Origin of the sequence: Tautonia marina (genome assembly GCF_009177065.1) — a bacterium.
GTDB classification, from domain to species: domain Bacteria; phylum Planctomycetota; class Planctomycetia; order Isosphaerales; family Isosphaeraceae; genus Tautonia; species Tautonia marina.
Genome location: NZ_WEZF01000018.1, coordinates 1 through 57,671 on the forward strand (window position 1 = coordinate 1; position 57,671 = coordinate 57,671).

39 protein-coding genes and 1 pseudogene (1 of these 40 running past the window's edge) are annotated in these 57,671 nt (G+C 61.2%); 18 read left to right on the forward strand and 22 right to left on the reverse strand.

Annotation, left to right across the window (positions count from 1 at the left end; genetic code table 11):
• Nucleotides 1–101 precede the first annotated feature (101 nt).
• On the forward strand, nt 102–464 hold the full coding sequence (locus GA615_RS19925) for an IS4 family transposase (protein ID WP_161602448.1): 363 nt from the start codon (nt 102–104) through the stop codon (nt 462–464).
• 13 nt (nt 465–477) lie between these two features.
• Nucleotides 478–1,017, forward strand: a complete 540-nt coding sequence (locus GA615_RS19930) for a hypothetical protein (protein WP_152053088.1) — start codon at nt 478–480, stop codon at nt 1,015–1,017.
• Nucleotides 1,018–1,096: 79 nt separating this feature from the next.
• On the opposite strand, the gene GA615_RS19935 is transcribed toward GA615_RS19930, so the two are convergent.
• The 5 genes from GA615_RS19935 to GA615_RS19955 all read right to left on the reverse strand — a co-directional run bounded on the left by GA615_RS19935 (nt 1,097) and on the right by GA615_RS19955 (nt 6,819).
• Nucleotides 1,097–1,720 carry a transposase gene (locus GA615_RS19935; protein ID WP_152053089.1) on the reverse strand — a complete coding sequence of 208 codons (624 nt, stop codon included), beginning with the start codon at nt 1,718–1,720 and terminating at the stop codon, nt 1,097–1,099.
• Nucleotides 1,690–2,013: a hypothetical protein gene (locus GA615_RS19940; protein ID WP_152053090.1), complete on the reverse strand. Its 324-nt coding sequence runs from the start codon at nt 2,011–2,013 to the stop codon at nt 1,690–1,692. The genes GA615_RS19935 and GA615_RS19940 overlap by 31 nt, the downstream gene beginning before the upstream one ends.
• 70 nt (nt 2,014–2,083) lie before the next feature.
• The gene (locus tag GA615_RS19945) at nt 2,084–5,092 is read right to left on the reverse strand and encodes an FG-GAP-like repeat-containing protein (protein ID WP_152053091.1); all 3,009 of its coding nucleotides are present in this window, start codon (nt 5,090–5,092) and stop codon (nt 2,084–2,086) included.
• The gene (locus tag GA615_RS19950; protein WP_152053092.1) at nt 5,070–5,627 is read right to left on the reverse strand and encodes a hypothetical protein; all 558 of its coding nucleotides are present in this window, start codon (nt 5,625–5,627) and stop codon (nt 5,070–5,072) included. Before GA615_RS19950 ends, GA615_RS19945 begins: the two co-directional genes overlap by 23 nt.
• A gap of 145 nt (nt 5,628–5,772) precedes the next feature.
• The gene (locus tag GA615_RS19955; RefSeq protein WP_152053093.1) at nt 5,773–6,819 is read right to left on the reverse strand and encodes a DUF1559 domain-containing protein; all 1,047 of its coding nucleotides are present in this window, start codon (nt 6,817–6,819) and stop codon (nt 5,773–5,775) included.
• 675 nt (nt 6,820–7,494) lie between these two features.
• Here GA615_RS19955 and GA615_RS19960 point away from each other — a divergent pair.
• The 3 genes from GA615_RS19960 (at nt 7,495) to GA615_RS19970 (ending at nt 13,015) form a co-directional block, all read left to right on the forward strand.
• Nucleotides 7,495–8,877 carry a DUF1501 domain-containing protein gene (locus GA615_RS19960; protein ID WP_152053094.1) on the forward strand — a complete coding sequence of 461 codons (1,383 nt, stop codon included), beginning with the start codon at nt 7,495–7,497 and terminating at the stop codon, nt 8,875–8,877.
• A 103-nt stretch (nt 8,878–8,980) separates the two neighbouring features.
• Nucleotides 8,981–11,560 carry a PSD1 and planctomycete cytochrome C domain-containing protein gene (locus tag GA615_RS19965; RefSeq protein WP_161602449.1) on the forward strand — a complete coding sequence of 860 codons (2,580 nt, stop codon included), beginning with the start codon at nt 8,981–8,983 and terminating at the stop codon, nt 11,558–11,560.
• Nucleotides 11,561–11,581: 21 nt separating this feature from the next.
• Nucleotides 11,582–13,015, forward strand: coding sequence for a DUF1501 domain-containing protein (locus GA615_RS19970; protein WP_152053096.1), 1,434 nt, complete (start codon nt 11,582–11,584; stop codon nt 13,013–13,015).
• An 83-nt stretch (nt 13,016–13,098) separates the two neighbouring features.
• On the opposite strand, the pseudogene GA615_RS28835 reads toward GA615_RS19970, so the two are convergent.
• Nucleotides 13,099–14,030, reverse strand: a pseudogene (locus GA615_RS28835) (IS1595 family transposase); the annotation flags it as partial.
• A 724-nt stretch (nt 14,031–14,754) separates the two neighbouring features.
• Between GA615_RS28835 and GA615_RS19980 the strand changes: the two are divergent.
• Nucleotides 14,755–15,066, forward strand: a complete 312-nt coding sequence (locus GA615_RS19980; protein WP_152053097.1) for a hypothetical protein — start codon at nt 14,755–14,757, stop codon at nt 15,064–15,066.
• On the opposite strand, the gene GA615_RS28765 is transcribed toward GA615_RS19980, so the two are convergent.
• The 3 genes from GA615_RS28765 to GA615_RS19995 form a co-directional block, all read right to left on the reverse strand.
• Complete coding sequence (locus tag GA615_RS28765; RefSeq protein ID WP_449343058.1) at nt 15,055–15,222, reverse strand: hypothetical protein; 168 nt, start codon at nt 15,220–15,222, stop codon at nt 15,055–15,057. The genes GA615_RS19980 and GA615_RS28765 overlap by 12 nt on opposite strands.
• A 66-nt stretch (nt 15,223–15,288) precedes the next feature.
• Nucleotides 15,289–15,492 carry a hypothetical protein gene (locus tag GA615_RS28770; protein ID WP_152053184.1) on the reverse strand — a complete coding sequence of 68 codons (204 nt, stop codon included), beginning with the start codon at nt 15,490–15,492 and terminating at the stop codon, nt 15,289–15,291.
• Between the two features lie 25 nt (nt 15,493–15,517).
• On the reverse strand, nt 15,518–15,703 hold the full coding sequence (locus GA615_RS19995) for a hypothetical protein (RefSeq protein WP_152053098.1): 186 nt from the start codon (nt 15,701–15,703) through the stop codon (nt 15,518–15,520).
• Nucleotides 15,704–15,931: 228 nt separating this feature from the next.
• Between GA615_RS19995 and GA615_RS20000 the strand changes: the two genes are divergently transcribed.
• From GA615_RS20000 to GA615_RS20040, 9 genes are all read left to right on the forward strand, one after another.
• On the forward strand, nt 15,932–16,381 hold the full coding sequence (locus tag GA615_RS20000) for a hypothetical protein (protein ID WP_152053099.1): 450 nt from the start codon (nt 15,932–15,934) through the stop codon (nt 16,379–16,381).
• A 315-nt stretch (nt 16,382–16,696) separates the two neighbouring features.
• Entirely contained in the window at nt 16,697–17,917 is a 1,221-nt protein-coding gene (locus GA615_RS20005; RefSeq protein ID WP_152053100.1) for an efflux RND transporter periplasmic adaptor subunit, read from the forward strand.
• A 58-nt stretch (nt 17,918–17,975) separates the two neighbouring features.
• Complete coding sequence (locus GA615_RS28235) at nt 17,976–21,338, forward strand: efflux RND transporter permease subunit (RefSeq protein WP_152053101.1); 3,363 nt, start codon at nt 17,976–17,978, stop codon at nt 21,336–21,338.
• A gap of 416 nt (nt 21,339–21,754) precedes the next feature.
• A complete protein-coding gene (locus GA615_RS20015) occupies nt 21,755–23,569 on the forward strand; it encodes a TolC family protein (protein WP_201750257.1) in 1,815 nt (604 codons plus the stop codon).
• Nucleotides 23,570–24,574: 1,005 nt separating this feature from the next.
• On the forward strand, nt 24,575–26,536 hold the full coding sequence (locus GA615_RS20020; RefSeq protein ID WP_152053103.1) for a 2-oxoacid:acceptor oxidoreductase subunit alpha: 1,962 nt from the start codon (nt 24,575–24,577) through the stop codon (nt 26,534–26,536).
• 78 nt (nt 26,537–26,614) lie between these two features.
• Nucleotides 26,615–27,670: a thiamine pyrophosphate-dependent enzyme gene (locus GA615_RS20025; protein WP_152053104.1), complete on the forward strand. Its 1,056-nt coding sequence runs from the start codon at nt 26,615–26,617 to the stop codon at nt 27,668–27,670.
• Between the two features lie 1,596 nt (nt 27,671–29,266).
• On the forward strand, nt 29,267–32,377 hold the full coding sequence (locus tag GA615_RS20030; RefSeq protein ID WP_152053105.1) for a PSD1 and planctomycete cytochrome C domain-containing protein: 3,111 nt from the start codon (nt 29,267–29,269) through the stop codon (nt 32,375–32,377).
• The gene (locus tag GA615_RS20035; protein WP_152053106.1) at nt 32,370–33,848 is read left to right on the forward strand and encodes a DUF1501 domain-containing protein; all 1,479 of its coding nucleotides are present in this window, start codon (nt 32,370–32,372) and stop codon (nt 33,846–33,848) included. Before GA615_RS20030 ends, GA615_RS20035 begins: the two co-directional genes overlap by 8 nt.
• A 162-nt stretch (nt 33,849–34,010) precedes the next feature.
• A complete protein-coding gene (locus GA615_RS20040; RefSeq protein WP_235905576.1) occupies nt 34,011–34,796 on the forward strand; it encodes an alpha/beta hydrolase in 786 nt (261 codons plus the stop codon).
• Nucleotides 34,797–34,863: 67 nt separating this feature from the next.
• Here the strand turns inward: GA615_RS20040 and GA615_RS20045 are convergent, their stop codons facing one another.
• Together GA615_RS20045 and GA615_RS20050 are read right to left on the reverse strand one after the other, a co-directional pair.
• Nucleotides 34,864–37,809: a protein kinase domain-containing protein gene (locus GA615_RS20045; protein WP_152053108.1), complete on the reverse strand. Its 2,946-nt coding sequence runs from the start codon at nt 37,807–37,809 to the stop codon at nt 34,864–34,866.
• Nucleotides 37,806–38,480, reverse strand: coding sequence for a sigma-70 family RNA polymerase sigma factor (locus GA615_RS20050; RefSeq protein ID WP_161602451.1), 675 nt, complete (start codon nt 38,478–38,480; stop codon nt 37,806–37,808). The genes GA615_RS20045 and GA615_RS20050 overlap by 4 nt, the downstream gene beginning before the upstream one ends.
• Before the next feature lie 390 nt (nt 38,481–38,870).
• On the opposite strand from GA615_RS20050, the gene GA615_RS20055 reads away from it, so the two are divergent.
• The gene (locus GA615_RS20055; RefSeq protein WP_152053110.1) at nt 38,871–43,547 is read left to right on the forward strand and encodes an FG-GAP repeat domain-containing protein; all 4,677 of its coding nucleotides are present in this window, start codon (nt 38,871–38,873) and stop codon (nt 43,545–43,547) included.
• A gap of 70 nt (nt 43,548–43,617) precedes the next feature.
• Here GA615_RS20055 and GA615_RS20060 read toward each other — a convergent pair whose 3' ends face one another.
• From GA615_RS20060 to atpD, 11 genes are all read right to left on the reverse strand, one after another.
• Nucleotides 43,618–46,263, reverse strand: a complete 2,646-nt coding sequence (locus GA615_RS20060; RefSeq protein WP_152053111.1) for a trehalase family glycosidase — start codon at nt 46,261–46,263, stop codon at nt 43,618–43,620.
• Nucleotides 46,264–46,633: 370 nt separating this feature from the next.
• Nucleotides 46,634–47,527 carry a F0F1 ATP synthase subunit gamma gene (locus GA615_RS20065; RefSeq protein WP_152053112.1) on the reverse strand — a complete coding sequence of 298 codons (894 nt, stop codon included), beginning with the start codon at nt 47,525–47,527 and terminating at the stop codon, nt 46,634–46,636.
• A gap of 3 nt (nt 47,528–47,530) precedes the next feature.
• Nucleotides 47,531–49,150 carry an alternate F1F0 ATPase, F1 subunit alpha gene (locus GA615_RS20070; protein ID WP_152053113.1) on the reverse strand — a complete coding sequence of 540 codons (1,620 nt, stop codon included), beginning with the start codon at nt 49,148–49,150 and terminating at the stop codon, nt 47,531–47,533.
• Nucleotides 49,151–49,276: 126 nt separating this feature from the next.
• Nucleotides 49,277–50,128 carry a F0F1 ATP synthase subunit B gene (gene atpF / locus GA615_RS20075; RefSeq protein WP_152053114.1) on the reverse strand — a complete coding sequence of 284 codons (852 nt, stop codon included), beginning with the start codon at nt 50,126–50,128 and terminating at the stop codon, nt 49,277–49,279.
• Between the two features lie 3 nt (nt 50,129–50,131).
• Nucleotides 50,132–50,416, reverse strand: coding sequence for a F0F1 ATP synthase subunit C (locus tag GA615_RS20080; protein WP_152053115.1), 285 nt, complete (start codon nt 50,414–50,416; stop codon nt 50,132–50,134).
• The gene (locus tag GA615_RS20085; protein WP_152053185.1) at nt 50,409–51,188 is read right to left on the reverse strand and encodes a F0F1 ATP synthase subunit A; all 780 of its coding nucleotides are present in this window, start codon (nt 51,186–51,188) and stop codon (nt 50,409–50,411) included. Before GA615_RS20085 ends, GA615_RS20080 begins: the two co-directional genes overlap by 8 nt.
• A gap of 21 nt (nt 51,189–51,209) precedes the next feature.
• Nucleotides 51,210–51,512, reverse strand: coding sequence for an ATP synthase subunit I (locus GA615_RS20090; protein WP_201750258.1), 303 nt, complete (start codon nt 51,510–51,512; stop codon nt 51,210–51,212).
• Nucleotides 51,509–53,008 (reverse strand): cation:proton antiporter, encoded by a 1,500-nt coding sequence (locus GA615_RS20095; RefSeq protein WP_152053117.1) that lies wholly within the window; start codon nt 53,006–53,008, stop codon nt 51,509–51,511. The genes GA615_RS20090 and GA615_RS20095 overlap by 4 nt, the downstream gene beginning before the upstream one ends.
• Nucleotides 53,005–53,319: an AtpZ/AtpI family protein gene (locus GA615_RS20100; RefSeq protein ID WP_152053118.1), complete on the reverse strand. Its 315-nt coding sequence runs from the start codon at nt 53,317–53,319 to the stop codon at nt 53,005–53,007. The genes GA615_RS20095 and GA615_RS20100 overlap by 4 nt, the downstream gene beginning before the upstream one ends.
• Complete coding sequence (locus tag GA615_RS20105) at nt 53,309–53,701, reverse strand: F0F1 ATP synthase subunit epsilon (protein ID WP_152053119.1); 393 nt, start codon at nt 53,699–53,701, stop codon at nt 53,309–53,311. The genes GA615_RS20100 and GA615_RS20105 overlap by 11 nt, the downstream gene beginning before the upstream one ends.
• Entirely contained in the window at nt 53,698–55,203 is a 1,506-nt protein-coding gene (gene atpD, locus GA615_RS20110; RefSeq protein ID WP_152053120.1) for a F0F1 ATP synthase subunit beta, read from the reverse strand. The genes GA615_RS20105 and atpD overlap by 4 nt, the downstream gene beginning before the upstream one ends.
• A gap of 164 nt (nt 55,204–55,367) precedes the next feature.
• Here atpD and GA615_RS20115 point away from each other — a divergent pair, with 164 nt between their 5' ends.
• Nucleotides 55,368–55,913 carry a DUF1592 domain-containing protein gene (locus GA615_RS20115; RefSeq protein ID WP_152053121.1) on the forward strand — a complete coding sequence of 182 codons (546 nt, stop codon included), beginning with the start codon at nt 55,368–55,370 and terminating at the stop codon, nt 55,911–55,913.
• Nucleotides 55,914–56,045: 132 nt separating this feature from the next.
• Nucleotides 56,046–57,671, forward strand: the 5' portion of a protein-coding gene (locus GA615_RS20120) for a DUF885 domain-containing protein (RefSeq protein ID WP_152053122.1). Its footprint extends 147 nt past the window's final position; the window shows 1,626 of its 1,773 coding nt (coding positions 1–1,626); its start codon is at nt 56,046–56,048; the stop codon falls past the right edge of the window.

Consider the following 57,671-nt stretch of genomic DNA (forward strand, 5'->3'; position numbering starts at 1 on the left):
GCGAGGGCCGATACAAGGTGTGACAAAGGAGGCATCGTGGCTGGTACACCGAGCGCTCTCACTCCGTCCTCAAGAGCGGTTGCCGGGTGGAAGGGCTCCAGTTGGAGGATGCCTCTCGCCTTCGTCGCGCCCTGGCTACCTACGCCGTGGTTGCCTGGCGGTTGTTATGGCTGACATGCCGGGCCCGACAAGAGCCCGAGGCCGCCTGTAACGCGGTGATCCCCGAAGCCTCGTGGCAGATCTTGCACCGAGCCGTCGAGCGATCCGAACCGCCGGAAAGGGCTCCCGGATTGAGAGGAGCCGTTCGCCCATTGGCCAGGCTGGGAGGCTTCCTGGGACGCGCCCGCGACGCCGAGCCCGGGGTGACGACAATCTGGCGCGGCCTCCGCCGACTGGACGACCTGGCCCTCGGTTGGAATCTCGCCGAGCAAGCGTCGCGGGCAAGTCCCCCCACTTGTGGGTAATGGTGAGCGATTCGTGGGGAAGGTCAGCCGCGAGCGTCGGCTGGAGCTGGCCACGGGCACCGCCTGGTGGTACCACCCCGGTTTCGCCCCCTTGCCGATCCGCTGGGTGCTCAGCCGCGATTCCGCGGGGAAGCTTGAGCCGCGGGCCTGGTTCTCGACCGAGCCGGGGGACGCGGCGCCGGCGATCGTCGCCGACTTCGTCCGCCGCTGGCCGCTGGAGACGACCTTCGAGGAGGCCCGCGCCCATCTCGGGGTCGAGACGCAGCAGCAATGGTCGGACCTGGCGATCGCTCGGGAGACGCCCTGCCTCTTCGGGCTGTACTCGCTGGTGGCGGCGATCGGCGTGGCCCTGCACGACGAGGGCCGGTTGCCGATCCGGACGGCGTCGTGGTATCGCAAGGGCCAGGCGACATTCTCCGACGTGCTGGCGGCGGTCCGGCGTCATTGCTGGGACGGACTGCACATTCGGATATCCTGTCGCGACCCCTCCTGTGTGGAAATCCCCGGGCCTCAACTGGACCGATTGCTGAATGCGGCCTTCTACTCACATTGACCCGCACAAAGTCGAGCAATTTTGAATCCATGGATTCGTGCAAAGTCAAGCTGTGACCATGGATTGCTCTGTCGAAATCCTATGCGGCGGCTGCCAGGAGCATGAGGTTATGGGTCAGGACCCGCAGCAGGATCTCCTTCTTCTGGTTGACCCACCGCCGGGCCCGCAGTGCCGAGCCCAGCAGCCGCTTGACCCGCGAGAACCCGCTCTCCACCTGCCATCGCTGGCCGTAGACGCGGCGGTGGTGCAACCGCCTCGGCTTGCGGCGGAACCGCTTGACCATCTGGCGCCGGTACCTCGTCTTCGGCCACTTGCGGCCCGAGGTGCGCCGGTTTAGCGGGATGACCGTCGAGCGGATGCCCAGGCCCCGGCGGGCCAGCTCGTGGTTGTGCTCGGCGTCGAAGGCGCCGTCGCCCAGCAGCGTGTCGATCGGGCAATGTTTCGCGGCGGCTCGCACTGCCGGGCGGAACTGCGACGAGTCCTGGCTCGGCCCCCGCGAGACGTGGGCCGCGAGGAAGTAGTGGCTGCGGGCCTCCAGCACGGCAGTCAGCTTCGGCCAGGAGCGTTGCCTCCGCCGCTTGCCGGAGCGCTTGGACCGCCAGGAGAAGGAGCGGCTGACGTGCCGCGTCTCGTAGCCGGTGGCGTCGATCGCCGCCCGGGCCTTCGGTGGGATCAGGCCGCGGTCCCGCGCCGCGCGCTCCATCCGCGCCAGCAGGGCATCGACCCCCTATTATTGAGGAGCCGCTCGGCGGCCTTCTGCATCGTGGAGTGGTCGGGGACCTTGGTCAACCCGAGCGTGTCGCGCAGCTCGGCCCACTCGCGGAGCATCTGCTCCAGGCCGCGGTAGTCGGTCTCGAGGAACTCGTGCAGGGATAGTAGGGTGAAGTGTTGGTGCTGGGTGAAGTCGCGCCGGGAGTACTTCGAGGAGTAGGCCGGCACGGCCCCCCGGGCGGCTTCCAACGCCATGCGGGCCACCGCCAGGGGGGACTTGGACATGTGGCAGATTGTATTCATACATACACTACACCCCCATCGCCTCGAAGGTTTTCGACAGAGCAACCGACGATCAGAATCCAGGAAGCGGAAACGCCTGAGGACTCCCTTCACGGAGGAGGTATCCTGAATCCACCTGAAGGTGGGAGAACCGGTCCTCATGCCCCGAAGGCCAGGTAACCTCGACCGAATCCAATTGATCCACTCCGCCCAGGCCGAAGTGTAACCTTGGATCAGATGCGGATTGATAGCTCCCTCCACCGAACCGATACCCGACATGATCGCGACTCCTCGTCCGGAGCGTCACTCTGGCTCCGATGGCATCGCGATTCGATCGCGTCCCCTCTAGTTGAAATGTGACAAAATGGCCACCCTCGGTCTGATTCTGGAGATAAGCCAACGGTTGATCGTGCGAGAGCAAAACGAGATCGGTCCGACCGTCGTTGTCGAGGTCGCCGGCAGCGAGGCCCCTGCCAATGCGAGGGATCTGCCACGGACGGCCCGCGACAGCGCTGACATCGGTCAAACGGCCGGCTCGTCCGCCTTGCAGGAGCTGGGCTGGCATGGCGAAGGGGAACGTCGGACGGTAATCGTTGACATGCCCGTTGGCGGTGGCCAGGTCGAGCCATCCGTCGTTGTCGGCATCGAGGCAGACGATCCCGAAGCCGAGCCATCGGCGGCTCGCGGATAACAGACCGATGTCGGCCGAGCGATCGATGAACATCCCATCACCGAGGTTGTGGTAATAGGTGGTCCCCTCGCCGATGAAGTTCGTGACCGCCAAATCGGGCCGGCCGTCACCTTCGAAATCTCCGATCGCGATCCCCATCCCGGCCTGATATCCTCCCTCGGCGTTCCCGGCCAGGCCCGACTCGTGGGCGACCTCGTCGAATTGCATCGCGCCCAGGTTGCGATAGAAGAAGTTGGCGGTGGTGTCATTGGCCACATAGAGGTCAACCCGCCCGTCGCCGTCCAGGTCGGCGGCCACCACTCCGAGCCCCCGGCCATCGAGGGCGGAGATCCCGGCCTCTTTCGTCACATCGACGAATCGGCCGCCATCATTGCGATAGAGTCGATCCGGTCGGGCCTCGAACTCGCGAGGGTCACAGTAGACCGGGTTGCCCGCCTGATTGGGGGGGCAAGGCCGAGGGTTTGACGAATCCCAGTCGAGGTAGTGACAGACATAGAGATCCGGATCTCCATCCCCATCGAGATCCGCGAAGGCCGCGGAGGTGGGCCAGTCACGATCGCCCCCCAGACCTGCCCGATCCGTCACGTCGGAGAAGGTCCCATCTCCGTTGTTCCGGTAGAGGGCGTAACTCCGCCATCGGGTCACGAACAGGTCCGGGTGCCCATCGTTCTCATAATCAGCGACCGCGACTCCATGGCCGTATCCCTTCGCGAACCCGGAAATCCCGGCGGACTCGGTGACATCCTCGAAGGTCCCGTTGCCCCGGTTCCGGAACAGTTGGTCCCCTGAGCGGGTTCCACCTGGCCCGGGCGGGAACGGTCCGCCCTGGACGACGTAGACATCGAACCAGCCGTCGCCGTCATAATCGATCAGTCCGAGGCCACCGCTCATGGTCTCGGGAAGTTGGCGGGCAGGGCTCTGGCCGTTGTCGAAGGAAAACTCAAGCCCGGCGGGACGAGTTGAGTCGACGAACGCGAGTTTTGTTTCGGGGCGGTCCTGCGAGCGGATCGCCCCGGGGGGGGGACTCTCGGCCTCCTTCCCAGCCAGAGTGAGTTCGCTCAGGAGTTGTTCGGGCGATCGGGGAGCTGAAGTCGCGTCGACCGCGGCCATCTTGCGATCGATCCTGACGAGGGCCTGGTGAGCCCTTGAGTCGTCAGGTCGACGCTTGAGCATCAGTGTCCAGTACGCTTTCGCCTCGAAGATTCGGCCGAGTGACTCGGCCAGGTCCGCCAGCTTCGGGAGGTTGGCCTCGGGATTGCCCTCCCTGAGCAGGTTGCCGTAGCGATGGTGGTCCCGGTCGAGTTCAGCCTTGGCCCGGCGGAGTCCGGCGGCGCGATCCAGGTCACCTCGGATCACAGCCAGTTCGATCCGGCGTTCCAGGGCCGCGGACTCACTCGGTGCGGAAGCGATGAGGGCGTCCAGTGCCCGCGATTCTCGATCGAGACGGGTCTCCAGGTCCCCGAGGTTTGGATCTCGGGCGGCCAGCCAGGCGTCAAGCATCAGGACCCGTTCCGGAGGAAAGACCTGAGACGTCAGATGCTCGAGGGCAAGGCGGGCCTCGTCTGGCCGGTCGGTCGCCATTGCCCAGTCGAGCCGGGCTCGCCAGGCCGCCGGGTCTCGTGGCCGACGATCGAGACAGGCCCTGATCCAGCGGTCCGCCTCCTCGAACTGGCCCGACCAGATCGCCAGGTTCGCCTTCCCGAGCCAGACCCGGTCGTCCTCGGGTGCCTTCGCCGCGGCCTGGTCGAGGACCCCTCTGACCATCTCGATCGGGACCGGATCGACGTCGAGGAGCCAGAGTTCGTGCAAGGTGCGGTACGGATCCGATGACCGGGCCCATTCCTCCCTGAGCACCTTCCTGAGCTCGTCGAATCGGCATTCGAACCGCAGGAGTCGGGCCAGCGACTGCCCCGCCTCAACGGCCTCTGGTCCGTCGGTCTGACGGACAATGTCGAGGAGTTCCTCGAGCTGCGCGAACCGACCCTCGTCGTGGTATTTCCGCAGCAGGACATCTCGGTGCTGAGCCGCCAGCGATGCGTAGGGTGACTCCGGGTCGATCCGGTTCCAGGCGATCATCGCAGGCCCGGGACGACCCGCCGCCTCCTCGCAGAGGCCGAGGTGATAGGCAACCTCGGACTCGGCCCCTCGGTGCCCGAGGAGCCGGACAAGTCGCTCGCGGGCTGGGGCAATCTGCCCAGAAGAGAACTCTGCCACCGCGCGAGAGAGCTCGACCTCGAACCGCCAGCCAACCGCGGCCCGGTACGCCCCCCAGCCGATCGCAAGCAGGCCGAGCCCCGCGATGACGCAAGTCGGCCACTTCCGCCCCTTCCCCGGGTCCCGTTTCTGGGATTGCTTGCGCTTGCGGCGGTTAATTGGTTTCGACGCTCCCATCTTCTTTGATATTCAAATGAATGGTATTGGAACCGCGAGTCACCTCGACCACAATCCCGGAGGTGCTCGTGCTGGTCACCTGCTCGGGTACGAGCACGCGGAAGGACTTTCCATCCAGGCCGGAAACCGTGGCCTGTCCGCCCTTCGCGTTTTGCCGGATGGACTTCGACACGGCGGCGTCTTTCGCGGCCAGGTAGGCCAGTGGGTCCTCCTCAATATCGGGCATTGGCACGTCGACACTCGGGTTCTCATCGAGTCCGAGAATTCCAACCCGGTGGAACCCGACCACGGCGCCGTCCCCGGCCGACTGGCTCGACATGATGAACGTGCCGTCGGGCATGATCGTGCCCACAGCCTGGGGGCCCGTCGTCCCCTTCGACTCGTCGGGCTCGAACATGACGGTCCCGTTCTTCAAGGGCTCTCCCTCCAGGGAGACTGTGCCACTCACCCGGGCAAGGTTCAACCCATTGCCTGGACCGCAGCTGGCCAATCCGATCAGAAAGGCCGCGATGGACAAGACCGTCAAGGAACGCATCGGATGGGTCCTCACAAAGCTAAGTGATCGCTCAGGTGTCTTCAGGATTTCTCGATCACCGCCGAGGCGGCCGGCATGGTCTGGCCGTGCCGGCCACCTCGCGATGGCCGGCACGGCGACCGAGAACCATTGGCGAATCGGCCAATTAATAGGCGTCAGCCGAGATGATCTCGCCCCTTCTTCGGGTCCCGAGCGCGTTGTAAATCCGGGGGTGGATCGTCTGCTTGACGAACTTGACCGACCCGTCAGCCATGGCGAAGTTCGCCCCACCCGGATGGAAGCTCTTGAATCCCCAGATGTAGAACTGGTTCCGGTAGCAGAACTTGGCCTGGGTGATATTCCCGAGGTAACTGATGCTGCAAACGGTGCCGTCGGTCGGGTCGACCTCGTTGTCCTTCAACGAGGTCATCCAGTTCAGCGGGACGTGAGTCCCAGCCCAGGCGCCATGCCCACTGGTCCAGGTCAGCTGACCATTGAGGTTCGGCGAGTTCTCCCCGAGTAGGAACGTATTGCTGGTGCCGTCCCGGACGCTCGCGATGTTCGTGACCGCGCCGCTGCTGCAATCACCGAAGATCCCCTGGAAGGTCCCATTACAGCCCCAGTATGAATCGAGGGGAGCACTTGACCAGACATCGAAGAGTGGATTCCCCGTCCTTGGGTCCCCCACGCTCGCAACATAGTTCGTCACAGACGTGGTATGGGGGCTGGCGAGGTTGGAGATGTTCACCCATCGTCGATCGTCGAACAGCCTGTTGGAGTCGTCCGTTGGGCAGAGGTAGCTCCCGATGATCGTTCGATAAACCGTCACGTGGGCCACACTCATGTTCTGACCGTTGTTGCCCAGCCTCCCGTCGGGCTGAATCCCCACGGTACCACGGTCTGAGAAGTTGATCGCATTGAAGACGGCGCCTTGCTCCATCTGGGGCAGGATGAAGGTCGACCACGCCCACCACGACCCACCCCAGCCACCCGCTTCGCCAATCCGGTTGACCATCGAACCCGGAGGGAAACTCCCGACCGTGTCGTGATAATTATGCACGGCCAGGGCGATCTGCTTCAGGTTATTCGTGCACTGGGCACGGCGGGCGGCCTCGCGGGCAGACTGCACCGCGGGGAGCAACAAGGCGATCAAAACCCCGATGATCGCGATCACGACCAGTAATTCGATCAGCGTGAATCCGCGTCGGCGCATGGAAAAGTTCCTTCCCAGTCTAAGAGGATGCCGATCTGCGAAAGGCACGAAAAGCCTCACCTCGACCATCAACAGATGCGTTACACAGAAGGAAACACCAGCCGTTTCCGGCCGCGATGGTCAAGTTCGGAATCAGGGCCACCGGCAAGAACGAGGGCAATCATTTTGACTTGTCTTCCGAACTGAGCAATCGGTCTGCCTGGGATCATGTCGCCGATCGGGTTTCCATCGGTGCAGGCGTCTCCATCGACAGGACACGAGGCTCGGATTGACCTCGCCCGGGCCAAGGCGTCCCGATGTCTCATCTTGATGAAAGCGCATCGGATTGGCCTTTGGCGTGAGATCAAGTTAGAGCTCTAACCGATGATGTTTTCTGAAGCAAGAAGGAAGTTTGAATATTTGGTTTACGATTAGGCCTTCAATCTCTTTTGCCTCAATCGGCTTCAATCAATCTTGAAATTCCAGACAATCAGTGTTTCGCTGATCACAGAGCGGGGTCAGGCGTCTTACAAACTGCATGTGCATATTGTACGACTTGGCACTTATTCGAATCCTTGTCGGGCCTTCTCCCTGGGATGGGGCGATGGGTTACGATGATGACGCAGCGATCATCTTGAGGGTGCCATTCTCCTCGAGATCGACCGATCACCACCAGAAACCGGAGGGTGAGCATTCATGAATTTCTGGAACAAGCCACTCCTGGGCCGTCGCCGCGTCCTTCAAGCAGGTGCGCTGCCATTTCTGGGACTGAGCCTGCCTCGCCTGCTGGCCTCCGAGGCAATCCAGCAAAGCTCGGATCAGTCGTCGCCGGAAAAGTCGTGCATCTTCATCTTCCAATACGGCGGCCTCAGTCAGCTCGATTCCTGGGATCCCAAGCCGGAGGGACCCTCCGAAATTCGTGGTCCTTACAAGTCGATTCCCACAGCGGTTCCCGGCTTTTGGGTCGGCGAGTTGATGCCTCGCCTGGCTCAATTGGCGGATCGATACTGCGTGATCCGTTCGATGAGCCACAATGTCCCGGTTCACGATGTCGCCAACTCGATGCTCTTGGCCGGGCAATCACTGCCAGCCCTCAATGCCCCCTCATTCGGATCGATTGTCTCAAAGCTCAGGCCAACCTCTGAGGGAGTGCCCTCCCACGTCTGGCTCCAGAAGTTCGGGGGTGGATCAATGCCACCGGATTCGACCTATCTGACAGGCGGGTTTCTCGGGATGGCTCACGCCCCGATCCTCGTGGGGACCGGTCATGACGACAATCCGGCAAACCCCAACTTTCGGGTCGATGCATACGACTTGCCTGATGGGCTGTCGGTTGCTCGTGCTCGGGATCGGCTCGAATTGTTGCACCTCATGGAAGGCGAGAACCCTGACGGCGGCCCTGGGGATTCCCTGTCCCGATTCCGGGAGCGTGCCGTTGACCTGCTTGACGGTTCCAGGGCACGCAAGGCGTTCGACATCGACCGCGAACCCGCCGGGGTTCGTGACCGTTACGGTCGGCATCCGCTTGGACAGAATCTGTTGATGGCTCGACGTCTAGTCGAGGCGGGCGTTCGGATGGTCAATGTCGTCGGCTGGTGCGGCCTTGCACCCTCGGATAAATTCGTCAGCATCGAAACCTGGGACATGCATGGGAATGCCGGCATTGATATTTTCGGTGATGGTTGGAATGGGCTCGGCTGGGCGCTCCCGTGCTGCGATCAGGCTGTCTCGGCATTGATCGAGGACCTGGACCAGCGGGGATTACTCGACAGGACGCTGGTGGTCCTGGTCGGCGAATTCGGCCGTACCCCGCAGATCAGCCGAGGAGCCTCCGCCATCGGGCGCGACCACTGGGCGAAATGCTATTCGGCCATGCTTGCCGGCGCCGGGATCCGCGGCGGGCACGTCTACGGCCGCTCCGATCGCCAGGGGGCTTATGTGATGGACCGTCCCGTTAGCCCCGAGGACTTCGCGGCCACCCTCTTCCATGCCCTCGGGATTCCTCCCGACACCCCCATCCATCCCGACGGCTTTTCCGTCCGTGCCAGCTCGGGAACTCCGATCCTCGACCTCTTCTGAAAAAGAAGAGCTGACTTGCACAGGACACATGAAACTGGGAAAACAATTGTTATGCATCGAGTGGCGTCGATCGACTAGCTCAACCTCATTGATGAGCATTCCCATGAAATGTCGAATTCCTCGACGCGGATCGTTCTGGTCCCTGCTAGTCCTGTTCGTCGTGCAAGCGACCTGGGCGGAAGACGTGGAGCTGCAGTTCGAACGGGATGTGGCTCCCATCGTGGAGGAGCATTGCCTGAAGTGTCATGGGACAGTCCAGCGCAAAGGGGGCCTGAGCCTGATCTCGGTTGCGACAATGCTCGAAGGGGGAGACAGCGGTCCAGCCCTCAGCCTGGAAGAACCTCACGAGAGCCTGATCCTGGAACAGATCGACCTGGGGACCATGCCCCCGGCGAATGCGGATCGACTGACCGACTCCGAGATCGCCACATTGCGAGCCTGGATCCACGCCGGAGCCCCGACCGATGGTTCGAGAATTGCCTCGGCTTCGGACGAAACCGAGACGCCCATTCACTGGGCCTTCCGACCGCCGACCCGGCCCGACGTTCCACCCGTTGACGACCAGAGCAGGGTCCGTAATCCGATCGACGCCTTCTTGCTCAATCAACTCGAGTCGCGTGGGCTCGGGTTCACGAGTGAGGCTGATCGAATCACTCTGATCCGCCGGGCCACTTTCGATCTTTGGGGACTGCCACCATCGATCGAGGAAATCGACGACTTTCTCGGTGATCGCGAACCCGACGCATACGAGCGGCTGATCGACCGTCTGCTCGCGAGCCCTCGATACGGCGAACGTTGGGGGAGGCACTGGCTCGATGTGGCAGGCTATGCCGATTCGGAAGGGATTCTCGCGGCCGATCATGTGCGATCGGCGTCATGGAGATATCGAGACTGGGTGATCCAGGCAATCAATGACGACAAGCCCTACGATCAATTCCTGCGAGAGCAGATCGCCGGAGACGAGCTGGTCGACTACTGGGCGGCATACCAGTCCGGAGACACGTTGAGCCCGGAGGTCGTGGATGCCCTGATCGCGACCGGTTTCCTCCGCAACGCCGGGGACACGAGCCGTCCCGACTTAGTGAATATCCAGGATGCACCGGGTTACTACTATCAGACACTTGATGACACGCTAACGATTGTTGCATCCTCAACCCTTGGCCTGACGCTCCAGTGCGCCAAGTGCCATACCCACAAGTATGACCCGATCACTCAGGCCGAGTACTATCAGGTCCAGGCGGTCTTCATGAGCGGCTATCGCCCCTCCGAGTGGGTGCCTCAGGTCGAACGAAGACGACTCGAGGCGACTGCCGCGCAAGAAGCCGAGGCCGAGGCGCACAACGCCCGCATCGATGAGGCGATCGCCCGGCGCCGCGAGACCATCGCCAACCTGACGAAAGCCTTCGGCGAGCGGCGATTCGAGCAACGCCTCGCGAACTTGCCCGCACCGATCCGAGATGACGTTCGCGGCGCGTTTGCCGTCGGGGCCGAGGAGCGTGACGAGATTCAGCGTTATCTCTTCGGGAAGTTCGAGGCCGACTTGCGGCCGAACCCCGAGGCGCTTGCAGCCCTGATCGCTGAGGAGTCGCCCTGCGACCGCGACCTGATCGCATCGCTCGAAGCGTCGAACGCCGAGGACGAGGCACGACGGCAGACCTTCCCCGAAATCCGGGCATTCTATGATCTCCCCGGCGATCCTCAGACGCCGATCCTTCAGCGAGGAGACTATCGCCAGCCGGGTCCGATGGTCGGCCCCGGTGCCTTGCCCGCCCTGCTGGCTCCTGAACCGTTCGCATGGAGCCCCCCCGAAGCCGGGGCCCCCACCAGCGGCCGTCGGCTCGCGTTCGCGGAATGGCTCACCCAACCGGATCATCCCCTGACTGCCCGCGTGCTCGTCAATCGACTCTGGCTTCATCACTTCGGCGAGGGAATCGTCTCCACACCCGAGAACTTCGGCGTGAAGGGAGCCTTTCCGAGTCATCCTGACTTGCTCGACTGGTTGGCCACGGAATTCATCGCACAAGGGGCATCGATGAAACAGATGCACCGGTTGATGATGACCTCGACTGCGTATCGCCAGTCGAGTTTCGACGACCCCGTTCGGCATTCCCGCGCCCGGAGCCTCGATCCCAAGAACAGCCTCCTCTGGCGGCAGAGACTTCGAAGGCTGGAGGCTGAGGCCCTGCGAGACTCCGTCTTGAAGGTGTCCGGCACCCTCAATCCGTCCATGGGAGGCCCTCCGGTGCCGGTCACCCGGTCGCCGGGAGGAGAAATCATCGCGCCGGAGAATGAGGAAGGTCGGCGTCGGTCGATCTATCTCCAGGTTCGCAGGAGCCAGCCATTGACCTTCTTACAGGTCTTCGATCAACCGGTGATGGAGACCAATTGCACCCAACGCTCGGTTTCCACCGTTTCCTCCCAGGCCTTGACCCTCCTCAATAGTGAATTTCTCGCCGGACGTGCGGAGTCCTTTGCACATCGAGTGCTCCGGGACGCGCCGGACGATCCGGTGGATCTCGCGTTCCGGCTGGCGTTCGGCCGCTCACCGACAAATCATGAGCACAAAATGATCGACTCCTACATTTCCGAACAGGTCCAAGTCCAGAACCGAGGGCGTGCCGACGCGTTCGTGGATGTTTGCCAAATGCTCCTCAGCAGTAATGAGTTCGCGTACATCGACTGAACCCAACCGGAGGCCCGACCGATGCCGAGTCACCCCTTCTCGTCCCTCGCAGGCCCCCCCGGAGTCTCGCGACGAGCGGTGCTTTCGAGGCTGGGAGGCAGTTTCGGCGGTCTGGCCCTGGCCGCGCTCCTGGGTGAAGCCCACGGTGAATCTCCGAGCAGCCCGTCGCGGTTTGACGTCTTGCCCCGGCCGCCTCATGCCCCGGCCAGAGCCAAGTCGGTCATTCAACTTTTCATGCACGGCGGACCAAGTCACGTCGATCTGCTCGACCCCAAACCGATGCTGGCCAGGTATGACGGAAAGGCACCTCCCGACGAGGTCGCCGATCGGGAGAAAATCACCGGCAATCTGCTCAAGAGCCCGTTCCGGTTCGCGAGGCACGGTCAGTCTGGCCTTCCGTTCTCCGAAACACTCCCGCGGATCGCCGAACACGCGGACGACCTCGCCGTGATCCGCTCAATGTACACCGAGCACCGCAACCACGAACAAGCACTCTGGATGATGCACACGGGGCTGATCGTCTCGGGCCGTCCTAGCCTGGGCTCCTGGGTGACCTACGCCCTGGGAACCGAGAATCAGGACCTCCCCGCCTACGTCGTCCTGCCTGACCCAAAGGGGCTGCCAGTCGATGGGATCCGGAATTGGTCAAGCGGCTGGCTCCCTCCAATCTATCAAGGGACCCCATTCCGATCCGAAGGGCTGCCGGTGCTGAACCTCCGGCCGAAGGACCCTCGCCCCGCCGAGGTCGATCAGGCCCGGCTTGCGTTGCTGGGCGCGTTGAACGACGAGCATAAACAGCGGCACCCCGGCGAGCTCGAGCTCGATGCCCGGATCGCCAGTTTCGAGCTGGCCGCTCGGATGCAGCTTTCTGCGACTGACGCGCTCAATCTGAACACCGAGTCGCCAGAAACCCGATCGCTCTACGGACTGGACAACCCGATCACGCGGTCCTACGGGGCCCGATGCCTGATGGCCCGTCGATTGGTCGAACGCGGGGTCCGCTTCGTCCAGATCTTCATGAGCGGCCAGCCGTGGGACACCCATACGAATAACGCGGCGAGCACGCGCGTCTGCTGCGATCAGACCGACACCCCCATCGCGGGGCTCCTCACCGATCTAAAACGAACCGGACTCCTTGATCAGACCGTGGTGATCTGGGGAGGCGAATTCGGGCGGACCCCGGGCGCGCAAGGTCCCGATGGTCGTGATCATCACCCGTTCGGTTTCAGCGTCTGGCTCGCCGGGGGTGGCATCAAGGGGGGACAGAGCTACGGCTCGACCGACGAGTTCGGCTATCACGCCACGGTCGACCGGACAAGTGTCGCCGACCTGCACGCGACGATCCTCCACCTGCTCGGCCTCGATTCCCAGCACCTGGTCTTCCCCCATAACGGACGCGACGAACGGCTCACGGATGTCTACCCAGCCAGGCCGATTCTGCCCCTCCTGGCGTAATCGATGATCGAAGCCTCCGACGCCTGTAGAAACCCGATCGAAATGTCAGGTTTGGCTCTTTCGGTGTTTTGGGGGGATGGCTCAAGGAGGAGCTCGATTAGGGCTCCGAGAAGCGCCTTACCTCGCCAGCGAACATGATGCGTGAACTCGAAGGAGCCCAGGTACAGCGGCAACTTCACCAGCGAGATCCCCCGATGCGGTCGCAGTCAGCTCCGCAGTAACGACCAGAAGCCTTCCATCGTATTGACGTGGACCTCGCAAAAGCCGTCCCCGTCTTCGTCCCGGGCGTACTCGCCGGCGGCATGGCAGACTGTGTGATGGGTGTAGCCCCATTTGGATAGTCGGTGGTAGATGTCGTACTCGGCGGTGGAGACCACGCTGCCCGGGGCGATCGTCGCCCGGATGAGGGGGGGCGATTGACCTCTGCCGGACGTCGCGCAGCATCCGGATCACAACCTCGCCCTTCCGCTGGATCACCCCGAAGATCGGCGGCTTCTCCTTCGCCATCGTCCCCCGCCCACGCTCGCCGTTCTTCCGCCGACGTCGCCCGGTTCGCCCTTTTTTCTCACCGCTTCGGGATGGCCCTTGTGGCCGGCCACGACGTACACCTCGTTGCACTCGACTTCGCCCGAGAGCTTCGCATCGGGCTTTCGCCGGACGACACCCTCTTGCAGCAGGGTCGCCATCCGCTGGACGTCGTCCGGGTCGAGGTCGAATTCCTGGGCGATCTGCTCGTTCGAGAGGTTCAACCCGAGAAAGTCGAGGACCAGAACCCAGGCCCGAAGCGGCTGGTGGTGGCCGACGAAGATCGAGTCGGTCGGGTCATCAAACCGGCGTCCGCAGGGCGGGCACTCGTAGCGGCGGCGTTGCGGCTCGGTATCGTCCTGGCCCTGCTTGACCACCCGGGCCGAATCGCAGCGCAGAGGGGGGAACGGACGCCGTCGGGCCAACGGAGGAGACGGACCATCTCGTAGCACTTGGCATCGTCGGTGATCCCCAGGATCTTGACGAGCATGGCGGGTATCCCCAGGCTACGGGGAAGCGGTCAGGGGGCTTCTCGGGCCTAATTGTAGGGGTAAAGTAGAACCTTCGCACCCATCTCCCTGAAACACCGGATGGGCCTACCGAAAATGTCTGCATTCCCCTGATCTCAGATACAATCGCGTTGTTCTACCGGATTATCTACCGGGTTCGCCCCCCAAATGACCGGAAAAACCTGAGAATGAACGCGACGGGACACTGGGACTTGCAAGAAATGGAAGCTTTCGTCAGATGAAGCCCCCACGCGGCTTTCGGTGCTTCTCGGCCGGTTTGAGCCTTCGCTTCGGGTCCGTGAGGTCGGAGGTTCAAACCCTCTCGCCCCGACTTTTCTTAAGTCCTTCCCGCCTCAGAGTTTAAAGGTCACTCTCTTGTGAGAATGTGCGGCCCTGAAGCTGACGTCTAAGCGCTACTGGTAGCGCTTTTGAGCCGCCAGAGATTGTGCGCAGCCGCCTTAATGCGGTCCCCTCCCAGACTACGCTCTCCTCAATTCGTGGGCCAGCCTGGGATTCGCATCTCGTCCTGAGTGCGTTTAGGGCCTCCTGATCTGGTCCTCTCTTTGACCGGATACGCAGCATGCGACAATCGGTGCGAGCCTGAGGCTGGTTGAATGCGTTTCCCAGGATGCTTCCATCCAGGATTGCTCGCAGCGCCCACATCGCGTCCCCAAGTATCGCCATCTCAAGGCCCAGGACCTGGGATTGGTCGAGATCAACGGCAAGCGCATCTACCTTGGCCGCGACAAGAGCCCCGAGTCGCTCACCAGGTACCACCGCCTTGTCCAGGAATACCGCTCCCCGCCATCCGCCGTCCCGGATGAGTCAGGTGGCGATCCCTCCTCATCGGAGGCGATCAACGAACTGATCGCAGCCTACTGGCAGCAGCACGTCGTCGTCTATGAAATCAAGGACGGCCGATCAAGCACCGAGCAGGACCATATCGGCCAGGCCTCCGGTTTCTCCGATGGCTCTACGGCAACACCCCGCCCAAAGAGTTCGGCCTCAAAGCTCTGAGAACGAGTGCAAGAAGCACATCCGCGAGGGCTTGAGAGCTGGGATTATCATGGGAATCGACGCCAATCGTCTGATCGCCTCGCTGCTCTCGGTCGTCCGCTCGTAGTCCCGGGCCAGGCGGCGGTGCCGGACCAGCCAATCGAAGCTTCGCTCCACGACCCAGCGGCGAGGCAGCAACCGGAAGCCGCCTTGGCTGATCGGCTTGCGGCCCAGTTGCCGGTCTCACCCGCTGACGGACCCCATCCAGTCGACGTCGGCCTTGTAGGCCCCTCGCCCCAGCCTCCTCCGCAGCCGGAGGAATCGGCACGGGGACTGCCGGAGCAGCGGCTGGAACCTGTCGCAGTCCTGCACCCCGGTCAAGTACTCGACCACCGCGATTACCAACCCCAGGAAGTCGAGCAGGATGTGCTGCTTCCGCCCGGCGATCCACTTGCCGGCGTCGAAGCCTTTCTCACCCCCCTTCGACGGTCTTGACCGACTGGCTGTCGACGATCGCTGCCGAGGGGCTCATCTTGCGACCTTCAGAGCGGCAAACACGGGTGCGAAGGACGTCGAGGCCCTGCTCCCAGGTGCCACCGAATCGCCACTGGAGATGGAAGGAAAAGACCGTGCCCCAGGGGAGCAGGTCGTGAGGCATGTACCGCCAGAAGGTGCAGGTCCTGCTCAGGTCGAGTAGAAGATGCCATTAGTGACCTCGCAGAGGCCGTCCGCCGTCGTGCTCTGGTGACACCAACGGCTCGATGAGCCGCCATGACTCGTCGGTGAAGTCCGGGGGATAGACAGTTCGGCTCATGGCAGACAACGAATCCGCGAATAACGCGCCGAAACGACGACGCTCACACACGTTCTCGGAGGAGATGTGGGCTTGACTCGAAAGACCGGTTCGGTGTACAAATTCTTTAAGTTCTTTTTGTATGGTGACTGCGGAGAGAGGTCAGTGGTTCGACCATCCAACGCGGAATGCTGCAGGCACTCGATTGTCGCAGACCTCGCGCTGGTTCTGTTTACTCTCTTCATGCCGGTCTGGGCCTCGCTCTCGCTGAATGCTCCCGTCGATGTGGACACCCATTCCGGGACGCTCGGCATCATTTCTGATGGCCACGGAATGTCTTTCGCTCCGGCCACCCCGGGCGGAGCATTTCTTCCTGCTGATGATTCGGCCTTCATCGAAGGGTCCGAGGAAGAGCATTCCGACCCATTCGTCGAGCTGATCTCCCCCGCCTTCAACGCAACGGACGGGCTTCACAAGGCTCGCTCCGGTCGGCTTCTGCACATCTCGCACTCGCGAACCGTTGCACTCCCGCTTCGTTGTTAACGGGCGGTCGCTACGGTCCTGCCGCGTTCGGACCCGTTGGCGAACTTCTCTCCACCGCTGCTGACGGCCGACCCAATCTTCCTTGATGCGCCGTCCCACGCGGACCGATCTGGCACGGCCGATTCACACGCCGTGGCTCGACCGCGATGACCTGGGAGAATGGGCGCCGTCGTGCAGTCGCTTACGCGGCGGGCGCAGACTCGGCTGATTCAGGACACCCGGGATCACGGTACGTCCTCGACGCCCCGGCCAGGTCCCCGCGTTTGGCGTGGGTCTGGTACCTTCGAGAGCTTTGTCGCACAAGGATCGCCAAGCATGAACGCGTTTGCTTTTGTCTGGAAACGGCCGATCACCCTGATCCTGCTGGTGTTCGGGCTGGTCTCGGGAGGACTCCTGGCTGCAGACCAGTTAGGCGTTGTTGATGTCGCCCCGGCTCTCAATAAGGCGGGCATCGAGATGACCACCCTGCTCGACAGGGTCAAAGGGATGGCCATGGCCGCTGCGTCCGAGGCCGAAGAGGAGCCCGAACACGAGCATCACACGATCGTGGTGACCAGCCCCGAAGTCATGGACGTCACCATCACCGAGCCCTATGTTTGCCAGATCCACTCTCGGCGGCACATCGACGTCTGCGCGCTGGAGGGCGGGTATCTCCAGGAGATCCTGGTCAGCGAGGGTCAGACGGTGAAGAAGGGCGACCTGATGTTCAAGGTCCTCCCAACGCTCTACCAGGCGAAGCTCGAGGCCAAGGAGGCGGAGGCCCAGCTCGCAGAGTTGGAGTACATCAACACCAAAAACCTGGCCGACAAAAACGTCGTCTCCCAGAACGAGGTGAAGTTGCTCCAGGCCAAGCTGGCGCGGGCTCAGGCTGAAGCGGAGCTGGCCCGGGCAGAGTTGAATTTCACCAATGTCGTCGCGCCCTTCGACGGCATGGTTGATCGCCTGCACAGTTTCCAGGGCAGTTTGATCACCGAGGGAGAGGTTCTCACAACGCTGTCCGACAACAGCGTGATGTGGGTCTATTTTAACGTACCAGAGGCCCGCTACCTCGAATACATGGCCGACCAAGGCCAGGAGAAAAGGGAGGATCAAATCGAACTTCGACTGGCCAACGGCAAGTTGTTCTCGCAGATTGGCACGATTGGCGCGATCGAGGCCAATTTCAACAACGAGACCGGCAACATTGCATTCCGGGCGGACTTTCCCAACCCGGAGGGACTGCTCCGGCATGGCCAGACGGGCACGGTGCTGATCAGCCGGGTCCACAAGGACGCCGTGGTCATTCCACAGCGGGCGACCTTCGAGCTGCTCGACAAGCGATACGTCTTCGTCATCGACGAGGAGGGCATCGTGCACCAGCGTCTGATCTCTTTCGAGCACGAGAAGGAAGACATCTTCCTCATTGAGAACGGCCTGACCGCGTCCGATCGGATCGTCCTCGAAGGGGTCCGAGAGGTCCGCGACGGTGAGGAGGTCGAGTTCGAATATCAGGAGCCGAGCGAAGTCCTCGCGCACCAGAAATTCCACGCGGAATAACCATCCGTTCCCTTCGCCTTACCTCCCCCACTCCCGCCGACAGCAGGCACATCAGGCCATGTTTACAAAAATCCTCTATCGGCCGGCACTGGCGATCGTAATCTCCATCATCCTGCTCTTCCTCGGGGTGTTGGGGATCGAAACACTGCCGGTGGCGCAGTTCCCGTCGGTCGCACCGCCGACGGTAATGGTGACGATCTCATACCCCGGCGCGAGCGCCAACGTCCTGGTCGACTCGGTCCTGATCCCGTTGGAGCAGTCGATCAACGGCGTGCAGAACATGCGGTACATGACGTCGTCGGCCACCAGCGCGGGCGAGGCGGCGATCACGGTCTATTTCGAGCCGGGCACGGACCCGAACATCAACGTCGTGAACGTGCAGAACCGGGTCAACATCGTGCTGTTCCAGCTTCCGCCGCTCGTCGTGCGTGAGGGAATCCTCGTCAGCCAGGTCGTGCCGAGCATGCTGACGTATGTGAACCTCTACAGTAAAGATCCCAATGCCGATCAGAAGGAGCTCTTCAACTTCGCCAACGTCTACGTCATGCCGAGACTCAAGCGGATCCCCGGCATGGGCATCCCCCGGAACCTCGGCAACCGCATCTTCGCGATGCGGGTCTGGCTCGATCCCGACCGGATGCGTGCTTACAGCATCTCCACCGAGGAGATCATGAAGGCCTTGGCGGAACAGAGCATCATCGGTTCCCCCGGGCGGTTGGGTCAGGCGACCGGCAAGACGTCGCAGTCGAAGGAGTACGTCCTGACCTACGTCGGCCGCTACAACGAGGCTGACCAGTATGAGAACATCATCCTAAGGTCCAACCCCGACGGCGAGATCCTAAGGCTCCGGGACGTGGCCGAGGTCGAGCTAGGGCCCCAGTTCTTCGATATTTACTCGGATATTGACGGGTACCCCGCGGCGTCCATCATTCTCAAACAGGCGCCCGGCTCCAACGCCGCCGAGGTGATCGAGGCCATCAAGGAGGAGCTCGAGGCGATCAAGGCCGAGTCGTTCCCGCCCGGCATGGACTACGAACTGGCCTACGACGTCTCCAAGTTTCTTGACGCGTCGATTGAGAAGGTACTGCATACGCTGATCGAGGCGTTTATCCTGGTTTCACTGGTCGTCTTCATGTTTCTTGGGGATCTGCGATCGACGCTGATCCCGACCCTCGCGGTGCCGGTGTCTTTGATCGGAACCTTCTTTGTCCTTCAAGTGTTGGGCCTGTCGATCAACCTGATTACCCTGTTCGCCATGGTCCTGGCGATCGGCGTCGTGGTGGACGACGCCATCGTGGTGGTCGAAGCGGTGCACGCCAAAATGGCTGATAAGCACCTGGCACCGTACGCGGCGACCATGGAGGTGCTCCACGAGATCAGCGGCGCGATCATCGCCATCACCCTGGTGATGACGGCCGTCTTCGTCCCGGTGACGTTCATCCCCGGGCCGGTCGGGCAATTCTACCGCCAGTTCGGCATCACGATGGCCACCTCGATCGTTCTCTCCGGCCTGGTTGCTCTCACGCTGACGCCCGTGCTCTGCGCGATGATCCTCAAGCCCCACTCCCACGGGGACGGCCACGCCGAAGGCCAGGGACACGCCAACGGCAATGGGCACGAGGGTGCGGAGAAGGAGAAGCGGGGACTCGGGAAGATTCTGCTTTTTGCGATCGGTGGGTTATTGGTCCTGGGAGGGGTGACCTACCTGGCGTACGAGCTCTGGGGACCGATCGGCTTTGGGCTGATCCTGTTGCCTTTGGTGCGGAAGCCGTTCGACCGCGCCGTCGAGAAGATCACGGGAGGCTACGCGGCCATCCTGCGACGGATCGCATCGCGACGGATTCTGACTCTGCTCGTCGTCGGGGGCTTTGCCGCCGGCATCGTGGGGGTCAACACGGAGCTGCCGACCGGCTTCATCCCGGGCGAGGACCAGGGCATCATCTACGCCGTCCTTCAGACCCCCCCGGGCTCGACCCTGGAATACACCAACGCCAAGTCACGCGAGTTGGAGGAAATCGCCAAGGAGGTCCCGGAGGTCACCTCCGTGACTTCGCTGGCCGGCTACGAGGTTCTGACCGAGGGCCGCGGCTCGAACGCGGGCACGTGCATTATCAACCTAAAAAACTGGGACGAGCGCGAGCGAACCGCGCGCGAGATCATTGAAGAGCTGGAGGAACGCTGCCAGCGGATGAGCAACGTGCGACTCGAGTTCTTCGAACCGCCTGCGGTACCCGGCTTCGGCTCGGCCGGCGGCATCTCGTTGCTCGTTCTCGACAAGACCAACTCCAACGACTATCAACGCCTTGGCGAGGTGACCGAGCAGTTCATGGCCGCTCTGCAGGAACGTCCTGAGTTATCGAACCTTTTCACCTTCTACGCGGCCAACTACCCACAGTACGAGCTGAAGATCGACAACGACGTGGCCATGCAGAAGGGTGTGTCGATCAAGACCGCGATGGACAACTTGAATATTCTTATCGGTAGCACGTGGGAGCAAGGGTTCATTCGCTTCAACCAGTTCTTTAAGGTCTTCGTTCAGGCGAAGCCGGAGTTCCGGCGGTATCCTGAGGACCTGGGAAACCTGTTTGTCAGCAACGACAAGGGGGAGATGGTCCCCTACTCCTCGTTCATGACACTGGAGAAGAAGCAGGGGCTGAACGAGATCACCCGGTTCAACCTCTACACCTCCGCCCCGATTCAGTGCGCTCCCGCCCCCGGATTCAGCAGCGGGCAGGCCATTCAGGCCATTACCAAGGTGGCCGAGGAGACACTACCCAACGGGTTCGACATCGACTGGGCGGGGCTCTCCTACGACGAGTCGAGGAAGGGGAACGAGTCGATCTACATCTTCCTGATCGTTGTGGCGTTCGTGTACCTCGTGCTGGTGGGCCAGTATGAGAGCTTCATTCTGCCCCTGGCGGTGATCCTGTCGCTGCCGATCGGGATCTTCGGCTCATTCTTCTTCCTGGAGCTCATGGGCCTGGCCAACGACGTCTACGCCCAGATCGGGTTGATCATGCTGGTCGGGCTGCTGGGCAAGAACGCGATTCTCATCGTCGAGTTCGCCGTGCAACGGCGTGAGGAGGGCCAGTCGATCCTCGACGCGGCAGTTGAGGCGGGCAAGTTACGGTTCCGGCCGATCCTGATGACTTCATTCGCCTTCATCGCCGGGCTGATCCCACTGGTGGTCGCCACCGGTGCCGGAGCGATCGGGAACCGGACGATCGGCACCACGGGGGCAGGTGGAATGCTGATCGGCACCCTGGTCGGCGTCCTGGTGATCCCCGGTCTGTACTTCCTCTTCGGCAAGCTCGCCGATGGCCGTAGCCTCCTTCAGGACGAGGTGTCCGGACCGGTCACCGAAGTCTTCGAGTATCCAGCCGGTATCCGACCGGGTCAGGACGAGTCGCACCGGGAGTGATCGGCTCGCGGAGGGTGGCTCAGGCCGCCCCAGCGCCCAGAGACAGGCCCGGACAACCCGTCCGGGCCTGTTGTCTGCGCCGACATCAGGAGCCCGCGATCCGGGTGGAGCGTCCCGGGAGACGTCGAACGAATGTCGGTTTCGTTTGGCGGTCGCAATCCGCGCAATCCTTCAAACCACGATTTCCAGACAATTCGGCTCTCAAGGTGCAATCCGGAGAAACCGATCAAAGAATATCATAGGCCTTCTCGTGTCCCACGCAGCCCGTCGACTGGACCAGGATACCCCAGAACAAACCAGACGTGAGCAGGGACGCTGATGCTACGGGTCGCTCGGTAGGATCGCCGGCGATCGCTCACCCTTCAGGGACGAGTCTGATGACCCTCTCGGCGAGATTCTCGAACGCGAGGAACGGGGTGCGCCCCATCGCGCAGTCGATTGCCTGCGGCATCCTCCTGCTCGCACTTCCGGCCTGCGGCATCCCACCTCGACGCGAAGCGGAGCCACCGCCGCCCCTGCCGGACAGCTTCGTCGGGGTCACCAGCCCGACGAACTCGTCCGACCTCGGGACCGCGGAGTTCTATCAGGACCCGGTTCTTCTGAGCCTGATCGACCAGGCCATGATGAACAATCGGGAACTGAAGATCCTGAACGAGGAGGTCCAGCTCGCCAGCACCGAGATTCTGGCACGCTCCGGGGCCTACCTCCCCTTCCTGACTGCCGGACCCACGGTGGGACTGGAGCGGTTCAGCGATCGCACGCTTGAGGGGGCCGCCATCGACATCGATCCCTTTGTTTTCGAACCCGAGAAATTCTTCAAGAATCCTCACGCTTACTATTTCGTCGGCACGAACTTTACCTGGCAGCTCGATATTTACCGGCAGCTTCGCAACGCCCGAGACGCGGCGGCCCAGCGATACGTCGCGGCCATCGAGCGACGGAACTCCTTCCAGATTGGCCTCGTCGCCGAGATCGCCGAGAACTACTACCGGCTGATGGCGTACGACAAGCGACTTGAGAACCTGAATCAGATTAATGCGTTCCTGGAGCAAAGCCTCCAGGTCGCCGAGGCCAGGAAGGAGGCCGCCCGGGACACCGAGCTGGCGGTTCTGCGGTTTGAAGCCGAACTCCGTCGGAACCAGAGCGAGCTGCTGGTTCTCTCCCAGGACATCATCGAGACTGAGAACCGCATCAACCTCCTCACTTACCGCTTCCCACAGCCGGTCGGGCGCGACTCCACGAACTTCTTCGACCTGTACATTAACACGGTCAATGTCGGCGTGCCCTCGGAGCTGCTTCAGAATCGGCCCGACATCCGCCAGGCTGAGCGCCAGCTGGTTGCTGCCGGGCTCGACGTTCAGGTCGCTCAAGCCGAATTTTACCCCCAGCTCATCCTCGACGCCGGCGTCGGTTGGGAGTCCTTCAACATGGCCGGCCTGTTCTCGCCGACAGCGGTGGCCGGCAATCTCATGGCCGGCTTCGTCGGTCCGCTGGTCAATCGAAGGGCGATCAAAGCCGACTACCTCGCCAACAATGCCCGGCAGCTCCAGGCCATTTACGACTACCAGCGGACCATCCTTCAGGCCTTCACCGAGGTCGTCAACCGCCTGACCGAGGTGCAAAACTACTCCCAGAGCGTCGAGATCAGGAAGCAGCAGATGACCGCGCTCGAGTCTGCGGTCGACGTCGCCAACCAGCTCTTCCAGTTCGCCCGTACTGAGTACCTCGACGTGCTGACCGCCCAACGCGACCTGCGGGACGCCAGGACGGCCCTGATCGACACGAAGGAGTTGCAGCTAACCGCCATTATCCGCGCCTACCAGGCACTGGGCGGTGGTGCCCTGCTTTCGGTCTCTGATCGGGAAGAAATGCTCCACCCGATCCCCCTCGTGCACGAGGCCCTCAGCGACGACGATTTCTGGAAGCTTTCGCAGACTCACTACGGCTCGGGCAAATATTTCAGAGCCCTTCGGGCGTCTCTTGAGCGAATCCTTCCCTACCGCGATCGTGCCTTCGTCACAGAGCCGCTCCCGATGTCCTCTGGCGATTCGCCCGTCCCGATCCTGCTTGAGGGGGCCCCCGAGACCAACCCGGTGGTCATCCCTGATTCGACGCCCGATGATACCTCCGAGCTTCCCCCTGATCTGCCCACCATCCCGCCGCCCCCGGCCGAGCTGGGCCCGTTTGCCCCGATGGGAACCCTCATGGATTCGAGCATCATCGCAGAATAGGTCGGGGCCGCCGGCTCGACGTCGCAGTCCTCCACGTCGATAAGCTCCTCCTTCTGGAAACGTCTGGCTGAGCTTTCAACGAACGCGTTCGACCAAGCCCCTATTTGGCGGCTAAGCCGATAGGGGTTTGGTCAAGACAGCGACCTGCCCGAGACGTAGGAGTACAGGACGCGAGAGACAGCCCAGGGCCGCGAGGAGTCGTAACCAATCCGCAATCGCCGGTTCCGGAGGACCTACCTGGCCTCACGGAGGGGAAGGGCTGAAGCCAATCGGTCTGGCGACGTCGTCCCGAGTGCGGTCCCGTGGGAAGACAATTGAGGTCCGTTGTTCTCTCAACGACTTGGAACGAGATGTCAAGGAATTCGCCCGCGGTGTGCAAGGCCAATCGAGTATTGAGAAGGGATTTCACTGAATGATTGGCATAGCCTTCCGCGAAGACGAGGCTCGGACTGACGAGCGGAACTTGCGCGAAAACCTCGCATGGCTCGATCGGTTTGAGTTGTCGCTGCTGAATCAGCACTCCTCACGCCAGAGCGTGTAGATGAAACGGCTCAGTTGCGGATGGATCGCCCCTTTCTTCCGAAAAAACACGAACACATAAAGAAATTTTTTATTTCACAACATCATTACATCCGCTTCCAAAGGACGCTAGGCCGTACAGGCTTCATGCCAGATTCGGGCCAACTGAACGTGGATTCCGTGCCCAACAGCTCGTTCTGCCAGAGATTCTAATCGATTTCTGAGAAAGATTCGCCAGCCCAGGTTTCGACGCTGATCCTTCTGGGGTATTGCCACGAATTCCGCATCGGGGATTGCAGAACGATGAGAGATTTGCTGCACTGAAAAGAGGGGTTAGGGGTATGATCGGCCCGGAGAATGAGTCCCAAGCGTTCCGGGCGCGTCCGCGAGGGCGTTACACATCAAAGAGGGGTCCCCGCTCGCGGACGTGCGGCCGTCGTGCCCGCTTCGATAACGCACAGTCGGACCATTCCTGCGAGGCACCAGATGACGACCTCGGTTCAATCGCAACCCGAGATGGGTGGCGTTGCGGACGCGCGCGGTTCGGTCAACGACCTGGCAATTCGGGTCGGGACGGTCAACGGCTCAGGGAGCCAGTCGGCGAACCTCGTGCTGGTGCGGGCCCTGTTCGCGATGGGCATCCCCTGCGCGGCGAAGAACGTGTTCCCCTCGAACATCGAGGGGTTGCCGACCTGGTTCCACATCCGGGCCTGCGAGAAGGGGTACATCGGCAACCACCCGGACCCTCAGGTGCTCGTCTGCATGAACGAGCAGACGGCCGCCGACGACGTGTCCCAGCTCTGTTCCGGAGGCGTGTGCATTTATCGAGATGATTTCAAGGAGGGCATCGGCGGGCTCCGCGACGATGTTCGGTTCGTCCCGGTGCCGTTCGCGAAGCTCGTTGGCGAAGCGTACCCGCCGGACAAGTCGGACCCGGGATACCGCGAAAAGCTCCGCAAGGTCATCAACATGGTGTACGTCGGCGTGGTCGCCGGTGGGACCGGGATCGAGATGGACGCCGTGCGAGCGGCGATCCGGCAGCAATTCCCCGGTCGCAAGGCAAAGGCCGCCGAGATCAACATCGCCGCGGCCGAGGCCGGCTACGCGTGGGTCATGGAGAATCTGCCAGAGGGCCTGCCGTACCGGGTCGAGCGGATGGACGGCACCGCGGGCAAGATCCTCGTTGAGGGCAACCAGGCCGCTGCGCTGGGCGCGGTCTTCGGTGGGGCGACCGTCCTCAGTTGGTACCCGATCACGCCCTCCAGCAGCCTGGCCGAGTATGCCGAGGCTTACCTCAAGAAGTACCGGACCAACCCCGACGGCACTCGCAACTTCACCGTCGTGCAGGCCGAGGACGAGCTGGCGGCCATCGGCATGGGTGTCGGCGCCGGCTGGGCCGGGGCCCGGTCAATCACTGCGACCAGCGGGCCAGGCATCTCGTTGATGGCCGAGTTCGTCGGCCTGGCGTACTTCGCCGAGATCCCCGTGGTCATCGTCGATGTCCAGCGCATGGGGCCATCCACCGGCCTACCGACCCGCACCAGCCAGGGCGACATCCTCGCGATGCATACGCTCGGTCATGGCGACGGCCGACACATCGTGCTCATCCCCGCCTCGCCGGCCGAGTGCTTCGCGATGACGGCCGAGGCACTCGACCTGGCCGCCGAGTTCCAGACGCCGGTGTTCGTCGCTACCGACCTCGACCTCGGCATGAACCTCTGGATGAGCGACCCGTTCGAGTACCCCGAAAAGCCCATCCGGCGCGGCAAGGTCCTCGACGCCGAGGCGCTGGAGGCCCACATCCAGGAGTTCGGCAGCTTCGGCCGCTATCGGGACGTCGACGGCGACGGCGTCTGCTACCGCACCCTGCCCGGCACCGAGCACCCCCTGGCGGCATACTTCACCCGCGGCACCGGCCACAACGAGAAGTCTGGCTACAGCGAGCGGCCCGAGGACTGGCGGGCAAATCTCGACCGGCTCACGCGCAAGCTGGAGTCCGCCCGCGCCTCGTTGCCGAAGCCGGTCATCGAGGCCGATCCCGACGCCCACGTGGGCCTGATCGCCTACGGTTCAAGCCACTGGGCGGCCGTCGAGGCCCGTGACCTGTTGCGCGAGCAGGGGATCCCCACCGGCTACTGCCGGCTGCGAGCCCTGCCGATCGACAACACTCTCGGCCCCGGCTTCGTCGAGAAGTACGACCGCGTCTACGTGGTCGACCAGAACCGCGACGGCCAGGTCAATAGCCTGCTGCGGATGACGCTGGTCGGCGGTCTCGACGCCCGGCTGATCTCCGTGACCCACTCCAACGGTACACCGATCGCCGCCGCCGACATCGCCGGGCCGATTACCAACTGGGAGCGTTCCTTCCACCACGACGGATCGCTCACCACGCCCTCTCAGCCCCCCAGTGAGCCCCGCTCCGACGGGCCGGTCGTCTCGACCGAGTAGGCAGATTACCTCCGCCTGTTCTCGGTCTTCTGTGATCTGGAATTCGTCAGCAGCCATCCTTCGGGGGTTTCAAGGATCATGTCGAAAGCTGAAGCAACCATCGAGGTCCGATCCAACGGCCACACCCTGAGCCTGCCGATCGTGGCGTTCCAGGGTTCACCGTCGACCCTGTGCAAGGGATGTGGGCACAACAGCATCACCAGCAGATTGATCGACGTGGCAAAGGCTGTCGGGTTGAACCCTTACACCACGGTCAAGCTCAGCGGCATCGGATGTTCGAGCAAGACGCCGGCCTATTTCCTCAACTACAGCCACGGGTTCAACGCCCTGCACGGCCGCATGCCCAGCGTGGCCACCGGCGCCTTGCTGGCCAACCACCGTCTGACGATCATCGGCATCAGCGGCGACGGCGATACGGCCAACATCGGTCTCGGCCAGTTCAAGCACGCCTGTCGTCGGAACTTGCCGATACTCTACATCGTTGAGAACAACGGCTGCTACGGCCTGACCAAGGGCCAGTTCTCCGCCACCGCCGACCTCCACGCCAGGCTCCGTCGCGCCAGCGGCGAGGAGAACCCGGCCGCCCCCTTCGACCTGTGCCTGGAGGCCATCGTCGGTGGCGCGTCGTTCGTCGCCCGCTCCTTCGCCGGCGACAAGAAGCAGCTTGACTCGCTCCTCAAGGCGGCCCTGGCTCACAAGGGATTGGCCTTCCTGGACATCATCAGTCCTTGCGTGACCTTCAACGACTTCCCTGAGTCGACCAAGAGCTGGACCTGGGGACGTGAGCACAACGAGCCGCTCCAGGAGATCGGCTTCGTCCCCCGGCTACCCGAGATCGAGGTCGAGCAGCAGGCTGGCCAGCTCACGAAGGTCCAGCTCCACGACGGATCGACCATCACGCTGCGAGCCCTTCGGGAGGACCACCACGACGTCCGCAGCCGAGCCTCGGCGATGGACCTGATCCTCAGCAGCCAGGAGCGCAACGAGTTCCTCACCGGGCTGCTCTACGTCGCGCCGGAGAAGCCCGATTTCCTCGACACGCTCGGCATGACCGACACGCCCCTCGCCCACCTCCCCGACGAAGCCCTCCGCCCCAGTCCAGAGGCCCTGGCCGACGCGATGGAAGCATTTTGATCGCCTGTTCCCCAGGAAGGTTGGACCCGTCACTCACGAGTGCCATCGCTCACCCTGAACGAGGGATCGTGCGGGGCAGAACAGACAACGGGAGGCTTGAAACCGTTCGATGGAGCCCCATCTTGACCAATCCGTTCAGGGCGGTTTGGTCGGAACGAGGACTGAACCAATTCGGGGCCGCCTGAGTACGTGAAGATGACGATAGGCCCGGGCACACCGGATGATCCTCAGGAGGATTGCCACCGGCTGTCCATCGGCAGCCGATTCGAATCGTCCGACATCAGTCACCGTAAGGAGAGCGCTGGTCAGAATCGCCAGAACCGAAGCCTCCTTGGTGAAATCCTCGAACATGCCATGATCCGAATTGCCCCTGATCATCGACGGATGAGAACCTGGACGTCTCTGGTCCAGCCTGCCAGAAGAGCATCCACGATTTGAAACACTGGCAACCTAGCGCAAACAGGCACAATCAAATACAGTTACAAATAACATTATCCTCTGCCGAATAGTCTCACTCGCTCGCCCCCTGAATGACCGGGAAAACCTGGTAATGGGGGTAACGAGACACGGAACTCGTAAGAAATGCAAGCTTTCGAAAAGCGAAATCCCCAGCTGACTCTCGGTGCTTCTTGGCCGGTTTGAGCCTTCGCTTCGAGTCCGTGAGGCCGGAGGTTCAATTCCTCTCGCCCCAACTCTGGTGAGCAATCGGCATACGACGAGCTGAGTGCCCTCCTGGATATTCTGTACAGAGAGACTCCAGAGACTTTCGGGATGATTTCTTTCGCTTCGAAAGTGGCTCAAGCCCCTGCCTGAAAGGTTTGAGATCTATCGCGATTACGTCCAGCCCTACCGGAGGAGGCACCAGAGCTTGCCCACCGGGACAGGGGGTTCGCGGCTTTGCCAATAAATGATGAGGTGGCGAGGGCCGCCCCGGCACGGGCTCTTGCAGAGGATGCTTGAGATCCTCAAGCTGTGCCAGGCAGACCGAGCAAGGCGAAGCAGACCGCTTGCTCGTGCCACGAAGTTATGAATGAGAGTTGCTGGGCCGAGGAGTCGTGGCCTGAGACGCCCGAGTGGTTGTCCAACACCCTCACGGTAAACGGTGTCGTCGCCTGGGTAAAGCGGACGAACCGAACCCCCCGAGAGGACCCGGCCAAGGCCGCGCTGATCTTGGTGGGATCACGATCCTCGCCGATCTTTATGGATCGTAAGACGGCCAACTATACCGAGGGCATGCCCCTCCCCTCGTGAATGCCACCGATGCAAACACACTTCTTTTCAATTAAAAAACATTTTGGTCTTTACTTCATCCTCAAGCCGCCTCCAGGAGTGCGCTGGAAATGGGATTTGCCATCCCTTAATCCGTTGAGATGCGACCAACGCAGGCTGGACCTAGACATCATTCGGGCAGGGCGATAGGCTAATGTTAGCCAGTGATTTAACATCGTTTCTGCTTCGATGACGCCGCATCTTCGATTCCAGAAAAGGTTCGTGAGTCGGTGAGAGGTTTCCTTCACGATGCGGTCTGTGGCCCCGAGACCAATTCCAATTCGGTTGCACCCACTGCCGCCACGAGCCTGACGTGAGCGTACCGACATGCCCGGCTCCCACAAGCGACGTGTTCACGGACTCTCTCTGCTTCTGGCCGCCTGCGCCTGTACGATCTCGGCCCGAGCCGCGTCAGACAGTCCTACCTATAACCGAGACGTACGGCCGATCCTCTCGGAGCATTGCTTTTCCTGTCACGGCCCAGACCCGGAGAGCCGCAAAGCGGACCTCCGCCTTGACACTTTCGAGGCCGCGACAGCCGATCGGGGAGGCTTCGCAGCGCTGATACCGGGTGATCCCGAACTGAGCGAACTGGTCTACCGCATTGAGTCGGATGACGAACTTGACGTCATGCCGCCGCCGGAGTCACACAAGCCCCTCACCGCCGACCAGAAGCAACTCATTCGAGCGTGGGTTGCCGATGGAGCCGAGTACGAGCCGCACTGGTCGTTCGTCCCTCCGCAACGAGCTGACATTCCCGAGATCGAACCAGGTCAGAAAGACATCCATCCGATCGACGCATTCGTACGCCGTCGGCTCCGCCAGGAGGGCCTGGACCTCGCCCCGGCGGCACCACCGCATACCCTGATGCGACGTCTCTCCTTCGACCTCACGGGGCTCCCCCCCGCGCCAGAAGAGGTCGAGACGTTCACCGCCGACCCGTCGGCGGAAACCTATCGGGAGATGGTCGACCGCCTTCTGGAATCGCCCCATCACGCCGAGCGGATGGCCATGTGGTGGCTCGACGCAGCCCGATACGCGGACACCGACGGCTTCCAGCAGGATGCCCTTCGGGACAACTGGCCCTGGCGAGACTGGGTTGTTGACGCATTCCGGCGAAACGTGCCCTTCGATCAGTTTACGATCGAGCAGTTTGCCGGCGATTTGCTGCCCGATGCCTCGCCTGAGCAGGTTCTGGCTACTGCGTTTCACCGCAACCACATGACCAACGGTGAGGGGGGGCGTGATCCCGAGGAGTCTCGGATCGACTACGTCATCGACCGGGTCAACACCACCGGGACAGTCTGGCTCGGTATGACCCTCGGTTGTGCCCAATGCCACACGCACAAGTTCGACCCAATCTCGCATGCAGATTATTATGAACTGTTTGCGTTCTTTAATAGCGTTGACGAGGACGGTCGGGCCGGAAAAGCCGCGAAGCCGTACCTAACCTATGAGTCTCCTTATGCAGACCGTGCCCTTCGCGAGGCGGAGCAAACCGTTGACGAACGGCGGGAGGGGGAAATCCTGGCCCGGCAGGATGCTCGGCGCGGGTTTGAGGACTGGCTTACGGATCAGATCAAGCGAGTTGACAAGGGCTTCTTCAGGCCATGGCACACGCTTCAGCCAACGTTGCTGGAGTCGGTCGAGGGTACCGGACTGACCCAAGGAGACGACGGGATCATCCAGGCGGGCGGACCGAACCCAACGCAGGACGACTACAAAGTGATTGGCTCCCCTGCCCTCGACCGCATCACCGGCATCCGGCTCGAAGTTCTCCCGGATCCCGAGCGCGATCCGATCGGCCTGTCACGGGGACAGAGTGGCGAGTTCATCCTCACCGATGTGAAGTTACAGGTCCGCCGTCGGGGACGGTCGCAGATTCGGCCCGTCTCGATCTCAGGAGCCGTCGCCGACGCCGAACGCGAGGTCAAGGGACGCGATTACGGCCGAGTCCTTGACACCCTCGACGACGACCCACGCAACGGCTGGACGACCGGCTCGGAGGGGCTCGACCAACCTCACCGGGCCATCTTTGCGTTGGAAGAACCGCTCACGCTGGAGGACGACGAAGAACTGATCTTCGTCATGCTCCATCGATCCACGCAAGGCGATGCCAACATTGCACGCTTCCGTATCTCTGTCACTGACCAACCGGGCGTCGCCGTCCAATCACTCGACCCGATGCCTCTCGAACGCCTCGCCGCGGCACAAGTAGAAACCATCAGAGCCATCTCCCCCGAATTGCAGGAAGCGCTCTTCGAGCAGTATCTCATCGACCACCCCGACTATCAGCGGGAGCGGGCGAAGCTCGACCTCGCCCAGCGGCAGCTTGAGGAAATCCGCAAGGCCTCCGGTCCTGTCGAGGTGATGGTCCTGGCAGATCGGGAAACACCCCGCACAACCCATGTGTTGGAGCGTGGGGTCTGGGACCAGAAGGGAGAGACCGTGGTCCCAGCGGTCCCAGAAGCAATCGCGCCCCGTCCCCCGGATCAGACCCGGTCCCGGCTCGATCTGGCCGAATGGCTGGTGGCACGCGACAACCCGCTGACAGCCCGGGTGGTTGTCAATCACCTTTGGCAGATCTGCTTTGGGGAGGGCTTGGTCCGTACGCCTGAGGACTTCGGGGCTCAAGGTGAGCTACCGACACACCCCGAACTGCTCGACTGGCTCGCCGTCGAGTTGATGGACCACGATTGGGACCTGCGTCATCTCCTCCGACTGATCGTCACCAGCGACACCTATCGCCAGTCCAGCCAGTTCCGCGAAGAGCTTCAGGAACGGGATCCCGAGAACCGCTTCCTGGCCCGAGCACCCCGATTCCGTCTTCCTAGCTGGATGATCCGAGATGCGGCCCTCCGGTCCAGCGGCCTGCTCAATCCTGCGCTTGGTGGTCCTCCGGTTCGGCCGTACCAGCCCGAGGGGGTCTGGGAAGAGATGTTCATGGGTCGGCTCTCCTACGAACCCAGCCAGGGACCGGCCCAGTATCGGCGCACCCTCTACGCCTTCTGGAGACGTTCGGCAGCTCCGACATTCCTCTTCGACAGCGCCCAGCGTCGGGTCTGTGAAGTGAAACCGCGCCGAACCAACACACCGTTACATGCGCTGACCTTGCTCAATGACCAAGGCATCCTTGAGGCCTCCGCCGAGTTGGCACGGGTCGTGATGACCGAATGCGAAGATGTCGAAGAACGCCTCGACCTCATGTTCACTCGGGTCCTCTCACGGCCGGCAACGCCACCTGAGATGACGGTCCTTCTCCGCGAATTCGAGCGAGCCTCACGACACTACACACAATCGCCCGACGATACCGTCAACCTGCTCGAAGGTCTGGGTCAGCCTGGGGAGAGCTCAGCCGGTCCCGACCACGAACGCGCCGCCTACACCGTCGTCGCCAGCATGGTCTTCAATCTGGACGAGGCGATCTCCCGTGAATGAGTTCCCCGACCTCCATTGTGATTCGGCTTTTGCAACGCGAATTGCGATCTCCCGCCGCTACTTCCTGGGCCGCTGCACCGGCGCTAGCCTGGGAGCGATGGCCTTGGGCTTGATGGAAGCGGCCTCGGCGGCTCGGGAGGGAGCGAACGCACCGCTCGGACTGCCAGGCCTTCCCCATTTCCCACCTCGGGCGAAGCACGTAATCTTCCTGACACAGTCAGGCGGCCCCTCTCAGATCGAGCTGTTCGATCACAAGCCCGGCCTCCAGGAATGGGCCGGCAAGGAATTGCCCGACAGCGTTCGCCAGGGTCAGCGTGTCACCACGATGACGGCCAACCAGAAGCAGTTGATCATGCCTTCCCGGACCCGCTTCGCTCGCCACGGCGAGAGCGGCGCGACGATTGGGGAATGGCTTCCTCACCTCACTGAGGTGGTTGACGACCTCTGCTTCGTCAAGTCGATGGTCACCGATCAGATCAACCACGCCCCGGCCATGACCAAGTTCCTGACCGGGCACCAGCTTCCAGGTCGGCCGAGTATCGGCGGCTGGACCAGCTACGGACTCGGCAGTGAGAACCGCGATCTGCCGGATTATCTCGTCCTTATCTCCCGGATGCAGCGACCGAGCGACCAGCCGCTGTATGACCACTACTGGGGGAGCGGGTTCTTGCCGTCGCGCTACCAGGGGGTCAAGCTGCGCAACGCCCGCGATCCGGTCCTCTACCTCCGAGACCCCGAGGGGATGCCCCGGCACGTCCGGCGGGGGATGCTCGACGGGCTCGGCGAGTTGAACCGACTGCATCTGGACGAGACCGGCGACCCTGAAATCGCCACTCGAATTCAGCAGTACGAGATGGCCTGGCAGATGCAGTCGAGCGTTCCGGAACTGAGCGACCTCAGCGACGAGCCGGAAGAAACCTTCGAACTGTACGGCCCCGACTCACGCAGGGCAGGGACCTACGCGGCCAACTGCATTCTCGCCCGTCGCCTGGTCGAACGCGGTGTGCGATTCGTCCAGCTTTTCCACCCCGACTGGGACCACCACAGCCGCTTGAACTCCTGGTGCACCGCTCGGTGCCGTGACACCGATCAGGCCAGCGCCGCTTTGGTGAAGGACCTGAAGCGCCGCGGGTTGCTCGACGAGACTCTTGTCGTCTGGGGAGGCGAGTTCGGCCGAGGCGTCGCCGGTCAGGGTCAGTGGGATAGCCTCGAAGCTGGTCGCGATCATCATCCTCGCTGCTTCACCGTCTGGCTTGCCGGCGGCGGCATCAAGGCCGGACTGACGCACGGCGCGACCGACGACTTCAGCTTCAATGTCGTCGAAGACCCCGTCCACGTCCGTGACCTCCACGCCACCATCCTCCACCTGCTAGGCATCGACCACGATCGCTTCACCTACCGGTACCAGGGGCTGGACTTCAAGCTCACCGGAGTTGAGCATGCAAAGGTCGTGAAGGCGATTCTGGCGTAACCCAAACGCCGTCGCCAGCACGAACCAAGACATCTCAAGTCCAACCCTTTCCGGTCAAGGTCCATTCACATGAACGCAAGATTGATCGCGGGCTGCTTGCCCCTTCTATTGCTCCCCTGCCTGATAACCACTGCACAGGAGGTGACACGCGATGTTCCGTACGTGCAGAACGGTCACGAACGACATGTCCTCGACATCTACACCCCCGAAGCCGAACGCGACACGGCCCTTCCGGTGATCGTCTGGGTGCATGGCGGCGGGTGGCAGGTCGGCGACAAGAGCGACGTCGCCCTCAAGCCCAAGGTCTTGACCGAGCGGGGATTCGTCTTCGTCTCCACCAACTATCGCCTGCTCCCCGACGTGGACATGGAAACGCTCATGGGCGATGTCGCCAAGGCAATTGGCTGGGTGCATCGGAACATCGCCGAGTACGGGGGTGATCCCGATCGGATCGTCGTCGGCGGGCACTCCGCGGGCGCTCAGGTCGCGGCACTCCTGTGTACCAACGAGCGATACCTTGAGGCAGAGGACGTTCCCTTCGATGTCCTCGAAGGCTGCATTCCCGTCGACGGCGACACCTACGACATCCCCAAAATCATCATGACCGCCGAGCTACGCCAGGCTCTGTACGGCGGTGAGATGTTCACCTTCGGCCATCGTCAGAAGTTCGGTAACGACCCGAAGAAGCATGTTGATTTTTCAGCGGTGACTCATGTGGTCCGGGACAAGGGAATCCCGCCGTTCCTGATCCTCTACTTCCCCGGCAATCCCGAAACCAGAGCCCAGGCGCAGTGCCTTGAAACCGCGCTGAAGGAGGCCGACATCCCCGTCACGTCCTTCGGAAAAAGTGACAGCAACCACAGCCGCCTGAATAACGATCTCGGAATCCCCGAAGACCCTGCCACGCAAGCGCTTTACACCTTCCTCGACACGCATGTGAAGCGCTGACGGCTCCCGATCGGGCATGTCCCACGAACACAATCGGTTCGCGGATCGGCCTCTGCTCCGGCCAGATTCAGTCTTTGCGGACTGGGTTCTGGGCAATTGCTCCCGGAGCGAGGCCGGAACGTTCTAGCCGTGCGCGGCGATCGGCCACCATCGCCTGATACGCCCCCGAACTGGGCGCACGCCGTGACGCCTCCTCGGCCGCCTCGACAGAACGTCGTAGCGCGTCTCCCAACGCGTGCTCATCAACCGGCTCATGCTGCCAATGATTCTTGGCCACCTGGGTCCAGTACTCGCTGATCACAGCGAAATAATCCGGTTCATCCCTTGCCTCGGCAGGGATGGCCTCCAATGCCTTCCCGCACCAGGCGACAATCCTCTCCGAATCGCCGACGCACTCCGCAACTCGACACACAAACGCAAAATCGAGAATCTGCTTGATGTCGACGAGTGTCAGGTTTTCTGTCGGAGGAAGACGCTCGATCGACGTTATGCACAGACTGAAAAGAGCGGCAATCCGGTCACGCTGGGCATCGGTTTGCGCGTGAGCCCGGGCTTGTGATAGACCACTCAGTACAGCAGATCGCTGATCGATTGTAAGATCACGCTCATCAAGGATTTTTTGAATCCGATCCAAACAGTCCTGGAACGTCGGCTGCGGTATAGTCTGATGGGTAAGGATTCGCCCGAGTGAGCTGAACGTACCAATGTAGAAGGGATCGTATCCGGGCTCCGGTTCGGGAAACCGACCTCGTCGAACGTCGATCGACGTCATCAGTCGGTCGAGAGCGTCCGTCGCCTCATCCAACCTGCCCAAGTCGAGCAAGGAAAGAATCATCAATGTCAAGGTGTGGTGAAGTGTCCCGACGACATCGGGATTGCCGGGCGATTCATCGGCTTCGCGTTCAAACAAAGGAAGGCAAGGCCCCAGCAGCGTGACAATCTCGGCGGCGGTCCGCAGGTGCCTTCGATTTTCGTCTTGATCGCCCGCCAGCTCGATCCCGTAGAACATGCTCGTGGCCAGCGAGTATCGGTCCCTGAGATTGATGCCTTCTCTTACCAGACGACGACGAATCGCAAGCTCTGCATCGATATCTCCCAGATTCTGGTAGACGTTCGCCAGGTGGGCCAACGTGTTGTGGTCGTCAGGAGCAGTCTCAAGATGCCCCTCCAGCATCACCTTGGCTTCGATCAGCACTTGGCGACCGGACTCGTCGCCGCAGGCAATCAGATGAGGCCCAATGATCGTTCGTTCCATGGCAGCACGGCGTTGGTTCAACGTAAGAGGCCGGTCGCCAGGCGGGCCATCGCAGAGCTCAAGCGATCGTTTAAGGACCCGGATCGCTTCGGGGAATTCTTGCAGTTTAATGAGCATCTGACCATGCCATTGATACAAGGAGGCTGTATCATGGCGCAAGTTGTCGTCCGGGACATGAGCAAGTGCGGCGTCAAGGGTCTCTGAACCCTCTCGGAAAAGGCGAGCTGCTTGTGTCGGCCGCCCCTCGTGGGCTCTGCGATAGCCGAGTTGATAGACCATCTGGCTCATGGTCCGGAGAAGATCCAGATCATTCGGCCGACTGCGAAGCAGTTCGCGGCAGGCGGGCAGTGCAGCTTCGAGCTCGTCAAGCGACTCCTCACCCCGAGGTATGCTTGGGTTGTCGGCCCTGCTTACAATCGCAAGTAACCGGCCGGCGGCCTGAAACATCTGCTCGGCTTGCTGGCGATTGGACTCGGCCTCGGCCCGGCGTCGCTCGGCTTCGCGAGAGCGTTCGAGCGCCAGACTCTCATTGGCGGCAGCCTCGGAGCGTGCCGCCTCCGCGCGTCCGAGCAAGACCAGCGACGTGGCGCTGGTGAGTGCCAGCCCCATCATCAACGCCGATCCCACCGGATGCCGACGAACGAACCGCGACGACCGTCGCACCGGCCCCATCGGTCGGGCGAGGATGGTCCGGCCTTCGAGGAATGAATCGAGGTCGTCGGCCAGGGCTTCGGCCGTTGCATAGCGACGATGCGGGTCTCGTTCGAGACACTTCAGAGCAATCGTCTCCAGGTCTCTCGGGAGTTTCCTGACGATGCTCCGAGGCAGGGTCGCGCTCCCTTCCAGCACCCGGGCCAGTGTCTCCTGAGGAGATGCCTCCTGAAACGGCGGCCGACCGACCAGTAAGCAGTAAAGAATTGCCCCCAGCGCATAAATATCCGCAAATGTCTCGCTCTTCGCTCCGCTCCCCTGGACCAGTTCGGGGGCCATGTATTCGGGAGTCCCGATCCCGGCAAGGGTCAGCGATCGGGCCGATTCGCCGATCGGCCGAGCCAGGCCGAAATCCGCGACCTTGGGCCACCAGGCCGAAGTCGGAGCATCGCTCGGCGAATCGATCAGAATGTTCCCTGGTTTCAAGTCGCGGTGAATCAAGCCCCGAAGGTGCATATGATGCACCACCCGCGCGACCCGACCGAGCAATCGGGCCGCGTCCCGGAAGGGCATCAACGGTTTGTTGCGTAGGCGATTGGCGAGGGATCCCCCTGCCACGTACTCCATCACCAGATAGGGATATCCGTCGGTCATCCCCACGTCGTACACCTGCACGGCGTCGGGGTGCCGGACCTGAGCCGCGGCCCGAGCCTCGGCCAGGCACCAGGCGCGCCATCTCGGGTCGGCCAGGGGACCGCCGGGAAGAACCTTGATCGCCACTTCGCGGTGCATCGCGGTCTGCCAGGCCTTGAAGACGGTCCCCATCCCGCCCCGGCCTAGCCGGTCGCCCATCACAAACCCTTCGATCTTCGGTGCCAGTCCTACCGGTTCGGCACTGGTCGCCGCCAGCCCAAAGAACGCAGACGCGTTGTCCGGAAATGCCGTGCCGACGGCCTTCTGCGCCACTCCCTCCATCTGCTCCAGGCAGTTCAGACACTCCAGAATGTGCAACTGGATGGCGTGAAGTCGTGAATCGACCTGAATCAGATCATCCGGAGCTCTCAGAAACTGGTCGATCTCGGCGGAGGTCGGGCAGGACTGGCTCATTGTTCGTCCCCTGAGTCATCCATCTCGTCCCAAATCTGCCTAAGCATGGCGAGCACGCGTGCTCTGGCTGCTCGAACCGCGCCAGGTGTCTTGCCCAGGGCCAGCGCGGCCTCGGCCGGTGATCGGCCCTCGATCTGCACCAGCCAGAACGCCTCCCAGGTGTCCCGGCCGAACCGCTCTCGGGCCAGTGCCTGAGCGCGGGCGATGCGATCGCGAAGCACCCGCCAGGAATGCGGCACGTCCCGCTCGTCTCCCTGATCCTCATCGAGAGATTGGGGATCAACGACTGGCCAGGCCCATTGCGTCGGGTCGACGGCCATCATCTTCGTCCCCGCCGCCTGAGCGTCCTGGTCACGTTCCCAGAAGTTCAGAATCGTGCTTCGCGTCAGCGTTCTTAACCAGCCTCGGAACGATTTCGAAGGATCATAGGCAAAGCGCTCTATCGTTCTCGCGAGCCGGATCAGGACCCGCTGGACGATTTCTTCGGTCTCCGCCTCTCTCAAACCATGCCTTCGGCACTCGTCACGAACGACGGGAAGGCACCACTTCACAAACTCATTCCAGGCCTGAAGATCGGACCAGACCCGAACGCGCAACAGCAGGCTGGGTCTGGTCCTCGGCTCAGACTTCGGCTCGTCCGACCTCGACGATCCCGGAGACATGTCTGCCATCTCGCCACCCTCGCGTGCGCGTTTGGTGTACTGATCAATGACAGGGACTCTGCACGGGCTCATGCTCCGATGTTGCAACGAGCATACGCCCCTGCGCGTTCTCGGTCCAGCCGTTTCATCACCTTTTGCGCATCTTTGATTCGCGCAAAGTTGGTCCGATCGCCGTTTGCGCCGACGGTCGGAGATGAGGCAGCCGCTTCCTTCATCACGCTCAAATCGTTCTCCAATTCGATGAGCTCCGAGTCGTGTTCGACCACACGTTGCCAACCGTTCAACCTGACCGTTCCACGCGATGATCCGTAGCGTCGTGCCTTCCCCTTCGAGGCATCGCACGGACGTTTCGTTCTCCCGAGAACGACTGCCCCCCAGCTTTCTTGAGGACCCCACTCGATGCTCCCGATCCTCCCCCGATCGTCCATGCCTCAGGCTTCCGCCGGTCGTCGGCTCCCACTCGATCCATCTCGATCGGCACGCCGACGTGTAGCCTTGCAACCCTACCTCGAAGGGTTGGAGCGCAGGGAGTTACTCACGGACGTTTCGGGCCCTATAGTCACCGACCGCACCTACACCGACCCAAGCGATCCGATTGTCTTTGTTGGAGACACTCGGATTGAGCAGGGGGCCACACTGACGATCGGTCCAGGAGTTCCGGTCACAATCAATCGCGGGGCCACGCTGACCGTCAACATTGGGGAGTTCGTCGTCGACAACAGTGGAACATTCCGGCTTGAGGGTCCGAGGGTCGGCGACTCACGGTACGGGAGAATCGTCGTCGCGGCCAACGGCGTGATGAACGTGACCGGCACCACCATCACGGACAGCGGCTCCGATATTGCTTCCATCGACGTCCAGAGCGGCGGACGGTTGCGGGCCAGCAACAGCACGATCGACCTGGGCCAAATCATCCTCCGCAATGGCAGCCGGCTCGACGAAGGCGACCTGGTCGGCAACCGCATCGACTCCTCCCTGAGCATCAATGCCACCGACCTGCACAAGCTCGACGACAACCGACGCTTCCAGGACATCAACATCAACCCGGGCGGGCTCGGAGCGGGGCAGGCTGCCGAACTCTCCCTCAGGGGCACAGAAACCACGGAATATCTGCGATATACGTTTGGTGGTTCGTTCGTCATCGATACCGGGGCAGCCTTGACGGTTCGCCCAATGGTCGATGTCCTGATCCAACGTGGTTCGACACTAACCGTCGGTGGGACGCTGTCCGTCGATCAGGCCAAAACCATCCGGCTTGAGGGTCCGAGGGTCGGCGACTCACGGTACGGGAGAATCGTCGTCGCGGCCAACGGCGTGATGAACGTGACCGGCACCACCATCACGGACAGCGGCTCCGATATTGCTTCCATCGACGTCCAGAGCGGCGGACGGTTGCGGGCCAGCAACAGCACGATCGACCTGGGCCAAATCATCCTCCGCAATGGCAGCCGGCTCGACGAAGGCGACCTGGTCGGCAACCGCATCGACTCCCCCCTAAGCATCAACGCCACCGACCTGCACAAGCTCGACGACAACCGACGCTTCCAGGACATCAACATCAACCCGGGCGAATTGCAGTCTGGAGAGGCCGTTGAACTGCGGACGATTGGGACTGAGTCCATCAACGAATTGCGGTTTGTGTTTCCGGGGAATTTTTTGATCGGGAATGGTGCGTCGTTGGCTGTCCGGCCAAGCGTTTCGGTCCTGCTTCGTCGCGGTTCGACCCTCACTGTGGGCGGGACGCTCTCGGTCGACAATGGTGGGCCGTTCCAGTTTGAAGGGCCAAGGGTGGGCGACTCAAGGTACGGGATCATCGTCGTCGCGGCCGACGGCCTGATGGATGTGACGAAAACGTCCCTCTCCGGCTCCACTTCGACCCTCATCCGTGTCCAAGAGGACGGCAGCCTGAGTGCCACCGGAAGCACGTTCGACGTGTCTCGTCTCGTCCTGGAGGATGGATCGACGGCCTCTCTGCTCTCCAGTTTTCTCAATCATCGACTTGAGGTCCATAGTGGGGCCAACATCGACATTACCGGAAATAGCATCGACGTCACGAACGCTGCAGAAGTCTTCGCCATCGGTGACCCATCCACCGAAATCGACATGCGGTTCAACTACTGGGGGACCTCCGTAACCTCTCAAATTGAGGACAAGATTACTCATCGACCTGATAACGATCCCTCCACTCGGCCGCGTGTGATTTATCAACCATTCCTTTCCAACGCAGAAGACCCGAGCCCTGGTGTACTCGTCCTGCCTCGGTCCGGCCTCATCACGACTCCCGTCAAGACAGCGACGTTCAGCGTTCGTCTTGAGAGCCAGCCAACAGAACCGGTCACCATCAACCTGAGCAGCTCAAACCCGTCGATCGGTAATCCGAATGTCGAATCGCTCCTTTTTACCCCCGAGAACTGGAACACTCCCCAGGTCGTGACGATTGAGAGCACCTCGGAAGATGAAGCCGATTACTCGATCATCACCTCGGCGGCAATCAGTGAGGACGATCTCTACGACGGGCGCATCGTGGCCGATGTGCTGGTGAGGAATCTCGGCTCCTCGACCTCCAATGTCAGCGTCGAGTCGGATGCCATCGTGGAAATCAACGAGTCGGGCGAACAAGGCTCCTTCGACATCCGACTGATTCGGCGGCCGACCGCTCCAGTGACGATCACCCTCACCAGTTCGAACCCGGACGAAGGGGAACTCTCGCAATCGTCCATCACCTTTAACACCGACGACTGGGCCACCCCTCGTACGATCACGGTCACGGGCAAGCCTGACTATCAACGCGACGGCGACACCACGTACACGATCAATGGGAGCACCTCCAGCAACGATCGCATGTTCGACGGCTGGCCGTTTCCGGAGGTCACGGTTGTCAACCGGGACATCGACACCGCTGAGGTGCTCGTGGACAGACCTTCGAACCTGTCGACCACCGAGGCCGGGGGCACAGCTCAGTTCTCCGTCCGGCTCAGTTCGCGGCCGACGGCGCCGGTCACGGTGAATTTCTCCAGCTCCGACCCGTCGGAAGGGAACCCCGTCCAACCGTCCCTGACTTTCACGGCAGCGAACTGGTCCACCCCGCAAACCGTGACCGTCCGGGGTGCCGATGACGACAACGCCGACGGCAACATCTCCTACACCATCCGCGGCATCGCCACCAGCGACGACCCGAACTTCGATGGGGTCGAGGTGGCCGAATTCCCGGTCGTCAACGTCGACAACAATTCCTTCGCGATTCTTGCATCGCCCACCTCGAATCTGTCCACAACCGAGGCAGGTGGCACAGCTCGATTCTCCGTCCGGCTCGGGGCCAGGCCCAGCGCCCCGGTGACGGTCGATTTCACCAGCTCCAACACGTCGGAAGGCGTGCTGCCGCAATCGTCTCTCACCTTCACCGAGACGAACTGGTCCATCCCCCAGGAGATCACGGTCCGGGGCGTCGACGACGATGTCGCCGATTTCAACATCGTCTACCAGATTTCCGGCCTCGCCCGTAGCACCGACCCTGACTTCGACGGACTCGCGATGCCGGCCGTTTCAATTGCGAATGTGAATAACGACACAGCCGGCGTCACTGTTTCGCAATCGAACCTGGCCATCAACCGGGTGCCGGGGCCGAACCACTCGGGCACCTTCACCGTCGCGCTCAACTCGCAACCGATCGGCAATGTGACGTTTGCGATATCCTCTGAGAATTCGTCCCAGGCCGAAGTTGATGTCAGTTCCATCACCTTCACCACAGCCAACTGGAACGTCCCGCGCACCGTGACCGTCACCGGTGTCTATGATGGAACACCTGCCAATCCGGCACCGTTCCCGGTGGTCGTGGAAGTCTCCTCGTCGAACGATCCGAACTACCCGGTCGGCACCCGTGAAACCGTTCAGGTCACCGAATCTCGACAGCAAATCGAGGTCGAAGGGGACTACGACGGCGACGGTCGGGCCGACCTGGCCCTGTATCACTTCGACGAGGACCGGGGGGTCGGTGTCTTCTCGATCCGCCGCTCCTCCGACGGCCAGACCCAACAGATCGACCTCGCCGACATCGGACGCAACTCCGTGCCGATCTCCGGCGACTTCGACGGCGACGGCATCACCGACGTCGCCGTGAGTGACCCTTACGCCATCGTCGGCGATGGTTCCGTGCCGAATGCCACGGGCTGGGTTTTCTTGCTCTCAGGGAGCAACAACAATCGGCGAGATTTCCGATTTGGAGCCCCCGGCACGCTCGACCGCCCCGCTCCGGCCGACTTCGACGGCGACGGCATTACCGACATCGCGACCTTCCGCGCCAGCAGCGATCTCACCCCTGGGGCCGCCGAGTGGTTCATCCTTCCCTCAGGAGGGGGATCCGCGTTCCGAGTGGCGTTCGGTGCACCGGGCGGCCTGGACCTGCCCGCCCCGGCCGACCTCGACGGCGACCGTCGGGCCGACATTGTCACATTCCGCCCCGAACGGACCGCAGAGGACATCGCCAATGGAGTACCCGATGCCGCACAGTGGTTCGTCCTCCCCTCCAGCCTCAATGACCTGGAGTTCAGCAAGCGAGACGGGGCTTTCGGCTATACATTCGGTGCCTCGGGCAATGCGGACCAGCCCTCAGTCGCCGACTTCAACAACGACGGCCGCGCCGACATCGTCGCTTTCCGATCAGTCAGCGACCTCGCCCCCGGCTTCGCCCAGTGGTTCACCTTGCCCTCATCGGGCGGTCCGACAACGTTCGCGAATGGTTTCCAGGTGACCTATGGCTCTGCCGGCGAGATCGCCGCTGTCGCTGATTACGACGGCTACGGCCGGCCCAGTTACACGGTCTTCAATTCCCTGACGGGGGACTGGACCATCGACGCGGCCAACACCAACGGCCAACCTTTCGGGAATCCCCGAACCGTCCGTTTCGACCCGACGGGACAACGTGGGGTTCCCGTGCTTAGCCCCTTGTGGTTCCGCATTGAGGCGACACGGGGAGAGGAAACTGCCAGCGCGATTGCAAGCGCTCGGCACTCAAACCGCCTTCAACTGCTTCCATCGCTGGTTGATCAACTATTATCCGATCTCGCCGCAGACTCCTGAGCAAAGCTGTCGAGAGACCGACCAGCAAGTTTCTTGCTGGTCGGTCGCCAAAGATGGTTGAGAGTCCGCATCACCTCGCTCCCTCTCCCCTACCCTCTGGGTGCACGCCAACCCCTGCCCAATGGGACGAACGAAGAAGGAGGTGCTCGTTCTCTCGTTCGATCAGTTGACCATAGAGTTCCAGGAACACCGCGTTCGTCCAGGCGAAGCCCGATTCGTTCGTGGTGTCGCCAAATCGAATGTCAAGGTCCGATTCCCGGCGAACCACGTCGTATTTCTCAAAGGTTGCCCGATGCTCGGCGAACTCGTCGAGCACCATCGAGAGAAACGCGACGCAGATCCGGTCAGCCACCTCATGGTGACCATAGCGCCGCAATCCTTGAACCGCGATCAGGTGCATTGGCGCCCAGCCGATCGGAGCATCCCACTGGCTACCACTCTCATTGGTACTGGTTTGCAACCCGCCGGGCCGTTCAAAAAGGTGCAAATTTGCCACAACCCGATCGGCCTGACCTGCGTCAGCAAGCCCGGCCCAGAGTGGATAGAAAGTCGTCACGAAGGGATATCGTCCCAGCTTTTTTTCGACGAACTGATAATCATAGTACAACCCATCTTCTTCGTCCCACATCAGTTCGTTCATGGTCGACTGCCTCTGTTTCGCACGACCAATCCAGCCCGCCGCAGCTTCTTTGCGATCGAGTATTATCAGGATTTCGCCCAAATCCGACTCCATCACGAACAACAACGCATTGAGACAAACCGGGTTGTAATTCACGACCTCAACCCCGAACGGACCGAATCGATCCGTCGGGTTGAAGCCCGATTCTCGCATGGAGCGATCGCCCTGATAGAACCGCGAAGTTAACTCTCCGTTCTGGAAGTAGGCTTGGACATCGTATTCCCTGACAAGATATTTCTCGAAGTATTCGGAAACACGATCGTAATGTGTCCTGCCGAGCCGATCCCGTTCCTTCGAGATCACCTCGGGCGCCGGCCCCCAACCTGCATCGTAATAGCGCGAGAGGCCCGTATCCGACACCAGATGCGGCGCTTCGGTCCAGTAGCGGTGATACGCTTCAATTCTGGGAACGGATTCCTCCAGCCAGGCCCGAGCCCTGGTGGGATCCCGACGTGAAAACTCGTCGTAGACTCCGAGAATCATCCGAGTGAGAAACGGCGGCTGGGAACGTGTTAGATAATCGGTATGATTGGCGTTTAGAATCTTACCGTAGTGATCGATCTCGTAGAGGAAATTGTCGACCATCTCCTTGGCCAGATGAACGTTGCCGGAGCGGAGAAGGCCAAGCTGAATGAAGTAGCTATCCCATCCATACATCTCCTGAAACCGCCCGCCAGGAGCAATGTAGGCATGGGGAAGGAAGAGTGGACCAGGCTTCTGGGCCACTTCTGATGGAATCGGACGAGGAGCAGCCTGACTGGTCCGTCTCAAGGTATTCCATCCACGATCGATCTCAAGAATCAGCGAACGCAACTCCGAACGTCGCCGAATCTGCTCCATCCGATCGACCAGTTGGCCTTGCACAACCACCGCGGCTCCCGCCACGAGACTGAGCGATGCAAATCCGAGGATCAATCCAAGGGCCGCCGCCGAAGGCCGACGGCGGGCCCACCGCCAGGCTTTGACCCAGGGTCCAACTGGTCGGGCCTGGATGGGAAGACCGGATCGCCAGCGAACCAGGTCCGCAGCCAACTCCTCTGCCGAGTCGTAACGATTGGCCGGATCTTTCTCCAGGCATTTCAGGCAAATCGTCTCCAGGTCACGATCCACTCGCCCGTTGATTCGACTCGGAGGCTTGGGTGGTTCTTCCCGGACCATTGACAGCGTCTCGAGCACCGTAGAGCCACAAAAGGGCGGCCCTCCGGTGAGTAACGCATACAGGATGACTCCGAGTCCGTACACATCGGTCGCCGTGGTCACAGCTCCACGATCACCCGACGCCTGCTCCGGAGCCATGTACGGCGGTGAACCACAAATATCTCCCGATCGGGTCAGGTCCGAGGCGTCCTCGATTCGCTTTGCCAGACCGAAGTCGGTGATATGCGGTTGCCCGTTCCCATCAAGCAGAATATTCGACGGCTTGAGATCGCGGTGCAAAATCCCGCGTCGGTGGGCATACTCCACAGCTCTGGCGATCGTGATCATCAGTTCGGCGGCGGCCTGAGGATCGTCTCGAAATTGAGATAAACGCTCGGCCAGATCTCCCCCACGGAGTAGCCTCATGCTGAAATAAGGATTCCCTTCGTACTCTCCGATTTCATAAATCGGGACAATGTTCGGATGATCAAGTCCAGCAATGACCTCAGCTTCGGTCCGAAATCGCAAGAGTTCCGATTCGGATGCAGGACTCCCAGATCGGATCAACTTCAACGCAACCAACCGCCCCAGACTGAGTTGACGAGCCTCGTGCACGATTCCCATACCGCCTCGGCCGAGGAGGTCAAGTAACTCATAGTCGCCGAAACGTTGCTCCGGATGAACTTGACTCTCTTCCCTTTGAGTCGGCTCCTTGAAATCGCCAGCGACCTCATCGGCAGTCCATGAGCACGTTTCCTCCCCATCTCCGTCAGATCCAACCCGATCCGACAGGGTATCATCGAGGAGAACCTGCCTGACCACACAGGAGGGGCAAAGAGGACCAAGAGCATCGGATGAGAGAATCGCCCCACACCGGGGGCAAGGCACGTGCGGAATCATTCATCATGCTCCCTGCGGCCATCGAGAGGCCCTCTTTGAGAAGAAGACCCGAGAGAACAAGACCCGAAGGCGCGTCGAGCTTACAGCGAGGACCAGGAATTGCTAAAAAACGAACACAATCAAGAGAGCTTGAATCTCCTCAACATCCCGCAACAGGTGATCGGAATTCTTGACCCCAGAGACGGGGATTCTCGAGTGAGTTCGGTGTTTGCGCGAACTCAAACAACCGACTCAACACCATAAACATTCTCGCAAAATTTACGATGAGCATAAAACCGGCTTTCATGATCGACTTCTACTCTCCGATAGCACATACATGTCCAGCGACTCCAGCGATGAACCTGAACTGAACCAAATTCAACGAGAGCATCTACTTATCTTGTTTGGTAGAGAGCGCTTCGAATCCTGCCGCGACATCAAGCAATTCCTCAGTAATCGCAAGCTGACGGCGCTGCTGGTAAAGCATGGTGAGTTCGACAATACGTTCTTCGATATTTCGCTCGGCCCCCTGCATCGATGCGAGTCGGCTCGCGTTTTCGCTGGCCAAGGACTCGGCGAAGGCTCGATAGAGCGAGACAAACAAATACTCATGAACAAGCGAGGAAAAGAGGCGGTCCCGGTTCATGGTAAACATAGGAACCTGATTCGTCGGCCATTTCCGTTCCTGCAACGTATGAAGCCAATGGTCATCAATGGGCAAAAGATGCGTTGTGCGAGGACGATACGAGGCTCCAGAATGGTGCTCCGCATAGAACAGCAACACCTGATCGATTTGCCATTCGTCTCGCCAGCGGTCAATTCTCAGAAGAAGATCCTGTACAGCGGGTGTGATCCCGGAAGTTGAGCCAGGAACCGATGCGGTCCCTTCGAGCGGTTGCCCTGCATCTTCGAGCCGCCCTGCGATGCGATGACCGACAGCGAAAAGTGCTCGTCCTTCACGATCGACTCCAGAGGCATCCATTTCGTCGATCGCATGACGGGCCACGTCGTCGTTGAGTTGGCCGCACATCCCTTGATCCGATCCGAAGACAACCGCCCCGAGGTTTCGACGGGGGGCATTGCGCGTCACGACCCGTGATCGCGGAACTTGCCGAAGCACAATTTGCAAACCCATCTCGACCGCTCGACGATACTGATCGAGCGAACGTTCCGCCTCCTCATACTGACGAATATTCACGACCGCAAGTGCTTTCATTGTCTTGACAACCGAGTATAGATCTTCCGCGGTCGCCAGTTTGTGCTTCAGGATCTCGGTTGTCTGCATCTGCTAACCCCTGGCTTGATCGTGCTCGGAGTCGTCCAGGTTTCGGTGTTCAGCCTGCGAGGCGTGATCGTCGAACTCGGATTGAGGACTCGCCAATCGATGCCTCTCGATCACCGTTCGAGCAACTTCAACGATGGCATGCCGATCGACCTCTTCCAGTGGTTTCCCCGACTGAATTCGCTCACATACCTCAGGCAATTGCGCTGTAACGGCCTCTCGGACACGTGCTTCCAGTACCATGACACGCTCGACTGGAACCTTGTCAAACAGGCCATGATTAATCGCAACAAGCGCGGCGAGTTGCTGAGGGACTGGCAACGGATCGTACTGGGCCTGTTTCAGGACCTCTCGGACCCGACGACCCCGTTCGAGCGACCTGCGTGTTTCTTCTTCAAGCCGGGTTCCGAATCGTGCAAACGCCTCCAACTCCTGGAATTGGGAGTACGCGAGTTTCAAATCGCCCGCGACCGCCCGGTACGCCGGCAACTGAGTCTTCCCTCCCACGCGAGACACCGATCGCCCAACCTCGATCGCCGGAAGAATTCCTTTGCGGAACAGGTCTGGCGAAAGGTAAATCTGCCCATCGGTGATCGAGATCAGGTTCGTGGGGATGTATGCTGAGAGGTTCTGTGCCTCGGTCTCAACGATCGGCAGTGTCGTCAGCGAACCCCCTCCTAGCTCGTCGTTGAGGTGGGTCGACCGCTCGAGCAATCGAGAATGAATATAGAAAATATCGCCTGGAAATGCTTCACGTCCTGGTGGGCGTCGCAGCAAGAGTGACAACTCGCGATACGCCCAGGCGTGCCGAGTCAGATCATCCAGGACCACCAACACGTCTCGACCTCGATCTCTGAAGAATTCTCCCATGCTCATTGCCGCATAGGGCGTTACAAACTGCAAGCCAGGAGGATCTTTCTCGGAAGTGGCGACGACAATGGTTTTCTCTCGAATTCCGAAGGTTTCAAGGTCGTCCACAAGCTTTGCGACCGCCGACATCCGCTGGCCAATCGCACAGTAGACGCAAAGTACCTCCGTATCGCGCTGATGAATCATCGCGTCGAGTGCAATGGCCGTCTTGCCAGTCTGCCGATCACCAAGAATCAGCTCCCGCTGACCCCGCCCAACAGGAATCAGCGCATCCACAACCTTTAAACCTGTTTGGAGCGGTACTTTCACAGGGGCCCGATCCATGATTCCAGGAGCTGGCCGCTCGATCGGCAACCGCTCCCGGGTTTTCAGCGGAGCCCCCTCGTCAAGTGGACGTCCCACCGCGTCGACAACCCTTCCCAGCAACGACGCTCCGACCGGGACATCGAGCACCCGCCCCGTTCGTCGCACCTCAGCTCCTGCCGACAAACCCGTGCTGTCATCGAGGAGGACGATGCCGACTTCCTCAGGATCGAGGTTGAACGCCATCCCGAGAGCGTTCCCGGGGAACCGAATGACTTCTCGAGCCCGAACTTCCGCAAGACCGCTGGCCCGGGCAACACCTCTCCCGACAAACGTCACACACCCGACCGCTTCAACGACCGGCTCCACCCGGTACGCTTGTACGGTACGATCCACCACATCGAATGTCTCTTCAAGGATCCCGAGGAGTCGTCCGTTCGCATCCCATTCCATCTGATTCCGCCCTGTTTCGTTGAGGCGTTGACGTCGATGATCCCTCGGTTCTGGAGAATCACTCGTGAGATTCTCGATCGTGCAGGTTTCTCGATCGCTCAGACTCCTCCCGACTTCTCGACGCTCTCAATGTGCCTCCGAGTCGGAGATCTCATGACGGATCGCACTCGACAGTTCTTCCAGCAATTCATTGAGATAGTCGAAGATGTCCCAGGCCAATTTTCGACCATCGGCATTCAACTCAAACCCGCAGATAAGGCTCGGATCGGTCTCAAATCGCAAATCGAACTCACCTCCGAGGTCATTACGGAGACGTTCGGAAATTGAGGCTCGCTGGTGATCAGGGAATTCGAAGGCACTTCGAAGAATCGGTCTGTGGTTCGGGTTCCGGAGCGACTCCCGAAGTCCGTCTCGATGACCTCGATCCAGCATTTCCAGCTGTCTGAAAAACGTCTTCAGAACCTGCTGTTCCAGATCGGCATCCGCCAGGTCAACAAGCGCTCGCCTGGCTATCGAGCAGGTACCTTCCGCTGCTCGCCGCCGGAGTTCTGCGAGAAACGCCTCCTGATCCTGTCGGAGTGCGTTGCGCCATTGCAATCGCATCTGTTCGACTTCGTCGCGAGCCTCGTCGATCAATTCCTCACGACGCCGACCGGCCTTCTTTTTGGCCTCGTCCAGAATTTCGTCTCCACGCTCGTTAAGCTCCCGAAGTCGTTGCCGGTAATGGTCTGCCTCATCCTTGGCCTCCTGCTGGCGCTGCTCCGCCTCATCCCACCGCGAGGCGATCTGCTCCTGACGCCGCTCCATTGCCTTGATGATTCGTCCATAGAGAAAGTGCCGGAGGAGGAACACCAGGATGAGAAAGTTGACGATCTGAGCAACGACGGTGAACCAGTGAACGAGTTCACCGTTCGATCCCGACGGCGCCGCATCGCGACCGGAAGCCTGGGCGAGAACCCAGAGGCACTCGATCAGCACGGATCACCCCCCCCCGCCCGTCTGTTGCGTGAAGTAATCCCAAAACGGGTTTGCGAAAATCAGAATCATCGACACAACAAAACAGTAAATCGCGGTTGATTCAATCATTGCGAGCCCCACAAAGAGGGTTCGAGTGATCGTATTACTTTCATCCGGCTGCTGAGCGAGCGCCGAGAGAGCCGATGCCACGGCTCGGCCCTCACCGAGCGCGGGGCCGATCGCCCCCAGTCCGATTGTCAATCCTGCCGTAAAGATCGAGATCATCCCGATCAATCCAAGATTATCCATGGTCCTTCAATCCTTCATGTCCCTGGGAGAGTTTCTGGTCATGCCCTTGCTTCTCATTCTGAACAATTAAGCGATACTCCTGGACCTCCTCCTCCCGGACTCTGCTCGCAGAGGCAATATAGACCATCGCCAGCACCGCGAAGATGTAGGCCTGGATCACTCCAGTCAAGAGCCCGAGCACGTGCATGAGGACCGGAAAGATGAGCGGGGCCACGGCCATCAGGATTGCCACGATTTTGGTGCCGCTCATGACGTTTCCAAACAATCGCACAGCGAGCGCAAGCGTCCGAGACAGTTCACCGATCAGCGTAAACGGTAGCATCAACGGCGTCGGCCGGACAAAGTTTTTGAGATATCCCAATATGCCATCGTTGGCGATACTGTAAATCGGAACGGCGAAGAAGACACAAATCGCCAGGGCGGCGGTCGTTGAAAGAGAAGCCGTGGGTGCGACATAAACAAACCCGGGAACGATATTCAGCAGGTTCGAAACCAAGATGAAGAGAAACAGTGTGCCGATGAACGGCAAATATCGCTCCGGCCTTTGCTGAGTGATCTCGGCAATCTCACCCCGAATGCCATCGACAATCACTTCTAGGAGATTCTGCCATCGAGAGATCTTCGGCCCTGTCGAAAGGCTTCGCGTCACCAGCCACGAACAAAAGACCAGAACGATCATCACCACCCAGGTATATACCAGGGTGGCATTGACTGTTACAAATCGCCACTGCCAGAAGACAACCTCATCCGGGCTAATCTGCTTGAGATCCATCAGGTCCACGATCCATTCTCCTCATCCCATTCGAGCCGGAACCCGATCAGGCCCCCAACGACGGATCATGACAGTCCGCACAGCAAGCAGGCCGACGAGACAGGCTGCAAGTCGTTCCCAGTGCCCGCCCATCACTACGAAGATCAACGGGAGACAGATCCCCAGTCTTCCGACAAAGCTGCCCAGCAGCAGTAACCCAGGCCGTCGGCTCGTCGGGAGTCGCCTTACCGTGAGCCAGAGGCCGCCGAACGCGATAGCGCCGATCAAGCCTCCGGCGGTGAAGGCGAGGATCAGGGGGACAACTGTCTCAGGATCGAGGATCACGAAAAGTCTCCTTGCACTTTCGGCCTGAGCCATTGCCTCAGGAGTGGACGGAGCGAGAGGGGGGCGATCAGGCAGGTCCCCAGTACGACAAGGACCATTGCCGAGAAAACCTCCGGTGGCACAACGTCGGAGCCCATCGCCCGCCCGCGCTCCACGATGACCATGGCGATCTCGGCGCGGGGCACCATACCAATCCCCAGCAGCAGCGAAGTCCTCCAGTCGGTTGACAACAGGGCCGGGACAGCGGTGCCGGCGACCTTCCCCACCACAGCAGCCACCAGCAGGAACGTCCCAGGGCCGAGTGCCGACAAGAGCGCAGAGGGATCAATACTCAGACCGATACCGATAAAAAAGAACGGACTGAACAGGTCGTAGAGCGAGCTGAACGATGCATCGATCTGCACCATCTCCGGGTCCCGACTGAAGACCAGGCCGGCAAAGAAAGCGCCGATCGCGATCGAGAAGCCCATGAACCCCGCGAGGGCTGCGATGACGAATCCCACCCCAACCACCAGTAGCATCGGGTCTGGCATCGGCTCGAGTTGGCGGAACCATCGGGTCATGCGTTCCTCGAGTCTCCTGGTGAATACGTAGCAGAATCCCAGGAACAAGGCGAAGAGGAAGGCGAACCGGCCCAGCGTCTTCAATAAGGTGGCAATGGGGAAGCCATCCCTCGGGCCAGCAGGCAAGAGGTTGAACAACGCGACCATCGCAACCCCGAAGAGGGCCGCGAGCGCAGCAACCCCGATCGCCACGGCTGCAATCCGCAACATCGGCTCTGGCAATCGCTCGTCAGTCCTGAACCACCTCCCCATCGGTCGCCGAAGCTCCCGAAAAATCAAGGAGCCGAAGAGCAAGATCGCCGCCGCGAGAAACACGGGGAAGACCAGCGTGTCGAGGTGCATCGACTCCTGGCTCACCTCTGCCGGAGGGGCCGACCCGGTCATGGCCGGGAGGAGCGCAAAGAGCACGGCCATCAGGAGTACGCCAGAGACGTCGTCGAGTTCGGCCACGTCAATCAGCCACTGTCCAGTCGATGTGTCGAGTGCGCCGGCCTCCTGCCAGACCGCAACCGAAACACCCACGCTCGTCGCCGTAAGCGCGGTGGCGATCACCAGGCTGGCGATCGTCCCCAGATCGAGCAACCAGTAAGCCGTGACGAAACCAAGCAGACCACTGATGCCGACATTGCCGATCCAGGTGCGGGCGGCGGGCCCGATCTGGCTGATCAGCCCCGGCAGGTTACTCTCCAGACCGACCCGAAAAAGAAGGGCAATCAGTCCCAGATCGGCGAGAAGACGAAACGTGGTGTATCCAGACTCGGAGAGAAGCTCCCAGCGGGCATCGCAGAGTCTCAGGAGGAATCCCAGAACGATCGAGCCGATTAGCGCCGGCACCCCAAGCCGCCGCAATCCCGACTTGCTCAGGATCGACAGGACGATCGCCACTCCGACGAGCAGCACCAGCCAGACCATCTCACCGGACGCCTCACTCATATGCGGCTCTCCCGCTTCACCCAGAACCAGGCGTTGAGGCAACCCACGATAATACCGATTCCCAGGCCGGTCAGGGTCCAGGAGATCGTGTCGGATCGTCTGGTGTCAAGCAACACACCGATTGCCACACCGACCAGCGTCGGAATCGCCACCGACCAGCCCACCAGCCCGAACATTCCCAGCCCATACCAGAGGCTATAAGATTTGCCCTCACGGGCACGAGCTTTGCGCTCCGCCTTGCGACGGACGATGTCCTCAAGTGGCTCAGGCTGCTTCTGAAGATCTTGCGAGGCTCGATGGTCAGGATCCACTGTGCTCGAGCTCCATGAAGCGTCGAACAAGGCCGGCCTCAAGACGAGCCGACGCCGACCGGGCGTGGCGTTCTCGATCGTCGACCAGCTCGTACTGTTCTCGAACCGTCCGCTTCAAATCCTCCAGACCAGGTCCAATCACTGCGTTTCGGGTCGAGAGCAGCACCTCATCACCGCACTTGACCAGCACCCCTTGGTCAATTGCCATGAACCGCTCACCCTCCTCCTCCGATGCGAACGAGAGGATGCCCGGAACAAGTGCCGCGACAAAATCGACATGCTTCGGCAACAGTGTAAACGCCCCATTCGCCGCCTCTGCTTTGACCTTGGTCACCTTCTCGTTGATCAGGACTCGCTCAGGAAGCAGCACGCGGAGGATCATGATGCGTTGTCCTCCGAACCCTGCTCGTTGATCGTCGTCTCTGCGACCTGCTCCTGACTCTGCGTCTCATTTTGGGCGTTACCGTTCTGGTCCCTCGTCCTGGCTTGCTGTTTCGTCTTCGCCTGATCAATCGTGCCGATCATGTAGAGGTCAGCCTCAGAAAAATCGGCAAATTCATCATTGAGAATGCGTTCGCAGCCGTCCAGGGTCTCATCGGCATCCACGATTTGTCCCTCAATCCCGGTGAACTGTTCGGTCACGACGAACGGTTGGGTCAGGAACCGCTCAAGGCGCCGGGCACGTTCCACGGTCCGTCGATCCTCTCGTGAGAGTTCCTCCAAGCCCAACATCGAGATGATGTCTTTCAGGTCCTCGTAGGTCGCCAGCGTGCGACGCACCTCCTGCGCGATTTCGAAATGACGCCGTCCAATGATGTGAGGCACAAGCATTTTTGATTCCGACTTGAGCGGGTCGATCGCCGGGTAAAATCCCTGGCTCGCTCGCTGTCGAGACAAAACAATCGAGGCCGACAGGTGATGGAATGTATGGACCGCGGACGGGTCTGTAAAATCGTCGGCTGGCACGTAGACCGCCTGGATGGAAGTGATCGCCCCGGCCTCCGTATTGCTGATCCGCTCTTCCAGTTCGGCCAGTTCCGATCCGAGCGTCGGCTGATAGCCGAGCCTCGAAGGCAATCGACCGAGTAGTCCCGAAACCTCCGATCCCGACTGGATGAACCGAAAGATGTTGTCGATCAAGAGCAGAACGTCTTGCCTGCGGTCGTCCCGGAAATACTCGGCCATCGTCAGCGCCGCGTGGCCCACCCGAAACCGGGCGCCCGGAGGTTCGTTCATCTGTCCGTAGACGAGCACCGTGTTGTCCAGAACTCCAGCGTCCCGAACCTCATCGTACATATCCACCGCTTCCCGGATCCGCTCACCGATTCCGCAGAAGAGGCTGATTCCTTCATGCTGACCAATCATGTTATGAATCATTTCCATGATCAGCACGGTCTTGCCGACCCCGGCCCCACCAAACAGCCCGGCCTTGCCGCCGCGTTCGAGTGGGGAGAGGAGGTCGATTGCCTTGATCCCGGTGCGAAACACTTCGGTCTTCGTCACGCGACGAACCAGAGGAAGCGGCTCCTGGTGAATCGACCGCCATTCCCCCCCCTCAATTGGCTCCAAACCGTCAATCGTCTCACCGAACACATTGAAGATGCGACCCAGTAACCGTTCTCCGACTGGAACTCGTAACGGCTGACCTGTGTCCTCGATAGCTGATCCCCTCGCCAACCCCTGAGTACTTGTGAGGGCAATCCCTCGGATCGTCTGTTCATCAAGATGATCCAGAACCTCGATCACGATCTCTCGGTCTTCTCCGGTGCGAAGTGCGTGATACACCGCCGGAATCCCGTTCGGAAAAACGGCATCCACAACACTTTCTCGAACCCGGGTGACGGTTCCGATCCGTGGCCCTCTCTTCACCTCACGCTGATCCATGAGCCTTGGCCCGCTTCCATTGCCCGTCCGGTTGATTTCCCAACCTCCGCCACGTGACGGATACTCCAGAGAATACTGTCCGACTTTGCCGGGATCGAGTCGAGCCCTCACTCCAGAACAAACGCGACGCAATACGGAAGATCGCTCCCTGCCCGACCGAAACGTTGCTCCAGTCTCCTCGCTTCATCGACCGGATCGAAACCCAACGCGGCGACGGCTCGATGCAGCCGGTGACGGGCCACGAACTCGCCTCCCGCCTCAGTAACATTCTCTGGGGGGGACCGTCCGATCGGGAACTCTTGCAGCCCGCCGATGCGGGTGAACTCTCCGAACGCCCCCGCATCGCCACTCAGGTTCAGCGCATGCTCCGCAACCTTCGCGGAGTTGACCGGGGCGAGCGGTTCATTCACGCTTGGCTTTACCTTGATCAGCGAAAAAGCCTCCGTCCCGATCCCAAACGCTTCCCCAACTGGAACGAACAGCTTGCCAGCGACATGAAGGCCGAAACGCTCGCCATCTTCCGAGACGTTGCCTGGGAACGCAATCGCCCCTCTGGGAACTGCTCAATGCGCAGGTCACGTTCGCCACTCCCCGCCTGGCTGCCCACTACGTTATTGACGACCGTGCCGACCGCGAGCACCAGGCAGTTGACGCCATTCGCGTCTGACGCAACGATGCTCGACAAGGCTTCCGGCGAGGTCGTGCAATAAGCCGACCTCGCTCGGCGTCCGCCTCGTGATGATCTCGCGAGAGCATCGCCAGACGCGGCACGCCCCCGCCCGAGTTCCCGGGCGGATCGACCTGATCCGATCCCCCGCTCGCTCATGAGGAGTGCCTCGACGATGACCGTGTGCCTCACCTGGATTGTCCTCGGAGCCCTGGCCGTTGCACCTGCTCCTGCTCAGGCACAGGAGCACGCTGACGCCGCCTTGGAATCACTGTTCCAGGACTATCTCGACGCCTGGTTCGCCGATGAACCGCTCATGGCAACCCGCCTGGGCGATCATCGCTTCGACGATCGGCTCGAAGACCTGTCGGCCGAGTCCAGGGCCGGATGGGTCGAGCGTGACCGTCGGTTCCTCGCCGAATTGCCCGAGCGTGTCGATTACGACGCCCTCAGCCGCGACGGTCAGATCGACTACGAGATCTTCCGCCATCACCTGGAATACACCCTCTGGCTGTCCGAACACTTCAAGCCCTTCGAGAACGACCCGAGGACCTACGTCGGCTACACCACCGAGGGGGTTTACCTGCTGCTCACGCAGTCCACCCTTCCGGCAGCCGAGAACCTGTCCAACGCCATCGAGCGGATCAAGGCTGTCCCTCGGATCGTCGAGACGGCCAAGGCCACCCTCTCCGATGCGCCTCGGGTCAAGGTCGAGACGGCCATCCTTCAGACTCAGGGAGCCATTGCCTTCTACACCGACGACGTCTTTCTGTTCGCCAACCGTCCCCGAGACGAGGGAGTCCTGGCCGAAGTCGCCGCCGAGGCCGCCGAGGCGTTGCAAGACTATCTCGATTTCCTCACCAATGAGCTCTTGCCGAAGGCCGGCGACGACTGGCGGATCGGCCCCGACCTGTTTGCCGAAAAGGTGGCTCGGGAGCTGAATTCCGGGCTGACCGCCGCCGAGGTCCTGGCTGAGGCCACGGCCGAAGCCGAGCGGGTCGAGCAAGAGATGGCCGTCATCGCCCGACAACTTTGGTGGGAGATGTTCCCGAACACCCCCGTACCTCCGGACGACCCGGAAGGGCGTCGAACGCTGATCCGAAAGGTTCTTGATCAGATCGGCCGGGAACACGGCTCTCCCGACACGCTCGTCTCCGACGCGAAAGCCACCGTCGCTTCCATCAAAACGTTCATCAACGATCGCAACATTCTTCAACTTCCGGAACCGGATCGTTGCGAAATCATCGAGATGCCTGAATTTATGCGAGGCAACTCGGTCGCCTATCTTAACCCCGCCCCTCCGCTCGACCCCGAGAGCCGTAGCGAATACGCCATCAGCCCGCCGCCAAGCGACTGGGACGAGGAGCGCGTCGCAAGCTTCCTCCGGGAGTACAACGCCCGGATGCTCCAGATCCTCACGATCCACGAAGCCTACCCGGGCCACTACGTCCAGCTCGAATACTCGAACCGCTGCCCGTCGTTGATCCGTCGAGTCCTTTCCTCGGGCACCTTCGCGGAAGGCTGGGCCGTGTACACCGAACGGATGATGCTTGACGAGGGCTTCGGACTTGGCGACCCGAAGCTGCGCATGCAACAACTCAAATTTTATTTACGAGCCGTCGTCAATGCGATCCTCGACCACGAGATGCACGCCCACTCCATGACCGACGAGCAGGCCATGAGCTTGCTCATGGACCGTGCCTTCCAGACCGAAGGGGAAGCCGCCGGCAAGGTCATCCGATCCAAGCAGTCGTCGGCGCAGCTCTCCACCTACTTTGTCGGTCGTGTCGCCTTTCACCGC

Coding starts and splice junctions, on each gene's coding strand:
- GA615_RS19960 (WP_152053094.1), top strand. CDS start 7,495: ATGAATTTCTGGAACAAGCCACTCCTGGGCCGTCGCCGCGTCCTTCAA.
- GA615_RS19995 (WP_152053098.1), bottom strand. CDS start 15,703: ATGCCTCACGACCTGCTCCCCTGGGGCACGGTCTTTTCCTTCCATCTC.
- GA615_RS20050 (WP_161602451.1), bottom strand. CDS start 38,480: ATGGCAGACATGTCTCCGGGATCGTCGAGGTCGGACGAGCCGAAGTCT.
- GA615_RS19945 (WP_152053091.1), bottom strand. CDS start 5,092: ATGGGAGCGTCGAAACCAATTAACCGCCGCAAGCGCAAGCAATCCCAG.
- GA615_RS19955 (WP_152053093.1), bottom strand. CDS start 6,819: ATGCGCCGACGCGGATTCACGCTGATCGAATTACTGGTCGTGATCGCG.
- GA615_RS20060 (WP_152053111.1), bottom strand. CDS start 46,263: ATGATTCCGCACGTGCCTTGCCCCCGGTGTGGGGCGATTCTCTCATCC.
- GA615_RS28235 (WP_152053101.1), top strand. CDS start 17,976: ATGTTTACAAAAATCCTCTATCGGCCGGCACTGGCGATCGTAATCTCC.
- GA615_RS19935 (WP_152053089.1), bottom strand. CDS start 1,720: ATGGAGCGCGCGGCGCGGGACCGCGGCCTGATCCCACCGAAGGCCCGG.
- GA615_RS19970 (WP_152053096.1), top strand. CDS start 11,582: ATGCCGAGTCACCCCTTCTCGTCCCTCGCAGGCCCCCCCGGAGTCTCG.
- atpD (WP_152053120.1), bottom strand. CDS start 55,203: ATGGATCAGCGTGAGGTGAAGAGAGGGCCACGGATCGGAACCGTCACC.
- GA615_RS20055 (WP_152053110.1), top strand. CDS start 38,871: ATGCTCCCGATCCTCCCCCGATCGTCCATGCCTCAGGCTTCCGCCGGT.
- GA615_RS20105 (WP_152053119.1), bottom strand. CDS start 53,701: ATGATCCTCCGCGTGCTGCTTCCTGAGCGAGTCCTGATCAACGAGAAG.
- GA615_RS19940 (WP_152053090.1), bottom strand. CDS start 2,013: ATGTCCAAGTCCCCCCTGGCGGTGGCCCGCATGGCGTTGGAAGCCGCC.
- GA615_RS20025 (WP_152053104.1), top strand. CDS start 26,615: ATGTCGAAAGCTGAAGCAACCATCGAGGTCCGATCCAACGGCCACACC.
- GA615_RS19950 (WP_152053092.1), bottom strand. CDS start 5,627: ATGCGTTCCTTGACGGTCTTGTCCATCGCGGCCTTTCTGATCGGATTG.
- GA615_RS20030 (WP_152053105.1), top strand. CDS start 29,267: ATGCCCGGCTCCCACAAGCGACGTGTTCACGGACTCTCTCTGCTTCTG.
- GA615_RS20070 (WP_152053113.1), bottom strand. CDS start 49,150: ATGGAATGGGATGCGAACGGACGACTCCTCGGGATCCTTGAAGAGACA.
- GA615_RS20085 (WP_152053185.1), bottom strand. CDS start 51,188: ATGGATCTCAAGCAGATTAGCCCGGATGAGGTTGTCTTCTGGCAGTGG.
- GA615_RS20045 (WP_152053108.1), bottom strand. CDS start 37,809: ATGAGCCAGTCCTGCCCGACCTCCGCCGAGATCGACCAGTTTCTGAGA.
- GA615_RS20020 (WP_152053103.1), top strand. CDS start 24,575: ATGACGACCTCGGTTCAATCGCAACCCGAGATGGGTGGCGTTGCGGAC.
- GA615_RS20095 (WP_152053117.1), bottom strand. CDS start 53,008: ATGAGTGAGGCGTCCGGTGAGATGGTCTGGCTGGTGCTGCTCGTCGGA.
- GA615_RS20065 (WP_152053112.1), bottom strand. CDS start 47,527: ATGCAGACAACCGAGATCCTGAAGCACAAACTGGCGACCGCGGAAGAT.
- GA615_RS19965 (WP_161602449.1), top strand. CDS start 8,981: ATGAAATGTCGAATTCCTCGACGCGGATCGTTCTGGTCCCTGCTAGTC.
- GA615_RS20080 (WP_152053115.1), bottom strand. CDS start 50,416: ATGGATAATCTTGGATTGATCGGGATGATCTCGATCTTTACGGCAGGA.
- GA615_RS20005 (WP_152053100.1), top strand. CDS start 16,697: ATGAACGCGTTTGCTTTTGTCTGGAAACGGCCGATCACCCTGATCCTG.